General features: G+C 58.2%; 47 protein-coding genes, 4 tRNA genes, 3 pseudogenes and 1 riboswitch (1 of these 55 running past the window's edge). Of the genes and pseudogenes, 22 read left to right on the top strand and 32 right to left on the bottom strand.

The window, feature by feature from the left end:
* Nucleotides 1-110: 110 nt before the first annotated feature.
* Nucleotides 111-266: a hypothetical protein gene (locus AB4N74_RS16445; protein WP_460096650.1), complete on the bottom strand. Its 156-nt coding sequence runs from the start codon at nt 264-266 to the stop codon at nt 111-113.
* Nucleotides 267-378: 112 nt separating this feature from the next.
* Here AB4N74_RS16445 and AB4N74_RS16450 point away from each other — a divergent pair, with 112 nt between their 5' ends.
* Entirely contained in the window at nt 379-705 is a 327-nt protein-coding gene (locus tag AB4N74_RS16450; protein ID WP_003178899.1) for an Arc family DNA-binding protein, read from the top strand.
* Between the two features lie 115 nt (nt 706-820).
* Here the strand turns inward: AB4N74_RS16450 and mgtE are convergent, their stop codons facing one another.
* A complete protein-coding gene (mgtE, locus tag AB4N74_RS16455) occupies nt 821-2,263 on the bottom strand; it encodes a magnesium transporter (protein ID WP_007919330.1) in 1,443 nt (480 codons plus the stop codon).
* Nucleotides 2,264-2,584: 321 nt separating this feature from the next.
* On the opposite strand from mgtE, the gene AB4N74_RS16460 reads away from it, so the two are divergent.
* Nucleotides 2,585-3,103 carry a cell envelope protein SmpA gene (locus AB4N74_RS16460; RefSeq protein ID WP_460096652.1) on the top strand — a complete coding sequence of 173 codons (519 nt, stop codon included), beginning with the start codon at nt 2,585-2,587 and terminating at the stop codon, nt 3,101-3,103.
* A gap of 19 nt (nt 3,104-3,122) precedes the next feature.
* Here AB4N74_RS16460 and AB4N74_RS16465 read toward each other — a convergent pair.
* From AB4N74_RS16465 to ltaE, 8 genes are all read right to left on the bottom strand, one after another.
* Nucleotides 3,123-3,199: transfer RNA gene (locus tag AB4N74_RS16465), tRNA-Arg, on the bottom strand.
* Nucleotides 3,200-3,270: 71 nt separating this feature from the next.
* Nucleotides 3,271-3,347 (bottom strand) — tRNA-Arg (locus AB4N74_RS16470).
* Nucleotides 3,348-3,419: 72 nt separating this feature from the next.
* Nucleotides 3,420-3,496 (bottom strand) — tRNA-Arg (locus tag AB4N74_RS16475).
* A 107-nt stretch (nt 3,497-3,603) separates the two neighbouring features.
* Nucleotides 3,604-3,694 (bottom strand) — tRNA-Ser (locus AB4N74_RS16480).
* A gap of 61 nt (nt 3,695-3,755) precedes the next feature.
* On the bottom strand, nt 3,756-3,944 hold the full coding sequence (gene csrA / locus AB4N74_RS16485; RefSeq protein WP_002554426.1) for a carbon storage regulator CsrA: 189 nt from the start codon (nt 3,942-3,944) through the stop codon (nt 3,756-3,758).
* Between the two features lie 187 nt (nt 3,945-4,131).
* Nucleotides 4,132-5,373: an aspartate kinase gene (locus AB4N74_RS16490; RefSeq protein ID WP_007919332.1), complete on the bottom strand. Its 1,242-nt coding sequence runs from the start codon at nt 5,371-5,373 to the stop codon at nt 4,132-4,134.
* Nucleotides 5,374-5,463: 90 nt separating this feature from the next.
* Nucleotides 5,464-8,082: an alanine--tRNA ligase gene (gene alaS, locus AB4N74_RS16495; RefSeq protein WP_460096654.1), complete on the bottom strand. Its 2,619-nt coding sequence runs from the start codon at nt 8,080-8,082 to the stop codon at nt 5,464-5,466.
* Nucleotides 8,083-8,228: 146 nt separating this feature from the next.
* Entirely contained in the window at nt 8,229-9,233 is a 1,005-nt protein-coding gene (gene ltaE / locus AB4N74_RS16500) for a low-specificity L-threonine aldolase (RefSeq protein WP_257355932.1), read from the bottom strand.
* A gap of 198 nt (nt 9,234-9,431) precedes the next feature.
* Nucleotides 9,432-9,603: riboswitch (FMN riboswitch) on the top strand.
* A gap of 101 nt (nt 9,604-9,704) precedes the next feature.
* Between ltaE and AB4N74_RS16505 the strand changes: the two genes are divergently transcribed.
* Nucleotides 9,705-10,214 (top strand): 6,7-dimethyl-8-ribityllumazine synthase, encoded by a 510-nt coding sequence (locus AB4N74_RS16505; protein WP_186625027.1) that lies wholly within the window; start codon nt 9,705-9,707, stop codon nt 10,212-10,214.
* A gap of 151 nt (nt 10,215-10,365) precedes the next feature.
* Here the strand turns inward: AB4N74_RS16505 and astE are convergent, their stop codons facing one another.
* The 7 genes from astE to AB4N74_RS16540 form a co-directional block, all read right to left on the bottom strand.
* Nucleotides 10,366-11,376, bottom strand: coding sequence for a succinylglutamate desuccinylase (gene astE / locus AB4N74_RS16510; protein WP_093430392.1), 1,011 nt, complete (start codon nt 11,374-11,376; stop codon nt 10,366-10,368).
* 12 nt (nt 11,377-11,388) lie between these two features.
* Nucleotides 11,389-11,679, bottom strand: coding sequence for a hypothetical protein (locus AB4N74_RS16515; protein WP_016983958.1), 291 nt, complete (start codon nt 11,677-11,679; stop codon nt 11,389-11,391).
* A gap of 57 nt (nt 11,680-11,736) precedes the next feature.
* Nucleotides 11,737-13,083, bottom strand: coding sequence for an N-succinylarginine dihydrolase (gene astB, locus AB4N74_RS16520; protein WP_257355933.1), 1,347 nt, complete (start codon nt 13,081-13,083; stop codon nt 11,737-11,739).
* Nucleotides 13,084-13,222: 139 nt separating this feature from the next.
* Complete coding sequence (gene astD, locus AB4N74_RS16525) at nt 13,223-14,692, bottom strand: succinylglutamate-semialdehyde dehydrogenase (RefSeq protein WP_460101161.1); 1,470 nt, start codon at nt 14,690-14,692, stop codon at nt 13,223-13,225.
* On the bottom strand, nt 14,689-15,714 hold the full coding sequence (gene astA / locus AB4N74_RS16530) for an arginine N-succinyltransferase (protein ID WP_460096657.1): 1,026 nt from the start codon (nt 15,712-15,714) through the stop codon (nt 14,689-14,691). The genes astD and astA overlap by 4 nt, the downstream gene beginning before the upstream one ends.
* Before the next feature lie 51 nt (nt 15,715-15,765).
* On the bottom strand, nt 15,766-16,785 hold the full coding sequence (aruF, locus tag AB4N74_RS16535) for an arginine/ornithine succinyltransferase subunit alpha (RefSeq protein WP_007951057.1): 1,020 nt from the start codon (nt 16,783-16,785) through the stop codon (nt 15,766-15,768).
* Nucleotides 16,786-17,000: 215 nt separating this feature from the next.
* Nucleotides 17,001-18,221 carry an aspartate aminotransferase family protein gene (locus AB4N74_RS16540; RefSeq protein WP_008077923.1) on the bottom strand — a complete coding sequence of 407 codons (1,221 nt, stop codon included), beginning with the start codon at nt 18,219-18,221 and terminating at the stop codon, nt 17,001-17,003.
* A 304-nt stretch (nt 18,222-18,525) separates the two neighbouring features.
* Here AB4N74_RS16540 and AB4N74_RS16545 point away from each other — a divergent pair, with 304 nt between their 5' ends.
* Nucleotides 18,526-26,313, top strand: a complete 7,788-nt coding sequence (locus AB4N74_RS16545) for a dermonecrotic toxin domain-containing protein (protein WP_460096659.1) — start codon at nt 18,526-18,528, stop codon at nt 26,311-26,313.
* A gap of 7 nt (nt 26,314-26,320) precedes the next feature.
* Here AB4N74_RS16545 and argR read toward each other — a convergent pair whose 3' ends face one another.
* The 7 genes from argR to acs all read right to left on the bottom strand — a co-directional run bounded on the left by argR (nt 26,321) and on the right by acs (nt 34,399).
* A complete protein-coding gene (gene argR, locus AB4N74_RS16550) occupies nt 26,321-27,313 on the bottom strand; it encodes a transcriptional regulator ArgR (protein ID WP_176471324.1) in 993 nt (330 codons plus the stop codon).
* Between the two features lie 245 nt (nt 27,314-27,558).
* The gene (locus AB4N74_RS16555; RefSeq protein WP_007912705.1) at nt 27,559-28,323 is read right to left on the bottom strand and encodes an ABC transporter ATP-binding protein; all 765 of its coding nucleotides are present in this window, start codon (nt 28,321-28,323) and stop codon (nt 27,559-27,561) included.
* Nucleotides 28,324-28,350: 27 nt separating this feature from the next.
* Nucleotides 28,351-29,463, bottom strand: a complete 1,113-nt coding sequence (locus AB4N74_RS16560) for a M14 family metallopeptidase (protein WP_220556861.1) — start codon at nt 29,461-29,463, stop codon at nt 28,351-28,353.
* A 1-nt stretch (nt 29,464) separates the two neighbouring features.
* Nucleotides 29,465-30,163, bottom strand: a complete 699-nt coding sequence (locus AB4N74_RS16565) for an ABC transporter permease (protein WP_007912703.1) — start codon at nt 30,161-30,163, stop codon at nt 29,465-29,467.
* A complete protein-coding gene (locus tag AB4N74_RS16570) occupies nt 30,160-30,849 on the bottom strand; it encodes an ABC transporter permease (protein WP_016773583.1) in 690 nt (229 codons plus the stop codon). Before AB4N74_RS16570 ends, AB4N74_RS16565 begins: the two co-directional genes overlap by 4 nt.
* 91 nt (nt 30,850-30,940) lie before the next feature.
* Nucleotides 30,941-31,714 carry an ABC transporter substrate-binding protein gene (locus AB4N74_RS16575; protein WP_038366516.1) on the bottom strand — a complete coding sequence of 258 codons (774 nt, stop codon included), beginning with the start codon at nt 31,712-31,714 and terminating at the stop codon, nt 30,941-30,943.
* A 729-nt stretch (nt 31,715-32,443) separates the two neighbouring features.
* Nucleotides 32,444-34,399, bottom strand: a complete 1,956-nt coding sequence (acs, locus tag AB4N74_RS16580) for an acetate--CoA ligase (RefSeq protein ID WP_007912698.1) — start codon at nt 34,397-34,399, stop codon at nt 32,444-32,446.
* A 464-nt stretch (nt 34,400-34,863) separates the two neighbouring features.
* Between acs and AB4N74_RS16585 the strand changes: the two genes are divergently transcribed.
* The 5 genes and pseudogenes from AB4N74_RS16585 (at nt 34,864) to AB4N74_RS16605 (ending at nt 39,863) form a co-directional block, all read left to right on the top strand.
* A complete protein-coding gene (locus tag AB4N74_RS16585; protein ID WP_093430405.1) occupies nt 34,864-35,124 on the top strand; it encodes a DUF2790 domain-containing protein in 261 nt (86 codons plus the stop codon).
* A gap of 542 nt (nt 35,125-35,666) precedes the next feature.
* On the top strand, nt 35,667-36,917 hold the full coding sequence (locus AB4N74_RS16590; RefSeq protein WP_093430406.1) for a ribonucleotide-diphosphate reductase subunit beta: 1,251 nt from the start codon (nt 35,667-35,669) through the stop codon (nt 36,915-36,917).
* 348 nt (nt 36,918-37,265) lie between these two features.
* Nucleotides 37,266-37,799 carry a BRO-N domain-containing protein gene (locus AB4N74_RS16595; RefSeq protein WP_099756955.1) on the top strand — a complete coding sequence of 178 codons (534 nt, stop codon included), beginning with the start codon at nt 37,266-37,268 and terminating at the stop codon, nt 37,797-37,799.
* Between the two features lie 113 nt (nt 37,800-37,912).
* Nucleotides 37,913-38,627, top strand: a pseudogene (locus AB4N74_RS16600) (HNH endonuclease).
* A gap of 249 nt (nt 38,628-38,876) precedes the next feature.
* On the top strand, nt 38,877-39,863 hold the full coding sequence (locus AB4N74_RS16605) for a hypothetical protein (protein WP_460096660.1): 987 nt from the start codon (nt 38,877-38,879) through the stop codon (nt 39,861-39,863).
* A 9-nt stretch (nt 39,864-39,872) separates the two neighbouring features.
* On the opposite strand, the gene AB4N74_RS16610 is transcribed toward AB4N74_RS16605, so the two are convergent.
* From AB4N74_RS16610 to AB4N74_RS16620, 3 genes are all read right to left on the bottom strand, one after another.
* On the bottom strand, nt 39,873-41,057 hold the full coding sequence (locus tag AB4N74_RS16610) for a hypothetical protein (protein WP_460096662.1): 1,185 nt from the start codon (nt 41,055-41,057) through the stop codon (nt 39,873-39,875).
* Between the two features lie 84 nt (nt 41,058-41,141).
* A complete protein-coding gene (locus tag AB4N74_RS16615) occupies nt 41,142-41,861 on the bottom strand; it encodes a DUF6933 domain-containing protein (RefSeq protein WP_257355945.1) in 720 nt (239 codons plus the stop codon).
* Nucleotides 41,862-41,938: 77 nt separating this feature from the next.
* Complete coding sequence (locus tag AB4N74_RS16620; RefSeq protein ID WP_257355946.1) at nt 41,939-42,754, bottom strand: sulfite exporter TauE/SafE family protein; 816 nt, start codon at nt 42,752-42,754, stop codon at nt 41,939-41,941.
* A 112-nt stretch (nt 42,755-42,866) separates the two neighbouring features.
* Here AB4N74_RS16620 and AB4N74_RS16625 point away from each other — a divergent pair, with 112 nt between their 5' ends.
* The 3 genes from AB4N74_RS16625 (at nt 42,867) to AB4N74_RS16635 (ending at nt 44,337) form a co-directional block, all read left to right on the top strand.
* Nucleotides 42,867-43,634 carry an AraC family transcriptional regulator gene (locus tag AB4N74_RS16625; protein WP_460096663.1) on the top strand — a complete coding sequence of 256 codons (768 nt, stop codon included), beginning with the start codon at nt 42,867-42,869 and terminating at the stop codon, nt 43,632-43,634.
* A gap of 93 nt (nt 43,635-43,727) precedes the next feature.
* A complete protein-coding gene (locus tag AB4N74_RS16630; RefSeq protein ID WP_257355948.1) occupies nt 43,728-44,045 on the top strand; it encodes a helix-turn-helix domain-containing protein in 318 nt (105 codons plus the stop codon).
* Between the two features lie 10 nt (nt 44,046-44,055).
* A complete protein-coding gene (locus tag AB4N74_RS16635) occupies nt 44,056-44,337 on the top strand; it encodes a helix-turn-helix domain-containing protein (RefSeq protein ID WP_257355949.1) in 282 nt (93 codons plus the stop codon).
* A 21-nt stretch (nt 44,338-44,358) separates the two neighbouring features.
* On the opposite strand, the gene AB4N74_RS16640 is transcribed toward AB4N74_RS16635, so the two are convergent.
* Entirely contained in the window at nt 44,359-45,414 is a 1,056-nt protein-coding gene (locus AB4N74_RS16640) for an MBL fold metallo-hydrolase (protein WP_116255044.1), read from the bottom strand.
* A gap of 217 nt (nt 45,415-45,631) precedes the next feature.
* On the opposite strand from AB4N74_RS16640, the gene AB4N74_RS16645 reads away from it, so the two are divergent.
* The 5 genes and pseudogenes from AB4N74_RS16645 (at nt 45,632) to AB4N74_RS16665 (ending at nt 49,694) form a co-directional block, all read left to right on the top strand.
* A complete protein-coding gene (locus tag AB4N74_RS16645) occupies nt 45,632-46,240 on the top strand; it encodes a TetR/AcrR family transcriptional regulator (RefSeq protein ID WP_257355950.1) in 609 nt (202 codons plus the stop codon).
* Nucleotides 46,241-46,396: 156 nt separating this feature from the next.
* Nucleotides 46,397-47,464: a diguanylate cyclase gene (locus tag AB4N74_RS16650; RefSeq protein ID WP_186625095.1), complete on the top strand. Its 1,068-nt coding sequence runs from the start codon at nt 46,397-46,399 to the stop codon at nt 47,462-47,464.
* 280 nt (nt 47,465-47,744) lie between these two features.
* Nucleotides 47,745-48,380: pseudogene (locus AB4N74_RS16655) on the top strand (PAS domain-containing protein); the annotation flags it as partial.
* A 156-nt stretch (nt 48,381-48,536) separates the two neighbouring features.
* Nucleotides 48,537-48,974: pseudogene (locus AB4N74_RS16660) on the top strand (methyl-accepting chemotaxis protein); the annotation flags it as partial.
* A 186-nt stretch (nt 48,975-49,160) separates the two neighbouring features.
* Nucleotides 49,161-49,694, top strand: coding sequence for a DUF1003 domain-containing protein (locus tag AB4N74_RS16665; RefSeq protein WP_460096665.1), 534 nt, complete (start codon nt 49,161-49,163; stop codon nt 49,692-49,694).
* Here AB4N74_RS16665 and AB4N74_RS16670 read toward each other — a convergent pair whose 3' ends face one another.
* Nucleotides 49,695-50,636: a LysR family transcriptional regulator gene (locus AB4N74_RS16670; RefSeq protein ID WP_460096667.1), complete on the bottom strand. Its 942-nt coding sequence runs from the start codon at nt 50,634-50,636 to the stop codon at nt 49,695-49,697.
* Nucleotides 50,637-50,651: 15 nt separating this feature from the next.
* Here AB4N74_RS16670 and AB4N74_RS16675 point away from each other — a divergent pair, with 15 nt between their 5' ends.
* Nucleotides 50,652-51,356, top strand: coding sequence for a CTP synthase C-terminal region-related (seleno)protein (locus AB4N74_RS16675; RefSeq protein WP_257355954.1), 705 nt, complete (start codon nt 50,652-50,654; stop codon nt 51,354-51,356).
* Nucleotides 51,356-51,661, top strand: a complete 306-nt coding sequence (locus tag AB4N74_RS16680; protein WP_460096669.1) for an antibiotic biosynthesis monooxygenase family protein — start codon at nt 51,356-51,358, stop codon at nt 51,659-51,661. The genes AB4N74_RS16675 and AB4N74_RS16680 overlap by 1 nt, the downstream gene beginning before the upstream one ends.
* 125 nt (nt 51,662-51,786) lie before the next feature.
* Here AB4N74_RS16680 and AB4N74_RS16685 read toward each other — a convergent pair whose 3' ends face one another.
* Nucleotides 51,787-52,113, bottom strand: coding sequence for a DUF2025 family protein (locus tag AB4N74_RS16685; RefSeq protein ID WP_093430425.1), 327 nt, complete (start codon nt 52,111-52,113; stop codon nt 51,787-51,789).
* A 221-nt stretch (nt 52,114-52,334) separates the two neighbouring features.
* Here AB4N74_RS16685 and AB4N74_RS16690 point away from each other — a divergent pair, with 221 nt between their 5' ends.
* Together AB4N74_RS16690 and AB4N74_RS16695 are read left to right on the top strand one after the other, a co-directional pair.
* Entirely contained in the window at nt 52,335-53,462 is a 1,128-nt protein-coding gene (locus tag AB4N74_RS16690) for a glycerophosphodiester phosphodiesterase (RefSeq protein WP_257355956.1), read from the top strand.
* 161 nt (nt 53,463-53,623) lie between these two features.
* Nucleotides 53,624-53,929, top strand: a complete 306-nt coding sequence (locus AB4N74_RS16695; protein WP_099756970.1) for a PepSY domain-containing protein — start codon at nt 53,624-53,626, stop codon at nt 53,927-53,929.
* 280 nt (nt 53,930-54,209) lie between these two features.
* On the opposite strand, the gene AB4N74_RS16700 is transcribed toward AB4N74_RS16695, so the two are convergent.
* Together AB4N74_RS16700 and AB4N74_RS16705 are read right to left on the bottom strand one after the other, a co-directional pair.
* The gene (locus AB4N74_RS16700) at nt 54,210-54,653 is read right to left on the bottom strand and encodes a hypothetical protein (RefSeq protein ID WP_460096671.1); all 444 of its coding nucleotides are present in this window, start codon (nt 54,651-54,653) and stop codon (nt 54,210-54,212) included.
* 110 nt (nt 54,654-54,763) lie between these two features.
* Entirely contained in the window at nt 54,764-56,389 is a 1,626-nt protein-coding gene (locus tag AB4N74_RS16705; protein ID WP_460096672.1) for a methyl-accepting chemotaxis protein, read from the bottom strand.
* 273 nt (nt 56,390-56,662) lie between these two features.
* On the opposite strand from AB4N74_RS16705, the gene AB4N74_RS16710 reads away from it, so the two are divergent.
* Nucleotides 56,663-57,671 carry the 5' portion of a transporter gene (locus AB4N74_RS16710; protein WP_007917764.1) on the top strand. It continues 14 nt past the right edge of the window, so the window shows 1,009 of its 1,023 coding nt (coding positions 1-1,009); it begins with the start codon at nt 56,663-56,665; its stop codon lies off the right edge, out of view.

Below are 57,671 nucleotides of genomic sequence, written 5' to 3' on the forward strand. Positions count from 1 at the left end.
CTCCAGCAGGTGTATGCCACTAGTAAATCGGCAATTTGCCACTATCCTGTACAGGTAAGGAACAAGGATGCAGAACCCGCATAGCATGCACGTTCTGATGCCCTCGGACATCAATTGATGTGCAGCAGGAAGCGGGCAAGGATGCGGACAGAGGTGAAGATTTCTAACCAGTCCGCATTTCTGATAATTGGTGCTGGCATTACGCCTTTACCCAGCTCAATATTTGTCACAGAATTGACGCCAATGATCTGGCAATTTTGAGGCATGATGCGGGCCTCTTAACAATTCAGGTTGAACCATTTGGCGCGGATGCTTGTCCTACCACACATCCTGCGGCCAATCCCGAGAACCGCTCCCCTGAACTAACCGGTTAAATATATGCGCCCATTGAAACAGGCAATTTATTCCAGCCGTACGGCTGACAAGTTCGTCGTACGTCTGCCAGACGGAATGCGTGAACGCATTGCCGAGGTGGCTCGCAATCATCATCGCAGCATGAACTCCGAGATCATTGCGCGCCTTGAGCAGAGTCTTATTCAGGAAGGTGCACTGGGCGAAGAGCTGAGCATGCGCCTGGACAGCCCGGAGCTGTCGTTGCACGAGCGCGAGCTGTTGCAACGTTTCCGCCAGCTGTCTCACCGTCAGCAGAACGCCTTGGTGTCCTTGATTGCCCATGACGCCGAAATGGCAGCAGACGCGTCCTGAGCCATAACGAACATCTCAAGCCAGCATAATTGCTGGCTTTTTTTTGCGCGGATTTTGAGTTTTCCCAGGCAAAAAAAAAGCCCGCCAGATAGGCGGGCTGTTTCGCTGTAGCTGATCAGAGCAGGAATATTGTCGCCAGCCCGAGGAAGATGAAGAAACCTCCGCTGTCGGTCATCGCAGTAATCATCACGCTAGCCCCCATCGCAGGGTCTCGCCCCATCTTCGCCAAGGTCATAGGGATAAGTACCCCCATCAATGCAGCCAGCAACAGGTTGAGTGTCATTGCCGCGGTCATCACCACACCCAACGACCAACTTCCGTAAAGAAGATAAGCAACGACACCAATCACACCGCCCCAGACAAGGCCATTGATCAAGCCTACGGCCAATTCCTTGCGCATCAGGCGCGAAGTATTGCCGGTGCTTACCTGATCGAGCGCCATGGCGCGAACGATCATGGTGATCGTCTGGTTACCGGAATTGCCGCCAATGCCCGCCACGATCGGCATCAGTGCAGCGAGCGCCACCAGTTTCTCGATCGAGCCCTCGAACAGACCGATCACCCGCGACGCAACAAACGCAGTGATCAAGTTGATCGCCAGCCATGCCCAACGGTTACGAAGCGACTTCCAGACCGACGCGAAGATGTCTTCCTCCTCACGCAGACCCGCCATGTTGAGGACTTCGTTCTCGCTTTCTTCACGAATCAGGTCGACCATTTCGTCGATGGTCAGACGACCGATCAACTTGCCGTTCTTGTCGACGACCGGAGCCGAGATCAAGTCGTAACGCTCGAACGCCTGCGCGGCGTCGTAGGCATCTTCGTCCGGGTGAAAACTCACCGGGTCGCTGGCCATCACCTCGGCTACTTGTTTGTCAGGATCATTAACCAAAAGGCGCTTGATCGGCAGCACACCTTTGAGCACACCGTCGTAATCGACCACGAACAGTTTATCGGTATGGCCCGGAAGCTCTTTAAGGCGACGCAGATAGCGCAGAACGACTTCGAGACTGACATCCTCACGGATAGTCACCATCTCGAAGTCCATCAGCGCACCAACCTGCTCCTCGTCGTAAGACAGGGCCGACCGTACGCGTTCACGTTGCTGGTTATCCAGACTCTCCATCAGCTCATGGACGACGTCTCGCGGCAGCTCGGAAGCCAGGTCAGCAAGTTCGTCGGCGTCCATGTCCTTGGCCGCAGCCAAGAGCTCGTGATCGTCCATGTCGGCGATCAGCGTTTCACGAACGGAGTCGGATACTTCGAGAAGAATGTCGCCGTCGCGATCAGCCTTGACCAATTGCCAAAGCGTCAGACGGTCGTCCAGCGGCAAGGCTTCAAGGATATAGGCGACGTCGGCGGAGTGCAGATCATCGAGCTTGCGTTGCAGCTCGACGAGATTTTGCCGGTGAACCAGATTTTCGACGCGATCGTGATGCGCGCCTTCCTGGCGATGAGTCAGGTCTTCAACGACCCGTTGACGCTGCAGCAGTTCGACGACCTGAGCCAGGCGATCCTGCAGGCTTTCTTGCGTTTTCTTTACTTCGATTTCAGACATAGGCGAACTCCACTCCCAGCAGCGGGGCACGCCGGAAGGATCAATCAGTCAATTCATGATTGGTGAAACTATTTACTGAGTAACTACTGGGTAAGTCCATGGAGGTTTTCCATAAGCCCCGGCGGGGCTGACGGGCGCAATGATACACCGCCTGACGGTTTAAAACGTTAAAAAATCGCGGTCGAAACAAGCGCTTGCGAAACAAACCTGAGCACTGTCCTGATCCCTGCAAATGCGACGACTCATCCTGAAAAGAAAACACACCGGCACTGAAAAATGTAGCGACTACTCTTGAGCGTAGATCGTCATGGAGGACGCCGAATGCCATTGAAACCATCCCACCTTGTGCTCACCTGTCTGCTCTGCCTGCCGCCCACCGGGGCCGCCCTTACCCTCCATCGTTGCGAAGCCGATGATGGCAGCATCACCTTCACCTCGATGAGCTGTGCGCACGGCGAGCAGCGCTCAGCACAGGAAGTCCACCCCTATTCCCCCGGATCAGTCGTGGCGGTGATGCCGGAACACAACCATGAAGAAATATCCGGGATGACAACAAAAACTCGAGCACTGGGGATTGTTGGTCACGCTGAAGACAGATGCGGAAACCTGATCGACGCCAGGCAACGTCGCGAAGCGATCATCAATCGCCGTGTCATTGCCGGCATGAGCCAACAAGATGTCGAGAGCGCGCTAGGTAAACCGGACAAGGTAAATATCCGAACATCGACGACGAGCTATCGATACGACCTCAAGCGAGGACGTTCGGCTCAAATTGATTTTGACGAACGAGGATGCGTGAAAGCAAAAGCCAAATCCCGGACAGCAAAAAGCCCGCGTTAAACGCGGGCTTTTTGGTATATGGTGCACTCGACAGGATTCGAACCTGTGACCGCTCGGTTCGTAGCCGAGTACTCTATCCAGCTGAGCTACGAGTGCATTTGTGTTTTTAGACCAGACCACAACTGGCTGAAACCAAGTTATTCACATTGCTGCAACTAACTCTTAAATGGTGCACTCGACAGGATTCGAACCTGTGACCGCTCGGTTCGTAGCCGAGTACTCTATCCAGCTGAGCTACGAGTGCATTTGTGTTTGTTAGACCAGATCACACCTGGTTGAAGCCGAGTCACTTACATTGCTGTAACTGACTCTTAAATGGTGCACTCGACAGGATTCGAACCTGTGACCGCTCGGTTCGTAGCCGAGTACTCTATCCAGCTGAGCTACGAGTGCATTTGTTGCGCCGCATTATAGCCCGTCTAATCTCTATTCCAACCACTTTTTCTATTAATTTCAACAACTTACAGAAAAAGCCAGATTACAACGTACTAAGCAAATAATGGCGGAGAACGGGGGATTCGAACCCCCGACACCCTTTTGAGGTGTACTCCCTTAGCAGGGGAGCGCCTTCGGCCACTCGGCCAGCTCTCCGCAACACGGGGCGTATCTTAACCAACCTTTTCCCCGTTTGCAAACATAAAACCGATAAAAATTAATGGCTTGGTTCTTCGTCCTTCTCTTTCTTTATACGCAGGTAAATTTCCTCACGGTGCACGGCAACCTCTTTCGGGGCGTTGACGCCAATACGCACCTGGTTTCCTTTAACGCCGAGCACGGTCACGGTGATTTCGCCATCACCGATAATCAGGCTTTCTGCGCACCGACGAGTCAGAATCAGCATACCTTTCTCCTTACGCAATTCAGTTCAGGGACAACAGTCTGCAAAAAAAAGGCACCCGACCTACAACCGGAGCGATCGTAGCCCTACATGCCTGAGTATTGACCAGCGCGAGCAAAAGAACAGTTCAGGGCTCGCGCCATTCAAAAAATAAAGGGCGCGGTCAGACCGCGCCCTTCAAGAAACGGAATTACTCGCCCTGACGGGCCGGAGCATCCAGTTCGAAAGCCGTGTGCAGGGCGCGCACGGCCAGTTCCAGGTACTTCTCTTCAATCACCACGGAAACCTTGATTTCCGAGGTCGAGATCATCTGGATGTTGATGCTTTCTTTCGCCAGGGATTCGAACATGCGGCTGGCCACGCCTGCGTGGGAACGCATGCCGACGCCGACGATCGAGACCTTGGCAATCTTGGTGTCGCCAACCACTTCACGGGCACCGATCTCGCGAGCGGTGTTTTCCAGCACGGTCTGTGCGGCCTGGTAGTCGTTGCGGTGCACGGTGAAAGTGAAGTCGGTGGTGTTATCGTGCGCAACGTTCTGCACGATCATGTCGACTTCGATGTTCGCGGCACTGATCGGGCCGAGAATCTTGAACGCCACGCCCGGGGTGTCTGGCACGCCACGGATGGTCAGCTTGGCTTCATCGCGGTTGAAAGCGATGCCGGAAATGATCGGCTGTTCCATGGTTTCCTCTTCATCAATAGTAATGAGGGTGCCCGGACCCTCCTTGAAGCTGTGCAGTACGCGCAGCGGAACGTTGTACTTGCCGGCGAATTCCACCGCACGGATCTGCAACACCTTAGAACCGAGGCTGGCCATTTCCAGCATCTCTTCAAAGGTAATCTTGTCCAGACGCTGAGCGACCGGCACAACGCGCGGGTCGGTGGTGTAGACACCATCAACGTCGGTGTAGATCTGGCACTCGTCAGCCTTCAACGCGGCAGCCAGTGCCACGCCGGTAGTGTCGGAACCGCCACGACCGAGGGTGGTGATGTTGCCGTGTTCGTCGACGCCCTGGAAACCGGCGACAACCACCACGCGACCTGCTTTCAGATCACCGCGAATCTTCTGGTCATCAATCTGCAAGATACGCGCTTTATTGTGCGCACTGTCGGTCAGGATCCGCACCTGATTACCGGTGTACGACACTGCCGGCACGCCGCGCTTGATCAGCGCCATGGCCAACAGGGCAATCGTCACCTGCTCACCAGTGGAAACGATCACATCCAGTTCACGCGGAACCGGTTGAGTGTCGCCACTGATTTGTTTGGCCAGATCGATCAGACGGTTGGTTTCGCCGCTCATTGCAGACAGCACAACCACCAGGTCATCGCCGGCATCGCGGAATTTCTTAACCTTGTCGGCGACCTGCTCGATTCTCTCGACAGTACCGACCGAGGTGCCTCCAAATTTCTGTACGATCAAAGCCATTTCAAAGCCGCCTCTGCCCATGAAGGGCGCCCAATAATCACTCGAACAGCCGCCGGGCCCGCCACTAGACTGCGGGCCGGGCGGACTGCCTTATAAACCCTGCTCGACGAATGGAACGGTCAGCGCCAGTGCGCCATCCAGTGCGCCGGCGTCGATACCGCCGCCCTGCGCCATGTCCGGACGACCACCGCCCTTCCCGCCCACTGCCGCAGCAGCCTGCTTCATCAAATCACCGGCTTTGAGTTGGCCAGTCAGGTCCTTGGTTACGCCTGCAACCAGTACGACCTTTTCCTCATGGACACTGCCGAGCAGGATCACTGCGCGGCCGAGTTTGTTTTTCAGCTGATCAACCAGCGCCAGCAGCGCCTTGGCGTCCTGACCATCCAGACGTGCGGCCAGAACCTTCACATCCTTGACGTCCACTGCCGAGTTCGACAGATCGTCGCCCGCGGCGCTGGCAGCCTTGGCCTGCAACTGCTCCAGCTGCTTCTCCAGTTGGCGGTTGCGCTCCAGCACAGCCGACAGCTTGTCGATCAGGTTGTCGCGGCTGCCCTTGACCAGGCTGGCCGCTTCCTTGAGTTGTTCTTCTGCCGCGTTCAAGTAGGCCAGTGCCGCAGCACCAGTGACTGCCTCGATACGACGCACACCCGAAGCCACACCGCCTTCGCTGATGATTTTCAGCAGGCCAATGTCGCCGGTACGGTTGGCGTGGATACCGCCGCACAGCTCGACGGAGAAATCGCCGCCCATGCTCAGCACGCGCACGTTGTCGCCATACTTCTCGCCGAACAGCGCCATGGCGCCTTTGTTCTTCGCGGTTTCGATGTCGGTTTCTTCGGTTTCAACCGCGGAGTTCTTGCGAATCTCCGCGTTGACGATATCTTCCAGCGCTTTGATCTGTTCCGGCTTGATTGCTTCAAAGTGACTGAAGTCGAAACGCAGACGCTGGCTATCCACCAACGAACCTTTCTGCTGAACGTGCTCGCCCAAGACCTGACGCAATGCAGCGTGCAGCAAGTGCGTGGCCGAGTGGTTCAGCGAAGTGGCGTGACGCACTTCGGCGTCGACGTGAGTTTCCACCGGAGCGCCAATGATCAGGCTGCCCGAATCCAGCACGCCGTGGTGCAGGAATGCGCCGCCGGTCTTGGTGGTGTCACGTACGTCGAAACGCGCGTTACCTGCCTGCAGGAAACCGCAGTCGCCGATCTGGCCGCCGGATTCAGCGTAGAACGGCGTCTGATTCAGAACGATCACCGCCTCTTCGCCTTCATTCAAGACGTCGACCGACTGGCCATCTTTATAGATAGCGACAATTTTTGCCGAACCGCTGGTGTCTTTGTAGCCGGTAAACTCGGTGGCGACATCAACCTTGACCAGGGTGTTGTAATCCAGACCGAACGAGCTGGCCGAACGCGCACGAACACGCTGGGCTTCCATCTCACGCTCGAAACCGGCTTCGTCGACAGTCAGGCTGCGCTCACGGGCGATGTCGGCGGTCAGGTCCATCGGGAAACCGTAGGTGTCGTAGAGTTTGAACACCACGTCGCCCGGCACCACGGTGCCTTTGAGTTCCAGCAGATCCTGCTCGAGGATCTTCAGGCCGTGCTCCAGCGTTTTGGAGAACTGCTCCTCCTCAGCCTTGAGCACACGTTCGATGTTGCTCTGCTGCTTCTTCAGTTCCGGGAACGCTTCGCCCATCTCGGCGACCAGCGCCGCGACGATCTTGTAGAAGAAGCTGCCGGTGGCGCCCAGTTTGTTACCGTGACGGCAGGCGCGACGGATGATCCGGCGCAGCACATAACCGCGACCTTCGTTGGACGGCAGCACGCCGTCAGCAATCAGGAAGCCGCACGAACGGATATGGTCGGAAACAACCTTGAGCGACGACTGATCGCCATTTTCGCAACCGATGGCTTCAGCCGAGGCCTTCAGCAGGTTCTTGAACAGGTCAATGTCGTAGTTGGAATTGACGTGCTGCATCACCGCACTGATCCGCTCCAGGCCCATGCCGGTGTCGACCGACGGCGCTGGCAACGGATGCAACACGCCATCGGCGGTGCGGTTGAACTGCATGAACACGTTGTTCCAGATCTCGATGTAACGGTCGCCGTCTTCTTCCGGCGAACCCGGTGGGCCGCCCCAGATGTGGTCGCCGTGATCGTAGAAAATCTCGGTGCATGGGCCGCACGGGCCGGTATCGCCCATGGTCCAGAAGTTGTCGGAGGCGTAAGGCGCGCCTTTGTTGTCGCCGATGCGGATCATGCGCTCGACCGGCACACCGATTTCTTTGGTCCAGATGTCATACGCTTCGTCGTCGGAGGCGTAGACAGTGACCCAGAGTTTTTCCTTCGGCAGTTTCAGAACGCCGGTCAGGAAAGTCCAGGCAAAGGTAATCGCGTCGTGCTTGAAATAGTCGCCGAAGCTGAAGTTACCGAGCATTTCGAAGAATGTGTGGTGACGAGCGGTATAACCGACGTTTTCCAGGTCGCTGTTCTTGCCACCGGCACGCACGCATTTCTGGCTGCTGGTCGCGCGGGTGTACGCACGTTTTTCCTGGCCCAGGAAGCAGTCCTTGAACTGGTTCATCCCCGCGTTAGTGAACAGCAGGGTTGGGTCGTTGCCCGGAATCAAAGAGCTGGAGGCTACACGGGTGTGGCCTTGCTCTTCGAAGAAGCGAAGGAAGGCTTCACGGATTTCTGCGCTTTTCATTAGGTTCTTCCACGGAGGCTGCGGCCAAAGGCCTGTTCGAAACGTCAACAGACGAAGCGACGGCAAAGGGCCGCATTATATCGGCCCTACGCGCGGGGTACAGCGTGTTTATACGATAGAAACGGTCAATTGGACGGCTAACGCTGTCACTTGCGCGAAAACTCGACGAATGTCGCGATCACTTGCTCGATTTGCGAGCGATTGACGTCCATGTGCGTGACCATGCGCAGACGCGCGGCAGCGCTCAACTTGATCCCGCGCTCGGCGGAAAAGGCCTTGATCGCTTCAGCTTTTTCACCCATTTGCACATAAACCATGTTGGTTTGCACCGGTTCTACGATGAAACCTGCTTCACGCAAGCCCTCGGCCAGTAACTGTGCGTTGGCATGGTCGTCTGCCAGGCGATCAACATTGTGGTCCAGCGCATACAGCCCCGCCGCTGCCAGCAGCCCAGCCTGACGCATGCCGCCGCCGACCATTTTGCGCAAGCGACGGGCCTTGCCGATCAACTGCTCAGAGCCACACAGCACTGAGCCCACCGGCGCGCCAAGGCCTTTGGACAGGCACACTGACACCGAATCAAAGTACTGAGTGATTTCCCGGGCATCGACGCCCAGCTTGACTGCCGCGTTGTAAAGACGCGCGCCGTCGAGGTGCAACTGCAAGCCTTTGTCCTGAGTGAAGCAGCGGGCGCGGGCCAGATACTCCAGCGGCAGCACTTTGCCCTGCATGGTGTTTTCCAGCGCAAGCAAACGAGTCCGAGCGAAATGGAAGTCGTCAGGCTTGATCGCCGCCGCGACCTGATCCAGATCCAGCGAACCGTCGGCCTGCACTTCCAGCGGCTGCGGCTGGATCGAGCCCAGCACCGCCGCGCCACCGCCCTCGTATTTGTAGGTGTGCGCCTGCTGGCCAACGATGTATTCGTCGCCGCGCTCACAGTGCGCCATCAACCCCAGCAGGTTGCTCATGGTGCCCGTCGGTACGAACAACGCGGCAGCAAAACCCAGTCGCTTGGCCAGTTCGGCCTCGAGACGATTGACCGTCGGATCTTCGCCGTAAACGTCATCACCGGTGTCCGCTGCGGTCATCGCATCGAGCATGGCGGGAGTCGGTTGGGTGACGGTGTCGCTGCGAAGATCGATAACGCTCATGAACCTGGCCTCTAATCAGCAGGGGAAATCCCTTTACGAAGTTGAATTACTGCGGTCATCGCTCGGATTAATCAACCCTTGCGCAAGGAAAAGTCGTTTCGAACCGCCAGAAAATTCGATGGCAATCATCAGAAAGGCGCAATGCACACAGCCACAATCTGTGTTAAAAACGCTGCGCCGCCCGAGAAAGGGCGGCAAAAACGTTCTCAGGGCGGGGTGCAATTCCCCACCGGCGGTAATTGCGCGCAATGCGCATAGCCCGCGAGCGCTTGGCGACGAACACAGCTTCGGTTGTGCGCGATGGCAAGGTCAGCAGACCCGGTGTGATTCCGGGGCCGACGGTCATAGTCCGGATGAAGAGAGAACGGGATTAACGCCAAAGGGCCGTCCGCGCGATGTTGTGCGTGTGCGCACCCTTGAATCCCTTTCGATTCATAACGCCCTGTTTTTCACACAAACAGGAGTCAGAACATGCAACCCACCGCTATCGACAGCAAAAGCAAACACCCTCACGGCGACCGCGTCGCGTTCATTCAGGCCTGCTGGCACAAGGAAATCGTCGACCAGAGCCGTAAAGGCTTCGTCGCCGAAATGCTTGCCTTGGGTTATCAGGAATCGGACATCGACATCTTCGAAGTCGGCGGTGCTTTTGAAATGCCTCTGCACGCCAAGTTGCTGGCCAAGACCGGTCGTTATGCCGGCATCGTCGCCGCAGCCCTGGTCGTGGACGGCGGCATCTACCGTCACGAGTTCGTCGCTCAGTCGGTGGTCAGCGGCCTGATGCAAGTGCAGCTGGAAACTGAAGTGCCGGTGTTCTCGGTATCCCTGACGCCGCATCACTTCCATGCCGGTGACGAGCATCAGAAATTCTTCTTTGAGCACTTTGTACACAAGGGCCAGGAAGCGGCACGGACTTGCGCCGATACGCTGCGCAAGGTTCGCGCACTGCGCCGCACCGAGCCGCATGCTGTAGCGGTCTGACGCCGGGTGAGGTTTTGACCTCACTCAAATCAAATGTGGGAGCGAGCCTGCTCGCGAAGAGGGACTGCCAGTCGATGATAAGTTGACTGATAGACCGCTTTCGCGAGCAGGCTCGCTCCCAAATTGGTTTGTGCCGGTTTAGAGATCGCTGTCAGGCGAGGTTTTCGTCGGTAGTCGGGACGATCAGGATGCCCGCGCGCAAGCCGTTCTTGACCTTGGGATTGGGAAAGATGATACGTGCTCCCTCTTCCTCAATGACCCAACGGGTATTGGCCAGATCTTCGGCCAACACATAGCCCATCTCCAACTCTGAAAAGTTTTCGATGTCCTGCGGCAGGTTCAGACGGAATGCATCGCTGTGCTTGATGATTTCCCGGGCGACGCTGAACAGCTGCAAACCGTCCAACCCCTGCTCCGCCATCTCCGGCTCGTTGCCTTCAATGATCTGCTGCAGACGGGTTTCCAGCAGCGACACATTGACCCCGTCGTTCTGCCCGAACGGCCGCGCCTTGCCCAGTTCCAGCGTGAAAGCCTCGGCACCGAGCTTGTCGTAGGTGTACGAGCTGAAGACGATCGACGGTTTGTTCTGCAACAGCACCGCTTCCATTCCGGCAGCGCGCAGACGTGCCAGCTCCAGACGCGAATGCTGACGACCTTCCTTCCACGGATACAGCGCGAACTGCTCGATCTTCGAACCGCGAATCGCCGTGTGCAGGTCATAGTGCAGACGCTGGCGATCCGGCAGGCTGAAGAAACTCGCCGCCAGACGTTCCAGCTCACAGGCACGCAGCGCTTCGCTGCCACTGCTTTGTTCATGACGGCCGTTGAACAGCCGATTGACGTCCTGCTCGACGAAACGCTCGCCCTTGCGAATCGCTTCCGGGTTGCCGAACAGGAACAGAATGCGTGCGCGCGGCTTCAGATCGCCGCGGGCGATGTCGTGCAGCAGCCGGTCAAGCAACTCGATCGGCGCTGTTTCGTTGCCGTGAATACCTGCCGACAGCAGCAGGTCCAGGCCATTGTCGCGTGCTTCGGGTGGCCGCACTTCCAGCGCACCTTCGCTCAACCAGCGCATACGCACGCCTTCGACAGTCAGTTGAGTCTTCTCCGCCGGTTCACGGCCGGCGAGGGTCAGTTCAAGCAGTTTGCCGAGGGCGAGCATAGAGCGGTTTCCTTAGTGATCGTGGTTGCAATCCGGGCCGTGCACGTGGTCTTCGTCGTCGCCGACGTCAGCCGGTTCCATTTCCAGTTGCAGACTTACCAGATTAGTCGCCAATGGGCGCAGCAGCAGGTTGGCGTACTCGGCGTCACCTTCTTCAACGTCCACGCCGATCAGCAGTTGGCCACGGCCGTCCTGCTGGATCCACAGCTCTTTGCCTTGCCACATGACCGCGACGCGGGTGCACGAGGTTTGCAGTTGCGTGCCGTCGGTGTCTTCAAGGATCAACTGCAGGGAATCGCTCATTTTTTTACTCTCTTGGTGAGACAAGCCGCGCGCCGCGTTCAGGCGACGCGCCGGCCATCAATTGATCTGGAATGGATAAACCGCGCCCAGTTTAAGGATTTGCGTCAGTTCATCCAGTGCCGTCCGGCATTCAAGCAGCAATTGCGGATCCGCCAGATCGGTTTCGCTCAGGCGGTCGCGGTAGTGCTTTTCAACCCATGCGGTCAACGAACCGTACAACGGTGGCGTCATGATAACCCCTGGGTTGACCGCCGCCAGTTCGGTTTCGTTAAGCGCGACGCGCAGTCGCAGGCACGCCGGGCCACCACCGTTCTGCATGCTTTGCTTGAGATCGAAGACTTTCACTTCGCGGATCAGGCCGCCGGAGCTGGTCAGCTCTTGCAGGTAAGTCCAGACGCGCTCGTTGGCCTGGCACTCTTGCGGCACGATCAGCAGCATCGAACCGTCAGGACGCGAGAGCAACTGGCTGTTGAACAGGTAGGAACGCACCGCATCATCCACGGTGACTGCCGAACGCGGCACACACACGGACTGGAAGTTGCCGCCGACTTTGGCGAGCTTGCTTTGCAGTTCGGCCAGCATCTGATCGGTCTCGAGGAACGCGTCCTCGTGATAGAACAGCACTTCACCGTTACCGACGGCGATCACGTCGTTGTGGAACACGCCTTGATCGATCACGTTCGGGTTCTGCTGCGCGTAAACCACGCCTTCGTCACGCAGACCGTGCAGACGCGCAACGGCTTGCGAGGCTTCGAGGGTCTGGCGCGCCGGATATTTCTGCGGCGCCGGGTAGCGATTGTCGAAGGCACTGCGACCGAATACGAAAAACTCGACGCCCGCTTCGCCATATTCGCGGCAGAAACGTGTGTGGTTGGCCGCACCTTCGTCGCCGAACTGCGCCACTGCCGGCAACGCGGCGTGATGGGCGAAGTGCTGCTGATTGGCGAACATCGCGCCGAGCACGCGGCTGGTGGTCGGGTGCTCGATGCTGCGGTGGTATTTGCAGTTGAGGTTGGCTGCGGTGAAATGCACCCGACCGTCTGCGGTGTCGGCACTCGGGCTGACAGTCGCGGCGTTAGCCACCCACATGCTCGACGCGGAACAACTTGCGACCAGCAGCGGCATCGCCTCTTTGGCGGCGCGCTCGATCACCTGCGCGTCGGTACCGCTGAAGCCCAGACGGCGCAGAGCGGCCACGTCCGGACGCTCCTGCGGTGCGAGCACGCCTTGCTGAAAGCCCATTTCCATCAGCGCTTTCATCTTCGCCAGACCTTGCAAGGCCGCTTCCTTCGGGTTCGAAGACTGCTGGCTGTTGCTCTGGGAAGCAACGTTACCGTAGGACAGACCACCGTAGTTATGGGTCGGCCCCACTAGACCGTCAAAATTGACTTCATAGGATTTCATCAGCGAGGCTCCACGAGAATCTGTTGTTATAGGCTTCAGGTAACAATTCAGTCAGACCGCGTCGCGGCTATCGCGAGCAGGCTCACTCCTACAGGGATTTTCATCGCTCTTGTAGGAGTGAGCCTGCTCGCGATGGCCGTTACGCCATTTTCACGCCAGGCGTCAGGGCAGCAGGCAACACCAGGCTTGGGGTTTCCAGCGAGGCTACCGGGTACGCGCAGTAATCCGCCGCGTAATAGGCGCTGGCGCGGTGGTTGCCCGAAGCGCCGACACCACCAAACGGCGCGCTGCTCGCAGCGCCGGTCAGCTGCTTGTTCCAGTTGACGATACCGGCGCGGCTTTCCAGCCAGAACTGCTGATAACGCGCTTCAGAATCCGACAACAGACCTGCGGCCAGGCCGTAAGCAGTGTCGTTGGCTTCAGCGATCGCCGCTTCGAAATCGGTGTAGCGGATTACTTGCAGCAACGGGCCGAACAGCTCTTCGTCCGGGCGATCGGCAACTGCGGTGACATCGAGGATGCCCGGGGTCAGCAGCGCGGCCTGGGCCTGCGGCTGAGTCATTTCCAGCAGTGACACGGCGCCGTTGGCCAACAGATGTTCTTGAGCATCCATCAGCGCTTTCGCCGCGCCGAGGGAAATCACCGAGCCCATGAATGGCGCTGGTTGCTGATCGAATGCACCGACCTCAATGCTCGCACTGACTTCCACCAGACGCTTGAGCAGACTGTCGCCCCACGCGCCTTGCGGCACCAGCAGACGGCGTGCACAGGTGCAACGCTGACCGGCAGAGATGAACGCCGACTGAATGATCGTGTAAACCGCCGCATCCAGATCAGCGACCTGATCCACCAACAGCGGGTTATTGCCACCCATTTCCAGCGCCAGAATCTTGTCCGGACGCCCGGCAAACTGCTGGTGCAGATGGTTGCCTGTGCGGCTCGAACCGGTGAAGAACAGACCGTCGATGCCCGGGTTCGCCGCCAGTGCGATGCCGGTTTCGCGCGCACCTTGCAGCAGGTTCAAAACGCCTGCCGGCAGACCGGCTTCGATCCAGCACTTGACCGTCAGCTCGGCGACTTTCGGGGTCAGTTCGCTGGGCTTGAACAATACGCTGTTGCCGGCCAGCAGCGCCGGAACGATATGGCCGTTCGGCAAGTGCCCAGGGAAATTGTAAGGACCAAACACCGCAACCACGCCGTGCGGCTTGTGGCGCAGTACGGCGGTGGCGTCGCCCAACGGGCCGCTCTTCTCGCCGGTACGTTCACGGTAGCTCTGCACCGAGATGGCAATTTTGTTGACCATGCTGGTCACTTCGGTCGCCGATTCCCACAGTGGTTTGCCGGTCTCTTCACCAATGGTGCGAGCCAGTTCGTCAGCGTGGTTTTTCAACGACGCGGCAAAAGCCTCAAGCACAGTGATGCGCTCTTCCAGCGTACGACGTGCCCAGCCTGGAAACGCCTGACGCGCAGCTTGCACAGCCGACTCAACCTGCGCAGCCGTGGCACCCTCCCCCGACCACAGCACTTGCTGGGTCACCGGGTTCAGCGATTGAAAGGCTTCGCCCTGGCCGGCCAGCCACTCTCCTGCGATGTATAGCGAATTCATTATTTCGACTCCCGTGCAGCGGACAACGCCACGGCGCGCACTTGATCGCCAGCGTTGAGTTGAAGACGTTTGGCGGTCTGCGGATCGACCACCAGAGTGCCGGCAGCCAGACGCGCCGGCGCAGCGGTGATGCGGCAGTCTTCGCGTTTGCGGTTATGGATGATGAACGGCGTGGCGTCTTCGCCCGGCGTGCCAACGGCGAGCACCAGCGCTTCACTGTCACGCACTGCGCGGATCTTGCCGGTTTCGCATTCGATGGCCGGACCTGCGTCGAAGATGTCGACGTAACCCTGGTAGCTGAAACCTTCGCTCTTGAGCATCACCAAGGCGGGCTCGGTGTCCGGGTGCACCTGACCGATGACGTTACGTGCGCCTTCGGAGAGGAAGCAGGTGTACAGCGGGAATTTCGGCATCAGCTCAGCAATGAACGCCTTGTTGCCGACACCGGTCAGGTAATCGGCCTGGCTGAATTCCATCTTGAAGAAGTGACGACCGAGACTTTCCCAGAACGGTGAACGGCCGGCGTCATCGGACACACCGCGCATTTCGGCGATGATCTTGTTGCCGAACAGCTCAGGGAATTCCGCGATAAACAGCATCCGCGCCTTCGACAGCATGCGACCGTTCAGACCGTTGCGGTAATCGGCGTGCAGGAACAGCGAGCACAGCTCGGAATTGCCGGTCAGATCGTTGGCCAGAAACAGCGTCGGGATCTCGCGATAGATGTTCAGCTCTTGCGAAGCGCTGACGGTCAGACCGACACGGAAGTTGTACCACGGCTCACGCAGACCAACGGCGCCAGCAATGGCGGAAATCCCTACCACGCGGCCGTCGTCGTCTTCGAGCACGAACAGGTAGTCCGCGTCGCCACGGCCAGCTTCGCCGCGAAAGGTCTTCTCGGCCCAGCCGACCCGGTGGGCCAGACGTTCTTCATTGGCCGGCAACGTGGTCAGGCCGGTGCCGGTGCTGCGGGCCAGGTCGATCAGAGCGGATAAATCGCTGCTGCGTACGGGACGAACAATCATGCTATCTCCTCAAACGGGCCGCCTTCGCCACCCGTGAAACTCGCTAAGGCGTTAAACCGCCACCAGGCGCACGCTGGCACCTTCACCGACGCCCAGGGCTTCGGCCGCTTCCAGATCCAGAGTCACCGGTTTGCCCGGTGCGTAATCCAGCTCCAGCAACACCGCGCGGTAATCCTGCAACTGCGCGTTAGCCACCAGATACTGACGCCCGGCACCTTTCACCGGCTCGCCGATCTTCACCGGCACCACGCGGCTCTGAGCGATCGAACGGATCCCCGACACACGTGCATGCAGGGTCGGGCCACCGTCGAAAATGTCGATGTAGTGATCGGTCTCGAAGCCTTCGCGCATCAGGATGTCGAAGGTGATCTGCGCACGCGGGTGCACCTGGCCCATCGCCTCTTGGGCGGAATCCGGCAGCAGCGGTACGTAGATCGGGTAATGCGGCATCAGCTCGGCGAGGAACGTACGGCTTTTCAGCCCGCACAGGCGTTCGGCTTCGGCGTAATTGAGGTCGAAGAAATTGCGACCGATGGCATCCCAGAATGGCGAGTCGCCGTTCTCATCGCTGTAACCGACGATCTCGGTCACCACCGAATCGGCGAAACGCTCAGGGTGGCTGGCGACGAACAGCAGACGGCCACGGGAGTTGAGCTCGGACCACGGCGAACCGACCAGCTCGCGCTGCACGTAGAAACTGGTCAGCAAGCTGTTGCCAGTCAGGTCGTGGCACTGCGAAAGCACGTGGATCTTGTTGTGGATCTTCAGCTCGCGGGAGGCGTGGACGAAGGTCTCGTTGCGGAAGCTGTAGAACGGCTCCGAGTAACCGGCCGAAGCAACAATCGCCGAGCAGCCGACCAGCTTGCCGGTGGCGGTGTCTTCGAGGACGAAGAAATAGCTCTCCTCGCCATTGAAGCTCACTTCGGCGGCAAACGAGGCTTCGCTCGCGGCGATCTTGTCGCTCAGACGTTCCACGTCATCCGGCAAGGAAGTGACACCAATCGGGCTGTCCGCAGCCAGACGCTGTACCTCGCCCAGATCAGCCATTTGCGCGGGGCGCATCACCAGCATGGTGTCACTCCTTTCTCTTATAAATTCACAGAAAAAAATAACCGGGCCTACATGGAGATCAATGTAGGAGTGAGCCTGCTCGCGATTGCGGTCTGTCAGAAACCAATGAATTGACTGACATACCGCAATCGCGAGCAGGCTCACTCCTACAGTTGATCTGGTCCGGCATAAAATTTTGATCGACGCCTGAAAAACTCCAGGCGCCGAAGGGTCTATCAGGCTTGCGTCAGTGCAGCAGCAGCGCGTTCGAAGCGGTCCAGGCCAGCATCGATATCGGCGTCTTCCACCACCAGGCTCGGGGCGAAACGGATCACGTCCGGGCCGGCTTGCAGAATCATCAGGCCTTCTTTTTCAGCGGCGTTGAAGATGTCTTTGGCCTTGCCTTTCCAGGCATCGCTCAGCACGCAACCGATCAGCAGACCGAGACCACGCACCTGAGTGAACAGGCCGTATTTCTCGCCGATCTGCTCAAGGCGCGCCTTGAACTTGTCGTGCTTGGCGTTCACGCCGTTCAGCACTTCAGGGGTGTTGATCACGTCGATTACCGCTTCAGCGACCGCACACGCCAGCGGGTTGCCGCCGTAGGTGGTGCCGTGAGTGCCGACGACCAGATGTTTGGCCAGCGCTTCGGTGGTCAGCATCGCCGCGATCGGGAAACCACCGCCCAGGCTCTTGGCGCTGGTCAGGATGTCCGGGGTCACGCCGTAATGCTGGTAAGCGAACAGCTTGCCGCTGCGGCCCATGCCGGTCTGCACTTCGTCGAACACCAGCAGCGCGTTGTTCGCGTCGCACAGTTCGCGGGCACCTTGCAGGTAAGCCAGTTCGGCCGGCAGTACGCCGCCCTCGCCCTGGATCGGTTCCAGCACGACCGCGCAGGTCTTGTCGGAAACGGCGGCTTTCAGCGCGGCCAGGTCGTTGTAAGGCACGTGGGTGATGCCGGTGATTTTCGGGCCGAAACCGTCGGAGTACTTCGACTGGCCACCGACGTTGACGGTGAACAGGGTACGACCGTGGAAGCTGTTCAGCGCCGCAATGATTTCGTACTTCTCAGTGCCGAAACGGTCGAACGCAACGCGACGGGCCAGCTTGAACGCGGCCTCGTTGGCTTCAGCGCCCGAGTTGCAGAAGAACACGCGCTCGGCGAACGTGGCATCGATCAGCTTGTGCGCCAGGCGCAGGGCTGGTTCGTTGGTGAACACGTTGGACACGTGCCACAGCTTGTTCGCCTGTTCGGTCAGTGCACCGACCAGCGCCGGGTGCGCATGGCCCAATACGTTAACGGCAATCCCGCCGGCGAAGTCGATCAGCTCGCGGCCGGCCTGATCCCAGACGCGGGAACCGGCGCCACGCACCGGAATGAAAGCGGCAGGCGCGTAGTTGGGAACCATTACCTGGTCGAAATCGGCGCGTTGTACCGCAGCGTGCTCAACGGACATCGGAGTCTCCTGAAGAGGAACACTCGCCTGAAACTGGCGAGCTTGGTGAGGATTGTAAGGACAGTTTTCAGCCCGGCCTTGTCGCCAAGCGACAACTTCTTATAGCGCAAACCCCGGATTTTCCCGGGTTTACGGCAATGCGACATATAGCGTCGCAAAGGCGCAGTTTAACTGGCACCGTCGATTTGCGGCAGGCTGCAGAGAATACCAACTCAACCCTGCGACAAAGATATAAATATGTACCGCACAAGGGTGGCCGGTTCCTGATTTGCTGCGCGTTCTTTTCAACGCCAAGGAATGGCCCATGCACCTGACTCAGCCACACCCTCCGACAGCCTCGACCGCCACGAACAACGCGCTGCATCCAGACGATCATTACCTGCCACTGAAAAATGCCTTGCCCGATTGGCTCGGCGCCGCGACACCGACTCGCCGCCTGGCACTCACGAACAGCCTGCCGCGCCTGTCCCTCACTCTCCAGTCGGCACCTGCCGAGCAACATCAGCAGATGAATAGCCTCAACGCCACGCAATGGGCCGCGCAGAGCAAGGTCGATCAAAGCCTGGAACACTTGCAGGACGCCAGCACCTTTGCCGAGCCCTTGCTCCAGCAAGAACTGAAAAACCGTTTCGGTCTGGACCTGGATGTGCGCAACACCTTCGTGCGCCTGTACATCCCCGCAACCACTCCGTGGTTTCCGATCCGCACTGGTACGCGCGCCTGGACCGTGTCTTTACTGGAGGCCGCGCTGCACAACTTCGAGGAATCGGAAACCCATAACGACGCCTTCGAAGCTGACTCGACCTTCGTCACTCGTCCCACCGTCAGCGGCCAGTTCAGTCCCCTGCCGGCGATCAAGGCGAAAATGAGCATCGCCGCTTTCACCCGGTTGTGCCGAAGGCTGGACATCGGCGCGCGATACAAGGCCCATCTCGAAGACAACCTCGGCTATACCGATCCGATGGTGGCCACCGTGCTGCGCAACAAAATCGATGACAGCCAGAAAGCCGCGATGAAAGCCGCCCTTCAGTGGGCGCGGATGAACCGCGATGTATCGGAAAGCTATTTTCGCTTGATCGATGCCGTGCTCGACGGCATGAAGGGCCTGTACATCAGCGGGGCAGCGGTGTTGTGCCATGACATGGGGATGCTGTGCGCACCGCTGACCGGTATCGTCGTGTTTGCCCCCGACCTGTACGCCTCGCGAGACCCGGCACGGGTGGTGGCTTATGTCCCCGATGATCCCGAGCACCCTTTCAAGGAATACGCCTCGACCTACGAACTGGTCGCCGAACTGACCCGCCAGTTGCGCTCGAAAGACTACCAGCAGTTTTTCAGCCGATTCGTGAACCACGAACATCGAGGTGTTTTCTTCAGTACCCTCAATAGCCGCTTGAGCCAGATCATGTGGCACCCGCCCGAGTCCGGCAGCTCGCTGCCCGCATGGCGCGACACCGCTGTCGAGCGCCCGGATCTGCAAACCACGCTGACCGCGTTCCATGACAATCTCTGGCAACACATCCATCACGCGAAACTGAACAAGATCTTCAATGACGCCCGGGTGATCGCCGTACCCACCGCCGTGGTCGACCAGAAAGCGCGCTGGGCCTTCTGGGACTCGGTGAGCAACATCATTTCCACCATCGTGCAGACCGCCGCGCTGATCGTTGCGCCGTTCGTGCCGGTGCTGGGTGAAGCCATGATGGCGTACATGGCCTATCAAATGCTCGATGAAGCGTTCGAAGGCGTCATCGAGTGGGCGCAGGGGCGAACGACCGAAGCCTTGGAACACTTGATGGGCACCGTGGAATCGATGATCCAGTTGGGCCTGTTCGCCGTGGGCGGCAAGATTGGCGCGGCCGAGTTCCGCAAGATTTTGCCCAAGGAAGTCGTGGCGTTCATCGACCGCTTCAAACCGGTAAAACTGGCCAGTGGCAAGACCCGCTATTGGGAGCCGGATCTCGAACGCTACAAGCACCCGCAGGTTCCAACGGCAGATTCGCAACCCGATGCGCTGGGTTTGCACACGCATCAGGGCAAGCGCCTGCTGCCCTTGGAGGATGCCCACTTTGCAGTAAAAGAAAGCCAGGTGCCGGGGCAGTACCGCATCGAACACCCGAGCCGCCCCGACGCTTACCAGCCGGTGGTGCGCCACAATGGCGAAGGCGCCTGGCACACTGAACTCGAGCAACCGCTGGAATGGGATGGCGAGACGGTTCTGCGCCGTATCGGTTCTTCCGTCGAGAGCCTGTCGCCGAACGAGCGCGAAACCGTCTTGCGGATCAGCGGAACCAGCGAAGACGCTTTGCGCAAAATGCACGTCAATCAGGAAAAAGTCCCGCCTTTGCTTGCCGACAGTATCCAGCGCTTCAAGATTGATCAGCAGTTGCAACGCTTCATCGATCAGCTCGACAGCAATGTCGCCGAAGAGTTTTTGCGCGCTGATCCGGTCACACAGCTGCAGGTGCTCAGTGAATACGGGCGTTGGCCAAGCGATAAGTGCCTGCGTCTGCTCGATCGACAAGGGCAGCAGCTGTGGCAATCGTCTGCGGACGCAAGCCTGCCCGTGACCGAACTGCGCCAGGACAGACTGCTCGGTGACGACGTGCTTAAAACCCTGCTCTATAGCCTCGACGAGACGCAGATCAAAGCCTTGTTGAACGAACCCTTTGCGGGACCGACGCAGTCCGTCGAGGTACGCAGCCAGAACCTGCGCAAGCAAGTGGCCGATCTCGCCAAACGCAACAGAAGCGCGCTGTTCGAGGCGCGTTATCAGGCCCTTCAGCCCCTCGATGATCCGCTGGCGGCACGACTCAAGGCCCACCCTCCCGAACTGCCGGCCAGCATCACCCGCGAACTGCTCGATAGCGCGACCGGCAGCGAACTGTTGCAGATCAGCGAAGGACAATTGCCCGCGCGCCAGCAGGCACTCATGCAGATGGCCAGTCAGGAGGTGCGCGTTACCCGTGCCTATGAAGGCCTGGAGCTGGACTCGGTGAGCAATTCCGACTCCGACTCTCTGGCGCTGCACAGCCTCAAATTGTTGCCGGGCTGGAGCGGCGACGTACGCATCGAGATCCGGGACAGGCGCTACGAGGGCCCGCTACTGGACACCATCGGCCGTGAAGATGCAGCCGCACACAAGGTTCTTGTTCGCCGCGACGATGGCCAATATCAACCTTACGACGATCGTGGGCAGCAGCTGCATTCGTTCAGCGATTTTTATTCCAGCCTGTTGTACGCATTACCCGACAGCGAGCGCCAGAACCTCGACATCCGGATTGGCCAGGGCCAGGCGCTGAAGGCGACCATTCGCGAACGTACGCTTGAGCGCAACGAGTTGCGTCAGGTGATCGGCGATACGCCGACCCAACCGTCGGCTGTCGACACGCTGCGGCTGCTGGGGACCGATGGTTATCCCCCAGCTCCACCACGTCCGCCGCGCCCCAGTACCCAACCGCGCACACTCGAAGAAGACATCCGGGTGCTCTATCCGCGAATGTCGAACCGTGAGGTGGGTTATCTCGCCGAAAGCATGCTGCGCAGTCCCGCTGGCCCGCGCGCAGAGATACTTCGCTTGCAAAATGACTACCTGCAATTGCAGAACGAACTGCATGTCTGGGCCAACAATCCGCCCGCCATTCACCCCGAAACCGGTACGGCGCTAACGCCGCTGGAGAGGCGCGCCGAAATCCAGAACCGCAGGTTGCTCAGGGACGAATTACTCAAAAGCTGGCGACGGGAGAACGTCACGCACTACGATCAACAAGGCTTCGCCGCCGAATACGTCGTGCACCTGACGCCCGCCATCATCGGCGACTTGCCCGTCCTGTCGAGTGACTTCACTCATATCACTTCACTCGTCATTGATGGCAGCCCCATGACCACCTCGGTCGACCGCTTTTTGCAGTCTTTCAGTCAGTTGCAGAAGCTTGATGCGAGCAACCTCAACCTGCCAAGCCTGCCACAAGCGCTGACCTCGATGCGCTCGCTGCGCGAATTGAGATTACGCGATTGCCGAGTCAGCCTGACAACGGTCACCGAGTCGGTGCTCGCCTCAATGCCGCAACTCACCCTGCTCGATCTGCAAGGCAACGCGCTGGGCTTGCCGCCGGACCTGCACTCAATGCCTGCATTGCGTTACGTCAACCTGTCGAATACCGGTATTTACACGGTGCCCGACGACTTGCTGGATCATCCACGCCTGATCTCGGCGCAATTCGATCGCAACCGCATCACCCGGATACCGGAAAGGTTTTTCAACCTCTCCAGCTCCCTCAGCAGCGGTTACACCTTTGCTGACAACCCATTGAGTGCGGCCTCTCGCGAACGGGTGAAAGTGTTCTTCGAGCACACCGGAAAGTACTTCGGTGTCCGGCCTCCGCAGGAAGATCTGCAGCGCACGATCGCCTTGTTCCCAGCCCTTGACGCTGACAAAGCTACACAGGTGTTGTACCGACTGCCCGGACCGTTGGCCGAATTCGGTGCACAGTTGTCGCGCTGGGAAGATGAACTCGGCGCCCTGAACCTCGAACTCAATCAATGGACCAACCAGGCCGCCGTCATTGACCCTGAGACGGGCGAACGTCTGCCCCTTGAAGCACAAACCCGCGAACTGGATGCCAGGCGATCCTTTGCGCAACAGATCGAGCAGCTCTGGCGCAGCCCGCCCGGCTACTACCGCCTCGAAGCACTCAGGGCAACAGCCACGTTCACGGGGGATATGCCGACGCTCAGCGCCGGTTTCGAGCACGTTACCCGGCTGGACCTCACCGGCAACGCCAATATCACCAACGCCCTGCGCTTCGTCGAGTGCTTCCCCAACCTGGCCAAGCTGAAAATGAACGGCTTCGAACTGGAGCCGCTTGCGCTTGGCGAAGTAAAACTGCCTCGACTGACCGACCTGAAGCTGAAAAATTGTGGCGTGGTCATGACCCCGGAAAATCAGGCTGTGCTGCTGTCACTCGACAGCCTCGACTCGCTGAACTTGAGCAACAATCCGTTGGGGACGTTCCCCGACCTGAACCTGTTGCCCCAACTGTACAATCTCGACCTGTCCAACTGCGGGCTGACCGTCGTGCCGGAAGGATTGACCAGCCATCCGGGGTTTCGAACCGTGGTGCTTGCGGGGAACCGCATCACGCAACTGCCGGACGCGCTGTTCGACCTTCCCGCCGATCGCAGTTACGGCATTGACCTTGCCGACAACCCGCTATCGGCAGCCTCCCGCGACCAGATCAAGAACTACTTCCGCAGCCATCGAAACGACTTTGACGTACTGGCTGACGAGCAAGACGTTGCCCTCGCCCGGCAGTTGTTTCCCGTTCTGGACGCCCAAGAGGCCAGCGAGATGATCTACGACTTGCCTGGCGACCTGGCCGGCGGCCGAAAACAACTCGTGCGCTGGAGAGCGGAGCTGCAACAAATGCGCGAGGATCTGGCGCTCTGGGCCCTGGAAACGCCATCAGCGCACCCGGTTACAGGCCAGGTGCTTAGCGAAGGTGAGCGTCTGGTGCAGCAAGCCGCGCGTTCCGCCTTCAAGGAGTTCATGGAGGGTTTCTGGCGCGAAAGGTCAATTGCCACCGGTACACGCACCGCATCTTTTACGACAGACTTGGAGTTCTTCGGCGAACTACCCCGCCTCACTGTGAGTTTCGATCATGTGACAAGCCTCAAGCTTGCAGGCAATGCAACGACCACAGGCATCGAGTCGTTTGCTGCCTTGTTCCCGAATCTTCAGGCGCTGGAACTGAAAGCCTTCGCGCTCGATGACATCCCCTCATTCGTCGGGCGCCTCAAGGATCTCAAAGCGCTCAAACTGACTGACTGCGCGCTGACACTCACGCCTGAAGGGCAGCAACTGCTCGGTGCCATGTCCAAACTGCAGTTGCTCGATCTGAGCCACAACCCGCTGACAATCGCACCTGATTTGAACGCCTTGCCAGACCTGACGAGCGTTTCACTTGCCCATACCGATATCAGCAACGTGCCCAAGGGTATCGCCGAACATCCGGCACTTGAAATTCTCCATCTCAATAACAACAACATCACCGAGCTGCCGGACGCGATTTTCAGCTTGAGTTCCGATCAGGCCGACGGCGTATATCTGAACGATAATCCGCTGTCCTTGAATGCTCGCGAGCGCATCAAGCGCTACTACGCCACACATGGGCGCAACTTCCGGGTCAAACCGGCATCGGCTGACATTGCCATGGCGCAAAGACTGTTCCCGCGACTGGGTGACAACGCGGCCATCAACATGATTTATCGCCTTCCCGGGACATTGCTGGCCGGCACGACTCAACTGCTCGGTTGGGAGGCAGAAATCGCCCGAATGATGGGAGATCTCAACGCGTGGCGTGAGCGTTTGCCGGTCAACAATCCGTTGACTGAACTGCCATGGACTGCGCAGGAAAGAGCCACAGAACTCGCCGCCAGACAAGAGTTCAGCGACGAGCTTGAGCAACTCTGGCGCGGCCGGCGTAACGACAATTCAGCACTACGGCTCAACACCTTCGATGCCAAGCCGGCGTTTACCGGTGAGTTACCGGAGCTGAGCACCGATTTCACTCACATCAGGCATCTCAAACTTCAGGGCAATCCAGGGCTGAAGGTTTCCGGGGGGTTTCTCAGAAGCTTCAGCGGATTGCAGGGGCTGGAACTGCTGGACTTCTCCCTCGGCCGCATACCTCAAGCGCTGCAAAGCCTGCCGTCGCTCGAAACACTGATGTTGGGCAAGTGCCAGATCACTCTGGATCCTGGCGGACAAGCGATCCTGTCCACGCTGACCCGATTGAAATCGCTGGACTTGTTCAGCAACACATTGCAGGCCACGCCCGATGTATCGACACTGCAAAACCTGACGTTCATCGGTCTGATCAACACCGGGATCGATAGTGTGCCTGTCGGGCTGGAACAGCTGCCGCATCTGGAAGAGGCGTTGCTGAGCCACAACAACATCATCGAACTGCCGGCGGAACTGACGCGTTATTCTGGCCGCGGCATGGAACTGGGCAGCAACCCGTTGTCAGAGGCTTCCAGAGAACGAGTCAAAGCCGCTTTCCAGGCCAAGGCCGACAACTTTGGTATCACCGCTCGACAGGACGACATCGAACTGGCTCAAAGTCTTTACCCATCGCTGTCCGGCTTCGACGCCAACGATCTTATCTACAGCCTTCCGGGTACGCTGGCCGATGGACGTCTTGAGCTGATGCGCCGCAGAACCGACCTGGCCGGCCTGCTCGACCGCCTGGACACCTGGGCAAATGAGCCTCCCAGCGATCCTGTAACGCAGATGCCACTTGGGAACGACGCTGCAGCCACGGAAAAACTTAATCGCCAAACCTTCAGGCTCAACCTGGAAAAGGAACTGCGCCGAACGCCCACGTTCCTGACAGATCCAGCGGTTTACTGCGAGTTGTCGTTTACCGGTGAGCTGCCGCCGCTGACTGCGCGCTTTGAACACATTGAAAAGTTGAATCTGACCACCAAAGCGTCCGCCCCGCGTCGGGTTGATCGTCTGCTGGAGCTTTTCCCGAAGCTCAAAGATGTCTACATCCGCAAATTTCCGCTGGGCGAGATTCCCGCCCCGATCTTCGCTATGGACAGGCTGCGCAGCCTGCATCTGCCCGACTGTGGAATCACCCTGACTGAACCGGCTGCAGAGGCCTTCGCAGGCTGGAAAAACCTGAGTTCCGTGGACCTGAGCAACAATCCGCTCAACATTGTTCCAGACCTGAGGCATCTCCCGCAGTTGGACAATCTGCGTCTCGGCAATTGCGCCTTGAGCAAGGTGCCTGACGGTCTGTTCGAGCTGCCTCAATTGACGAGCGCGGACTTGTCCGGGAACGCGATTACCGAGTTGCCAGGCGAGTTTCCTTTACAGCCCGGCGACGCGGTGACCGAATACAACTTCGACGACAACCCCCTTCACCCGGAAAGTCAGCAACGCCTGGACAGATACACCACGGCGTTTAACGAGCAAATGAACGAAAGATGGATGACGGGGGTCCGGAGCGAACTTGACGACTTCGTGGATTCGGATTTTTCCGATGGCGAGGAGCGACCATTACCATCGACAAGGCATAGCTGACCCGCCGTCAGCCACGCTCTGGCGGCACTGACGACAACTCGAACGGGCTGCTGCTGCGCCGCTGGTTGCGATCTTCCCGCGGCGTGGCACCGAAGAAATTGCGATAGGCGCTGGAGAAATGCGGCCCCGAGGAGAAGCCACAGGACAGGCCGATCTGGATGATCGACTTGCTGGTCTGCATCAACATCTGCCGGGCTTTGTTCAGGCGCAGCTCCAGGTAGTACTGGCTCGGCACACGGTTGAGGTATTGCTTGAAGATCCGCTCCAACTGGCGACGGGACACGCACACATGCTGGGCGATTTCGTCGGTGGTCAGCGGTTCTTCGATGTTGGCTTCCATCAGCAACACCGCTTGGGTGAGCTTCGGATGGCTGGAGCCGAGACGGTTCTGCAACGGGATACGCTGACGCTCGCCGCCCTCGCGAATGCGTTCAACGACCAGTTCTTCCGAAACCGCCCCGGCCAACTCTGCACCGTGATCGCGAGCCAATACCGCCAGCAACAGATCGAGCACGGACATGCCGCCACACGCGGTCAGGCGATCACGATCCCAGTCGAACAGGTGACTGGTGGCAATGACTTTAGGGAAACGCTCGGCGAAATCGTCCTGCCAGCGCCAGTGCACGGCAGCACGATAACCGTCGAGCAACCCCAGTTGCGCCAACGGATAGACACCGGCCGACAGACCGCCGATGACCGTACCCGCACGTACCAATTGCTTGAGCGCACTGCTGAGTGCCGGCGCCAATGTGGTCGGCGGTTCGTCAGCGAGCAGGAACAGTTTCTGGAAGTTTTCGAGTTTGCCGGTCCAGGCTTCACCGGGCAATTGCCAGGCGCCTTCGGCCGCCGCTGCGGTCACGGCTTCCGCCTGCAGGAACGACAGCTCGTAAACCACCTCCGGATGCACACGCTGAGCAACACGCAAGGCTTCCTCCGCCAGCGCCAGCGTCAACGCTTTAGTGCTGGGCCAAATCAGGAAACCAATTCGATGGGCAGTCATGGGCGGGCGATCCGAAACGAAGAACAGTGATGAAGGCATGGGCCAATGCTAGCCCGTAAATGAACACAAATCATGAGGCTGACAGAGATCCATTGTGGGAGCGAGCTTGCTCGCGAAGGCGGTGTATCAGTCAACATCGTTGCTATCTGAACTACCGCTTTCACGAGCAAGCTCGCTCCCACAGGGGATTTTGGTCAGTCTCTAGGTCGCGAAGCATGACCTAATTTGGTGCATAACGGCAGCGATTACTTGAGGCTGCCCGAGAGGAATTGCTGCAAACGTTCAGACTGCGGATTCACCAGCACTTCACGAGGGTTGCCGCTTTCTTCAACAACACCTTTGTGCAGGAACACCAACTGGTTCGACACTTCACGGGCAAAGCCCATTTCGTGCGTAACCACGACCATGGTGCGACCTTCCTGAGCCAGTGCTTGCATGACTTTCAGCACGTCGCCCACCAGCTCCGGGTCGAGGGCTGAAGTCGGTTCGTCGAACAGCATCACCTCAGGCTCCATCGCCAGCGCACGGGCGATCGCCACACGCTGCTGCTCGCCACCGGACATGTGCCCCGGGAACGCGTCTTTACGATGGGCCACGCCGACCTTGTTCAGGTAGTACTCGGCTTTTTCGCGGGCTTCGTACTTGGGTACGCCCAGTACGTGAACCGGCGCTTCCATGATGTTCTCAATAGCAGTCATGTGCGACCACAGGTTGAAATGCTGGAACACCATCGACAGGCGCGAGCGCATGCGTTGCAGCTGTTTCGGATCAGCGGCTTTCAGCGCGCCGTCCTTGTTCGCCACCAGTTTCAGCTCTTCGTTGTTGAGCAGAATCTTGCCCGCGTGCGGCTGCTCAAGCAGGTTGATGCAGCGCAGGAAAGTACTTTTGCCGGAGCCACTGGAGCCGATGATGCTGATCACATCGCCGGCTGCCGCTTTCAGGGACACGCCCTTGAGCACTTCGTGACTGCCATAGCGTTTATGCAGGTCTTGGACTTCAAGTTTGTACATGCGGTCGGTTCTCACAAAAACAGTCAGTCAGTCGTTGAGCAAGCGCCCGTGACGCAGCGCTTCGCGCCCCGCCACCTTGGCCAGCCAGAAACCGGGTTGGGCATAACGCAGCCGTTCAATGGCAAACAGCACCCCGGAGGTACCAGCACACACCGTGCTGACCCGATCGGACAGAGGATCAATCACTTCAAAAATCTCGTCGCCGGCCTCGACCCACTCGCCGGGCTTGCGCAGAAAACTTACGACGCCCGGATGCGGCGCGAACAGCAACTCGGTGCCTTCGAACGGCATGCCTTCACAGGCCTCGTGCGCCGGGTTCGGCCACTCGCCGGTGATCAAGCCTTGCTCGGCGAGGAACGCGAGAATGCCTTCAGCATAGGCGCAGGCTTCGGCGCGACCGGTGTCGGCCTGACCGCCCAGCTCAATCGTGGTCGCCAGACACGCCAGTGGAATCTGCGCATCAGGGAACTGCCGCGACAGGCGCAACCACGGCAACGAGCAAGCCTCGTCAAATGAACTGCCGCCGGAATCTTCCGCCAGCAATCCGACCTTCACATTCAGGTGCGCGGCCAGAGAGCGCCACTGCGGCCAGTGCTGCGGCAGCGCATACATGTGCAGCGCGGCTTCAGCATCGCAGTGCAAATCGAGCACCACATCAGCGGTGCAAGCGTGGCTGAGCAACACGCGCTGCATGCCTTGCAACTGGCTGCTCGCCTCTGGCAATGCCGCCAGGTGATCGGCCATGGCCTGACGGATCAGGCGCACATTGGCGTGTGGATCGTCACCGAGATTGTCGGCCAAAGCGGCCGCAACCGGCGCGCTCAGCTCAACGAAATCACGGTTGAAGTTCTTGCCACTGCCCGCTTCGAAACGGCCTTGGTGATTGCCTTGCAGCAATTGCCCAAGACCCAGCGGGTTGGCGACCGGCACCAGTTCGATGACACCGTTGAGCAGGCCTTTGGCTTCGAGTTCGCCGAGGCGCTTTTTCAGCTCCCAAGCGGTGCGCATGCCTGGCAATTCATCAGCGTGCAGGCTGGCCTGAATGTAGGCCTTGCGCTCGCCGCGTCCGAAACGGAACACGGAAATCTTGCGCTCGCTGCCCAAGTGGCTCCACGGCAATACGTGGTCGATGCGTTCCATATCAGTGCTTCCGCGGGGCCAGGTAGCTCAACCAGCGACGCTCGGCCAGTTTGAACAGTTTGACCAGAATGAACGTCAGGCACAGGTAGAACACGCCAGCGGTGATGTACGCCTCGAACGGCAGATAGAACTGCGCGTTGACCGTGCGCGCCGCGCCAGTGATGTCGATCAGGGTGACGATGGAGGCCAGACTGGTGGTCTGCAGCATCATGATCACTTCGTTGCTGTACTGCGGCAGTGCCCGGCGCAGGGCCGATGGCAGCAGAATGCGTTTGTACAGTTTGAAGCGCGACATGCCCATGGCCTTGGCCGCTTCGATCTCACCGTTCGGCGTGGCCTTGAGGCTGCCGGCAATAATCTCGGCGGTGTAGGCGCTGGTGTTGACCGCGAAGGCCAGGCACGCGCAGAACGTTGCGCTGGACAGCCACGGCCACAAGAAGCTTTCGCGTACTGCTTCGAACTGCGCCAGACCGTAGTAGATCAGGAACAGTTGCACCAGCATCGGCGTGCCACGGATCACGTAGGTGTAAAGCCACGCGGCGCCGTTGACGACTGGGTTCTTCGAGACGCGCATCAGTCCCAGCGGCAAAGCCGCGAGCAGACCGAAAAACAGCGACAGCGCGAGCAATTTGAGGGTGGTCAGCAGGCCGCCGAGGTACAGCGGCATGGCCTCCCAAATGACGTTGTAGTCGAAGATCATAGATCAGCCGCCCTTACGCCTACCGAGTAGCGCTTCTCAAGGTGACGCAATGCCAGCAACGAGACGCTGGTGATCACCAGGTACATCGCCGCCACTGCGAGGAAGAAGGTGAAAGGCTCGCGGGTGGCATCTGCCGCCTGCTTGGCCTTGAACATCATGTCTTGCAGACCGACCACGGAAATCAGCGCGGTCGCCTTGGTGAGTACCAGCCAGTTGTTGGTGAAGCCCGGAATCGCCAGGCGAATCATCTGCGGCACCATCACCCGGAAGAACACCTGAAAACTGCTCATGCCGTAGGCCATGCCCGCTTCGGCCTGACCTTTCGGAATGGCCATGAACGCGCCGCGGAAGGTTTCCGACAGGTACGCACCGAAGATGAAACCGAGGGTGCCGATACCGGCGGCCAGCGGATTCAGATCGATGTAATCGTCATAGCCGAGCATCGGTGCGACGCGGTTGAGCAAGTCCTGACCGCCGTAAAAGATCAGCAGGATCAGCACCAGATCAGGAATCCCGCGGATGACCGTGGAATACAGATCGCCCAGCCACGCCAGCCAGCGCACCGGCGACAGGCGTAACGCGACACCGATCAGCCCGAGAACGATGGCCAGAGCCATGGACGACAAGGCGAGCTGAAGCGTCAGCCATGCGCCATCGAGGATGACAGCCCCGTAGCCTTTCAACATGATTCAGGTCCTCGAAAGTTGGGATGAAAAAATGGCGCAAACCGCAGAGATCCTGTTGCTTGCGCCATTTCGGACTTGTCGCAGAGACGTGTTACTTGCCGTAGATATCGAAGGCGAAGTACTTGTCCTGGATTGCCTTGTATTTGCCGTTCTCGCGAATGGCCGCGATGGCCGCGTTGATCTTGTCTTTCAGGGCGTCGCCCTTACGGACTGCGATGCCTACGCCGTCGCCGAAGTATTTGACGTCGGTGAACGCCGGGCCTGCGAACGCAAAGCCTTTGCCGGCGTCGGTGTTGAGGAAGCCGTCTTGCAGCAGGGTGGCGTCAGCCACGGTGCCGTCGAGGCGACCGGCGGCCACGTCGAGGTAGATTTCGTTCTGCGAACCGTACGGCTTGATCTCGGCACCCAGCGGGGCCAGGACTTCGCGGGCGAAACGCTCGTGGATCGAACCACGCTGTACGCCGATGTTCTTGCCCTTCAGCTCAGCCAGACCTTCGCTGACCTGAGTACCGGCCTTCATCACCAGACGTGCCGGGGTGTTGTAGTACTTGTTGGTGAAGTCGACCGACTTTTTGCGATCTTCAGTGATCGACATGGACGACAGGATCGCGTCGATCTTGCGCACTTTCAGTGCCGGGATCAGACCGTCGAACTCTTGCTCGACCCACACACACTTGACCTGCATCTGCTCGCACAGAGCGTTGCCGATGTCGTAGTCGAAACCGACGATGCTGCCGTCCGGTGCTTTCGAAGCGAACGGAGGGTAAGCCGCTTCGATACCGATCTTCAGAGGTTTTTCGTCAGCGAAGGCGTTCATCGACAGCACGGACAGTGCCAGGGCGCCAAGCAGCACAAGTTTCTTCATCTTGGGACTCCATCGGTAAAGGGCAAAAACGGCAGAGTGAGCGACAGCCCAATATGCGAATGGGTGAATCGGGAAATCGGTTGCTGCATCGGTGGGAAATTTCCCATTGAAACCGTCGGAGATTTCAACGTCAGCCACGATGAGCGAGTGATCGGCATTCTAACGACAGGCCCGAAGCCGATATTTCTTCAATGCGACAACTAATTACAGATGCACAGAGAAAGCGACTTGAGCACATTGACAGCCTTGCAATTTCATGCAAGAGCGAAAGACAGTGAACCGATCCATGCTGCAAATTGCGGGCCTATTATTCGCAAACCCTTCTAATCCGGCAAGCGCAGCGTTGTGTCTTATTTTTCACCGGGGGTTTCGAGGCTCTAAAACGGGGCGATGCGTTTCCCTTTGCCCCGTCGCGGGGCGGGCGGTTACACATTCGGTTACGAGGAAGGTGTTGGGTAACAGTGGGAAATGTCTTACGGGGTAGATCGATAATTATTGGTTGGATGGACCTGGGTTCCGACGAGGGACTACACCGGCGTCTGACAAATTGCTTTCGCGAGCAAGCTCGCTCCCACAGGGGTCTGCATTTTGTCTGAAGGTACTCGGTCAAACTGTGGGAGCGAGCCTGCTCGCGAAGAGGCCCGCCCAGCCACCACAAAACCCCCAGACACAAAAAAGCCCCGCCCGGCAAACACCGGACGGGGCCTTTCAATGCATCAAATCGAATGCTTAAGCCACATTCATGGTCTTGTGCGTATCAATCAAATGCTGCACCACACCCGGATCCGCCAGCGTCGAGATATCCCCCAACCCATCATATTCCGCCGTGGCAATTTTGCGCAGAATGCGGCGCATGATCTTGCCCGAACGCGTCTTCGGCAACCCCGGTGCCCACTGGATCACGTCCGGCGAAGCAATCGGCCCGATCTCCTTGCGCACCCAGTTCTTCAACTCCAGACGCAACTGCTCGGTCGGCTCTTCGCCATTCTTCAACGTGACATAGACATAAATGCCCTGCCCCTTGATGTCATGCGGTACCCCGACCACCGCCGCCTCAGCGACTTTCGGATGCGCAACCATCGCGCTCTCGATCTCCGCCGTGCCCATACGGTGGCCGGAGACGTTGAGCACGTCATCGACACGTCCGGTGATCCAGTAGTAACCATCGGCATCACGACGTGCGCCGTCACCGGTGAAGTACATGCCACGGAAGGTCTTGAAGTAGGTATCGACGAAACGATCGTGATCGCCATACAGCGTGCGCGCCTGACCTGGCCACGAATCGAGAATCACCAGATTGCCTTCGGCCTCGCCCTCGATGATGTTACCGAGGTTGTCGACCAGCGCCGGCACCACACCAAAGAATGGACGTGCCGCCGAACCCGGCTTCAGCGCGTGCGCACCCGGCAACGGGCTCATCATGTTGCCGCCGGTTTCGGTCTGCCACCAGGTATCGACGATCGGGCAACGCGACTTGCCGACATTCTTGTAGTACCAGTCCCACGCTTCCGGGTTGATCGGCTCACCCACCGAACCGAGTAGACGCAGGCTGCTGCCATCCGCACCTTCAACGGCGGCCTGACCCGAGGCCATCATCGCGCGGATCGCGGTCGGTGCGGTGTAGAGGATGTTGACCTTGTGCTTGTCGACGATCTTCGCCACCCGGGTGATGTCCGGGTAGTTCGGCACGCCTTCGAACAGCAGCGTGGTCGCGCCGTTGGCCAGCGGGCCGTAGACGATGTAGCTGTGGCCGGTGACCCAGCCGACGTCGGCGGTGCACCAGTAAACTTCGCCCGGACGGTAGTCGAACACGCGCTCGTGGGTCATCGCCGCATACAACAGATAACCGCCAGTGGTGTGCTGCACGCCCTTCGGCTTGCCGGTCGAGCCTGAGGTATAAAGGATAAACAGCGCTTCTTCGGCACCCATCTCTTTCGGCGCGCAAACGGTGCCCGCCACTTTCATCAGGTCTTCGTACCAGATGTCGCGATGCTGGTTCCACTTGATGTCGCCGCCGGTGCGCTTGCACACGATGACTTTCTGGATGCTGCTGGTTTCCGGATTGGTCAGCGCATCGTCGACGTTGGCCTTGAGGGAAATCTTCTTGCCGGCGCGAATGCCTTCGTCAGCGGTGATCACCACTTTCGATTTGCAGTCGATGATGCGACCGGCCAGGGCTTCCGGCGAGAAACCGCCGAACACCACCGAGTGAATCGCGCCGATCCGGGTGCAGGCCAGCATGGCGACCACGGCTTCGGGAATCATCGGCATATAAATGGTCACCACGTCGCCACGGTGCACGTCCTGACCACGCAGGGCGTTGGCCAGTTTGCACACTTGCTCGTGCAGTTCACGGTAGGTGATGTTGCGGCTCTCGGAAGGATCGTCGCCTTCCCAGATGATCGCGACTTGATCGCCGCGCTCGGCCAGATGACGGTCGAGGCAGTTGTAGGAAACGTTCAGGGTGCCGTCGGCAAACCACTTGATGTCGACATGGTGATCGTCGAACGACGTCTGTTTCACCGTGGTGAAAGGCTTGATCCAGTCGAGACGCTTGGCTTGCTCACGCCAGAAGCCGTCAGGGTTGACGACCGACTGCTGGTACATGGCTTTGTAGGTCGCCTCGTCAGTCAGCGTGTTAGCCAGAACCTCGGGACGAACGGGATACAGAGAAGCCGCACTCATCTTTCCTACCTCGGTGTAATAGTTGTTTTTGTATGACCCTGTTGTAACGGGGCGGGGGCCATAGAACCATTCGACGATGGTAGTAACAAGCCCCTACAAAACATCCAGATACCCCAAACGCAGGCCCCACGCCATTTATTCAGACACCCCACAACCCTGTGGGAGCTTGCCTGCAAGCGATTCAGACAGCTCGGTCCAACAGACAAAACACCCGGTTATCAATCCCCATCTCAAGGGATTGTTACCAAATCTGCCAAAGGTGTTTATCAAAACCCGGTCTGTTTACCCCCGCCCCATCTCCCTAAAATTCACCTCGCCGACAAGGCAAACGCGATTAACAACGTTACAGCCCCCACGAAGGCCGTTAATCCAGCTCTCAAGTAATAATTGCAAACGATGAAGTTCCACACGCAACCCTAAAAAGGTTGCGTGACCCCACTCGACCTCAAAAAGGTAAATCTGAAATGAAAGCTTTATTGGTTCTGGCCCTCAGCAGTCTGTGCGCAACCGCCATGGCAGATGAGGTCCCGACTGATGTCGCACAGCAACAACCGGTTGTTGAGGAATACACTTACTCGACTCACCTGGACATCGCCAAAGTTGTTTCCATGAGCGAAGTTCCGAATGTCTGCGAAGTGGTTCCAGCCAAAATGGAATACGACGACTCCAAAGGTCAGCGTCACATCCTGCGCTACAGCATCATGGGCAACGGCTGCACCAATTGATGATTCGAGACTGCACCGAATTGGATCTCTCAGCGCTTCATTGAGGGTCAATTCCAGCCCGACTTCGGTCGGGCTCAGTTGTGTTTGAAACCGTCAAAAATGCTTGCAAAACACTAGATGTAGTAAAAATCGGCTTTTTTTGTTCGTTTTTTGAGCAAATTCACAATGGCGAGATTTTTACGAAAAAAAATCTATCCCCGGCAAAGCCCTGTAAACCCTCACTCTCATCGAATATCCGCCCTCCTCGACCGCTCCATGCGCGGATTCGCCTCAGCACAGCCGTGTTTTTTTCCCTATAATGCCGCCCCATACGGGTCAGCAATATTCCCTTACAGGGAGCAAAAGCCATTCTGAAGCCCCGCAGCAGCGTTCAACGCTGATTGCGCCCATCAGAGGCTCTCGGAACCCGTCAAAATTTCTGTTTATTTGCCTGCGTGCATCGCTGCAAAAAACGACATCCAACGCGGTCTGTACGACCGTGTGAAAAACCAACCAATCAGGTTTCACACGGGCACAGGCCCTCACGCAGGAGACGACACGTCATGCTGAGCTGGGACGAATTCGACAAAGAAGACAGTGAAGTAGCAGCAGTGAAAGGCGCCAACGCCGGCCACGCTAGCGAAGCCAACATGGACCGCCTGGACAACGCCGGCGGCGCCGCCGCGCTGGAAGCCCGCGCCGTGACCGCCGACGACTCGGCCGCTGTCGCCCGCGCCAAGGCTGCACTGAACTCCCTCGACGTTGCCGAAGGCCTCGCCGAACTCGAAGGCGCCTCCGCCCGTGTCGCCGTTGACGAAAAGCGCATGATCAACTGCCGCGCCGACCTCAACCAACTCGTGCCATTCAAGTACGACTGGGCCTGGCAGAAGTACCTGGACGGTTGCGCAAACCACTGGATGCCGCAAGAAGTCAACATGACCGCCGACATCGCCCTCTGGAAAAACCCGGAAGGCCTGACCGACGACGAGCGCCGCATCGTCATGCGCAACCTCGGCTTCTTCTCCACCGCCGACTCCCTGGTTGCCAACAACCTGGTACTGGCCGTTTACCGCCTGATCACCAACCCGGAATGCCGCCAGTACATCCTGCGCCAGGCGTTCGAAGAAGCGATCCACACCCACGCCTACCAGTACTGCATCGAATCGCTGGCCATGGATGAAGGCGAGATCTTCAACATGTACCACGAGATCCCATCGGTCGCGAAAAAAGCCACCTGGGGCCTGAAATACACCCGTTCGATCTCCGATCCGAAGTTCGAAACCGGCACCGTCGAAACCGACAAAGAGTTGCTGCGCAACCTGATCGCCTACTACTGCGTTCTGGAAGGCATCTTCTTCTACTGCGGCTTCACCCAGATCCTCTCCATGGGCCGCCGCAACAAAATGACCGGCGTCGCCGAGCAGTTCCAATACATCCTGCGCGACGAATCCATGCACCTGAACTTCGGCATCGACGTGATCAACCAGATCAAAATCGAAAACCCACACCTGTGGGATGCCGAAATGAAGGAAGAAGCGACCCAGATGATTCTGCAGGGTACTCAACTGGAGATCGAATACGCGCGTGACACCATGCCTCGCGGGGTGTTGGGTATGAACGCAGCGATGATGGAGGACTACCTGAAGTTCATCGCTAACCGTCGTTTGAGCCAGATTGGTTTGAAAGAGGAATACCCAGGGACGACTAACCCGTTCCCATGGATGAGCGAGATTATGGACTTGAAGAAAGAGAAGAATTTCTTTGAGACTCGCGTGATCGAATACCAAACTGGTGGTGCGTTGAGCTGGGACTAATGGTCTCGCTTGGTACGATTTGACGATTGTGGTTTGAGTCGGCGAGTCGAGATAGCAAAAAGCCCCGATCTGATCGGGGCTTTTTTATGGGCGATCGGTAAACCTTTTTACGCCTACGCCACAGCGCTCAATCTCCTACAGCACTTACAGTCACTTCCCATTGAACCCTGCTACGAGCACTACTAAGCTCTATCGCAGGTGCCTAAGAAACGCCCAACGTAGAAAGCTTGGTCAGTGACACAGACGTGTAATTCGTCGGTGGTAACTGCTCTGCTCGTTGGGATTTCTTAAGTCCGCTCTACGTTGGGGTCAGGCCCTCCCAAAATCCAAAACGTAGAGGTCATAAATATGTCTGATCCATGCTCGGTAATAGTCTTCTCTCGCCACAACCTTTCTCTACATGCCCTTCTACTCGAAAACCAGCCATGGTTCTCCGCCCGGGATGTTGGCCGTTTGATGGGCTTCCACATGAATGATCGGGTGGTCAACAAGCTAGATAGCGATCAACGCCGCGTCATGTGGATTGAGTACTTTCGAGAACCAGAACAGCATCTGATGCTCAGTGAATCTGGGGTGTATGCGCTGTTGGTTTATCACTACGTTCCGGGGAATCGGTTGTTGCGTGAGTGGCTGACCAACGAGGTAGTGCCAACCTTGCGGGATGCTGCGGATTTGGGTGATTCAAATCGGCCAATGTTGAGCTTGTTGGATTGGCCGGAGATGTCTTTGAGTTTGCTGCATTGGCAAGATGAGGGCTGGATTCGGCTACGGGATATGCCACACCTGTTAAACGAACAAAATCCAAGACGAGCTTCGGTAGAGAAGCCATGGTGGCGAAGGGTTACGCAAGCGTTTCAGTCTTCGAAGCACTCGATGGGTTAGGAACAAGTTTGTAGGACCGCGCAGGATTCGTCGTTATTTCCTGTAGGACTTTTCGTAGACAGATGTGATGGCCACTCAGTATCGTCCGAGGGTTTTCAACCCTCGGCGATTGTATGGACACGGAAAAAAGTAATAGCGATTGGAGTGACGTAGAGATTCAGGCGGCGGTCGACGCCTATCTCAAAATGCTGGCACGCGAGCAGAGCGGCCAGAAATTCGTCAAGACTGAGGAAAATCGAATCTTGCGTGAAGGCCCCTTAGCCGGTCGGACTAAAGGCTCGGTCGAGTTTCGGATGCAGAACATCTCTACCGTGCTGGTAGAAATGGGTCGAACGCGTATTGAAGGCTACAAACCTGCCAAGAATGTTGGCGCGAATGTAGCGCGCAGCATCCGTAAGGCACTTGAGGCTTCTCCTGTTCTGACACTTGAAGATTCTGATCCAACGGCGGACGAAGCATTGCTCGAGCAACGCGCGGCTAAATTTGAGCGAAAGCAATTTGATTACGTCCCCAAAGGGATAAAAACACCACCCCCAAACGACTTCCACTAGAAAGGTTTACTTTCGCGATCCTGAATTGAGGGGCTGGGTTCGTCAGCAAGCCAATGGAAAGTGCGAAGGTTGTGGCAAAGCCGCGCCATTTGAAAAGGATGGGAAACCGTTTTTAGAAGTGCATCACGTCAAGCATATGTCGCAAAAGGGTTCGGACCTTGAGACGAATGTTGTGGCGTTGTGTCCCAACTGTCACCAACGCTGCCACCATTCGGACGACAGAGAGGCTTTCACTGCTTGGCTGTATGACAACGTTGGAAGACTCGAAAAGGAATAATCGCGGTTTATCTGACTAACCGTATTTGTTGTTCTTGGGTCTGCTTCGCACCCCAGCGGGAGCAAGCTCCTTGCCACAATGTGGTGCATGGTCTGCAGTGGCGGTGTGAGGATTGAAATCTTGTTGAAGCCTAGAATCGCCAGCAGGCTAGCTCCCACAGATTCCGCATCACCCTGAAAACAATCAGTGCAACCCGCTCCACCTCCCGCTATTAATACCCCTCCCCCACTCAAGGATCCGAGCCCCACCATGAAATTCGATCTCGCCTACTGCCTCAGCCTCGACGACAAGTTGTCGATCTATGACGTTCGCGATCTCAATTTCGATGAGACGGTGGCGTTTGACTCTGCGAAGGAACACTTCCAGTGCCCCAACGATGCTTGTCGTTCGGCGTTCGAGGCTTCCAACGAGTTGGGCACGTTCAACGCCAAGAACGTGAATTACGTGCGCACGCCGCACTTCAAGAATCTGCCCACGACGCAGCACGTGGCGGGTTGTCCGTATGTGAGTTTGAAGGCCTCGGCTTCGGGCGTTGAAACAGCGGATGGCGAGGTGGATGACGGGCGTGAGGAACACTTCCCATCAGAGTTGTTGCTGACCCGCCGTGAGTATGTGCGCAAGCCTGTCGCGCCAGCGGGGGCGGCGGATGTGTTGCGCGATGATCCGGTGCGGGTGGCGGCGGAGAGTGGTAAAGAGTCGGCGGGTCGTGAATCGGCGCCGGACAAGACCAGTGTGTTTGCGCATCCGGTGGAGTGTTTTGTTTCCAACTTCGCGGACAAGGAGTTGCTCAAGCGGATGCCGTTGAAGGTCGGCGAGCATACGGCGCCGTACAGTTCGTTCTTCAAGAAGATCGAGTATCTGACGGACAACAAGGGGCTGATTTACTGGGGGCGGATCAAGAAGATCGAGGACTTCCACAGTGCCAGTTTTCGTATCGATTTCGAGGACAAGGTCTGGTTCAAGAAGCCCGAGGACAGTAAGAAGAAGCCGTATCCGGTCAGTGTTTATCTGAACAAGAAGCTGATCGACAACTACCGCAAGCGCAAGGCGTTTCTGGAGGAGATCAAGCACGCGGTGGATAGCGACAAGGCGTTGTTCTGTTTCTTCTATGGGGTGACGCCGGAGTTGAAGCAGGTGCCCGGCAAGAAGAACCCCGAAAAGCCTTTCGAGGTCTTCAATGCCAATATCGAGAACCTGGATCACTTCATTATTCGTGAAGCGCCGGGGCTGGAGTGATGGTTAGCCTTAGGGCAGTTGCAGTTTGACGGCGCCGGGGTGTTGTTTGACGAGGGAGTACGGCAGGATCGACCAGTCAGGACTGTCGCAGGAGCGTTGCACGCGAGCGAAGTAGGCGCCGAGGTACAAGCCCTTCTCGGTGAAGTACCAAGGTGAAGTGCCCCAGATGCTCTCATCCTGGAAGTTGCAGTCGTCATCTCCCGTCGGTGTTTTCATTTCTGTGGGGTACAGGGCGGTGAATTGCTTGATTACCCAAGGTACCAACTCTTTGCTTACGTACTGATAGCGCGCGTTACTTTCGGCCTCGCTCAGCGGTTTGTCGCCCAGGCTGTCGCGCTCGGCATGCAAAATCGGCGTGCCCTTACCTACCCAAAAGACATCTTCGAGTGACAATGGGTGGCCAGTTTTTACATCAATGTTGAGGGGTGAATCGCCGAAGTCGGGATGCGCGCCGCCGCAGTAATAGCTGGTCGAGATGTTCAGGCTGACCACGACTGGCGAGATCATTTTCGGTTCTGCCTGTTGCATGAATTCGACGTTTTCGCCGCCCTGTAATTGGCAGCCGTGATAGCTGATGACTTCACTCCAGAGGCGCCCGAGCAACTGCTGGTTAACCCGTTGCTGATCATCTTTCGGCAATCCGGACTCCACGCTGAACAGCGAAATCTTTGTCTCAGGCTCGGTCCACCATTGCAGGTCATAGCCCATGAAGTTTTCTTTCTTTGCCGGTTTGAGCTTGAGTCCCTGCAGGCGCAAATACTCGTAAGGCTCGCCGTATGGCAGTGCGGCAATGAACGGCAAAGTTGCTGAGGTGGGCGCGGGAAGTCTGGCCTCGGTGAGTTTCACCGGCAGCTTTTTGCCCTGCGGACTTTGCCACTCGCCCTGCCAGCCGCTGCCGGTTTCTTTCAGCTTCAAGGTTGGCAGCGGCTTGTCGTCACCGTAGCGGTTATTGCCTTCGACGAGGCTCAGCGTGCTGTCCTGCAGCGAACCGCTGAGGGCTAGATCACGGTGATATTTCTCGTAGAAATAGCGGCCGGTGACTTCGTCCTGCTGTGTGGTGTTGAGTTCAACAACAATCGCCGTCTTGCCCAACGTACCGGTAAATACGCGCCGGCCATCTTCGGCATGGGCAGTGGAAATCAGTGTGCACAGCGCCGCGGCATATGGCACCAGGCGCATCAGTCCCTTGAGCATGAATCAATCCTTGAAGGAGTCGGAGAACGCGTCGGCACATAAGCGCCGACGCTAAAAATACGCTGCGATTATGGCCGGCGCCGCTTAACTATTCGAGTTTTCTTGCTCGTACTTTTTAAGCCACGCTTCGCGCTCGAGGGCAGCAATTTCCCGAACCATTTGTTGGCGACGCTCCTTGGCAGCATGAAGCTGGACGTCATCAAGAAAGCAGTAATGACGCAGCCAGTGAAGCGCCATTTCCTCATTCGGAAAATAGTAAGACTTGGCGCCCTTGCTGTTCCTGGGCGTGTCATTCATTTGCTCGTCGAATACCATCGCTGTGATGTCATCCGGTGGCAAAGACCCCGTATGGGCGACCTTGTCCTGGAACATCCATGCAATCTCATCAATGTGTTTCTGCGCGCTGCGATGGCTACGTCGATAGAACTTTTGATGCTCACAAGTCTGTTTCAGCCGCGCCAACATCAACTCCGGGTTAAGCCACTGCCCGAGGTCATGATGATGTGCGTTTATCACTATCCCCTTGACCCAACGATCCACAAACCGATCAACAAAGTCCTCTGTGTCAGCCTTTTTCGCATCAGCGAAAATCAGGCAATAGCGGGTCTGGACGTGAATGACCAGCAACACATGCTTGCGTTGTACCGTTATCGCGTGCACCAGCCACTGCTCATCAGCGCCGCTCGACTCATCATCTTCAATGATTGAGGACGGCGGATTAGTGTCCACCGGCGTGATCTTTTTGCCCTTGTGAACACGGCTGAAGAATTTGCTGGCGGCTTCGGTGCAATTGAAGATCAACATCCGGGTTCTCTGGTAGTTGCTGGAGTATGGCGCTCAATTACCGATTTTGATTTCTTCCGCTGTAACCTGGCAATGGTTCATTTAAGCGAAATGCACAGCAGCACAATAATCAGCAACCCGATATAGACCCAGGCATGCACCCGATCTGGTATCCGTCCAATCCATGGCGCGGCCAAGCGTATCCCGACGAGCGAGCCAAGCGTCAGCACCGCAAACGCGAGCAGATCCACGTACCCGACAAACCACGTGCCCAGGTCAGCCTGACAGAACCCGGCCAGCGCCATGTACGTCAGCGTCCCGGCCAATGCCACCGGCAAACTCAACGGATTGGCCATGGACGTCGCTTGCGACATGCTCAGTCCGCAACGGCGCAATAGCGGCACGGTCATGACGCTGCCTCCTACACCGAGAAACGTCGCGATGGCGCCGATGCCTACACCACCTGCGGAAGTTTCCGTAGCGCCAAGTCGGCGTGGGATGACATCTGGGTTCTGAGTGAGAAAGCCACGTCGCAGCAGGCAGTCGACGATGGTCACGCCGAGGTAGCCGATGAACGCATAGCGAATCACTTCGCCGCTGACCCACACCGCCGCTATTGCGCCAACGACCGCACCCACTCCGATGAACCCACCCAACGGCCAAAGGTAATGGCGGATGAGATTGCCGGCGCGACGGTGTTTGTCGGTGGCGATCAGGGCGTTGACGATCATCACGCAGGTCGAGGTGGCGATAGCGATGTGCATTGCCGACTGGCTGATCGGGTCGTCTGCGCCGTGGCTGGCGGTGAGCAGGCGATACAGCAGCGGCACCACGACGAAGCCGCCGCCGAAGCCGAACAGGACGGCGGTGATGCCGGTCAGGCAACCGAAGAGGGTCAGCAATAAATACAACATGACGAGGTTTCCGTGAAAGGAGAACGATCGACGATAGAGCGGCATCGCTTGGCCTGCTTCAGCAAGTCAGCCAATAATGTTTGCGTTTACGCCAATCACCGAGTAACGCCTGATGCGCAATGTTTCGATCAATCTGCTGGATGACACGCCGCGCGCGGTGGTGGCGATCGGTACGGATTATTCCCACGGTCACTTGCTGCCTTTTCACACGCATCGTCGGGCGCAATTGTTGTACGGCGCGACCGGGGTGATGCAGGTCAGCACTCACGACGGTAACTGGGTTGTGCCGCCGCAGCGCGCGGTATGGATTCCACCGGGGGTGGCGCATGAGGTGTTGATGCTCGGGGTCAGTACTCGCAGTGTGTACATCGAACCGGGCGCAGTGGATCTGGGGGAGCGCTGCCAGGTAATCAGCGTGTCACTGTTGATGCGGCATTTGCTGATGGAGGCGGTGGAAGTACCGCTGACCTATGACCTCGGCGGGCGAGATGGCGTATTGATCGATCTGTTGCTGCATGAATTGACGCGAAGTGCGCCGCTGCCGTTGCACATTCCGCTGCCGCCTGACGGAAAACTCCTGTCTCTGTGTCAGAACTTTCTGCATCAGCCGTACGCCCACCAATCGCCACAGCAATGGGCCGACCAATTACACATAAGCTTGCGTACCTTCAACAGACTGTTTCGCCAACAAACCGGGCTGAGCTTCAGACAATGGCGGCAGCAGGCTTGCGTGGTTCTGGCGCTGGCACGCTTGGCCTCGGGTGAAGCGGTGACGCGCATCGCACTGGACTGTGGTTATGAAAGCCCGGCGGCGTTCTCGACGATGTTCCGGCGGATCCTCGGGCAGGCACCGTCCGTCTGGTTGGAGGCGGCAAATTAGCGCAAATCAAAAAATGCGTTTGATCCCGGCCGAAAACAACTGTACAAAAACACAGTACATTTTCAATCAGCACTCTTGAGCCCGGAGCACACCATGGCCTCTCTTGCGATGAACCACATCCTCGAACGCATTGCCCTTTTCCAGTTCACCCCGACGCACTGCGTCCAGGCCCGAGCGATGCTGGGCTGGAGCGTGGAACAGCTATCGCGGGAGGCTGAGATTTCGGTTGAAGACATTCAACGCTTTGAAGCGCAGCAGGATGTAGCGGATGCGGCGCGACTGGCGTTGGCTTACCGGTTCGAGGCGCAGGGGCTGGTGTTCTTTCCCGGGTTTGCACCGGGGCGTAGTGCGAGTTTTCAGGGCGTGTCGTCGGAAGCGATGGGGCGTGGGGATTTTGCGATGGCTGAGTGAGGATAAAAACATGAGCGAGATCGAAGAAAGCACAGGCAATGTTTATCAAGATTTAGAGCTTGAGCGTGCAAGCGAGATGCTGATCAAGTCCGAGTACGCCACAAAATTGATCTCGCTTATCGCGTCCACCGACATAAGCGAATCTGAAGCCGCACAAAGACTGGGAATACCTCTGGAGAATCTCCAGCAAATCCTTCGTGGAAAATTCCGGGAGGTACCCGTTACTACGATGGCCGATTACAACATCAAGATTTCAGGGCTTGTTTCTGGAGCAACCGGTTCGCCCCCTTAGGCGCGAACCGTCTTCACCTGATCAAGCGCTCTGCACCACCGCCTCACTCTCCCCTTCAACCGCCAACCACCACGCCTCCCCGCGTTGCGGTTGAGCGATATTAAACGCCTCACCCATCTGCGGCGTGGTAATTGAAACACTGCGTTCCCACGCCAGTGCCAGAATCCGGTCGAACGGTTCGTGCCAGGCGTGCATCGCCAGGTCGAAGGTGCCGTTGTGGATCGGGAAGAGCCAGCGACCCTTGAGGTCGATGTGCGCTTGCAAGGTTTCTTCCGGCTGCATGTGCACGTGTGGCCATTCGACGTTGTAGGCGCCGGTTTCCATCAGGGTCAGGTCGAACGGGCCGAACTGTTCGCCGATGCGTTTGAAGCCGTCGAAGTAGCCGCTGTCGCCGCTGAAGAAGATCCGCGTGTCGCCGTCGATCATTACCCAGGATGCCCACAGGGAGCTGTTGCCATCGAACAGGCCACGGCCGGAAAAATGCTGCGACGGTGTAGCAACGAAGCGGATGCCGGCAATCTCGGCGCCCTGCCACCAATCGTACTGACGGACTTTGCTGGCATCGATGCCCCATTTGATCAGGGTGTCGCCGACGCCCAGTGGCGTGAGGAACAGGTTGGTCTTGGCGGCCAGTCTGAGCACGGCCTGGTAATCGAGGTGGTCGTAGTGGTTGTGCGACAGAATCACCGCTTCGATCGGCGGCAACTGGTCGATGCTGATCGGCGGCTGGTGGAAGCGTTTCGGCCCGGCCCACTGCACTGGTGATGCGCGCTCGGCGAAGACCGGGTCGGTGATGAAGAATTTGTCGCGCAGTTTCAGCAGCAAGGTCGAGTGACCGAGGCGATAGACGCTGTGATTGGGCGCTGCCAGCAGCTCTTCCCGAGTCAATGCTTGCACCGGGATCGGCGCAGCGGGCCGGGTGTTGCGCGGTTTGTGGAAAATCATGTTCCACATGATCCGCAGCATTTTGCGCAGGCCTTCGCGTTGCACCGGCGCATGATTACGAAACAGGCCTTGAGCCTGTCGAGAGGCTTCAGGCGTGGATGTGTTATCCGGGATCAAAACTGGATTGGCCATGACTGAATGACTCCAGAAAAACCGCGCAATTCGCGGTTTCTCCACGGTTGGGACGATAAATGGCCAAAGCTGCACGCATAGGCCGAACTGTCTGTTTTTTAGGTTGCGAGGATTAACGCAACATTACACTGGGCGGTGTAGTTTCTAGGTTGCATCAAAGCGGATGACAAGTAAACTGCCAAGTGTAATTTCACCCTTTCACTGCCGAAGCGTACTTATGACAGCTCCACAACGCCTCACCGACCGTAAACGCGAAGCCATTATTCAAGCGGCGATTACCGAATTCCGTGCCAACGGTTTTGAGATCACCAGCATGGACAAGATTGCCGCCACGGCTGGTGTGTCGAAGCGTACGGTGTATAACCACTTCCCCAGCAAAGAAGAGTTGTTCGCCGAAATTCTCAACCAGTTGTGGGCACGAATCAGCGCAGAGCAATCCGTCGTCTATAACCGCGATCAGCCCTTGCGCGAGCAATTACGGCCGATGCTCCAGGCCAAAATGCAGTTGATGGCTGACGAGAATTTCCTGACCCTGGCCCGTGTGGCAATTGCCGCCACCATTCACTCGCCGGAGCGCGCGCAGAACATGGTCGAGCGCATGGGCAAGCGCGAGGAAGGTCTGACCGTGTGGATTCGCGCCGCGCAGGCTGACGGCCGACTGAAACCGGTCGATCCGGAATTCGCCGCACAGCAAGTACAAGGCTTGCTCAAGACCTTCGCTTTCTGGCCGCAGATGTCGATGGGCCGCGCCGCCCTCGATGTCGATATGCAGAACAGCGTCGCCGAATCGGCGCTGCAGATGTTTCTGGCCCACTATCAGCTCTAAATCGCCCCTCTCCTGCGCGAACCATCGACTAAATGGCTCGGAAGGACACTGATTATTCCCGTTGGAATAAATGACAATGTCCGACAATCGACCGACGAACGGTTAGCCTGAGAAAATACTGCAAAGTATTTCAGGATGAATTTCGCGCAGGGCATCATGGAAAACCAACGCGGCAAAGGCTTGTCATTCGCCAGACGTATTTATCTGCCCAGAGCCATTGGCTTGGGCGTGGGATTCTTCAGCGTCGCTGCGGCGTTGTATCCGCTGAACATGCCCGACTGGCTGTGGGCGCTGTTGTTGTTTAACGGTTTCGCCTGGCCGCACTTGGCTTACCAGATCTCCACGCGCTCGGCGTTCCCGTATCAGGCTGAACGCCGCAATTTGTTATACGACTCGATGTTCGGCGGTTTCTGGGCGGCGTGCTTTCAGTTCAACCCGCTGACCACCGTGACCATCCTGTCGATGATGACCATGAACAACGTTGCCGCCGGCGGCCAACGTCTGTTCGTGTTCGGCGCCCTCGCGCAACTCGCCGGTGTACTGCTGGGCTGGGCGATTTTCGGTGGCAAATTCAGCCTGACGATGACCCAAACGCAAGTCTGGGCGTGCCTGCCGATGCTCACCCTGTATCCGCTCGCGCTGGGCATGGTCTGTTATCACCTGGCGATCAAACTCTCCCAACACAAACGCGCACTGAGTGCCCTGAGCCGCACCGACAGCCTCACCGGCCTGCTCAATCACGGGGCCTGGAAAGACCTGCTGCACCTGAAATTTCAGCAGTGCCGCCAACACAACACCCAAGCCACTCTGGCGTTGATCGACATCGACCATTTCAAGGAGATCAACGACAGCTTTGGGCACATCGTCGGCGATGAGGTACTGCGGCAATTGAGTCAGGAGCTCAAACGCCTGCTGGACCAGTACGAATTGGCCGGGCGCTACGGCGGTGACGAGTTCTGCGTGATCCTGCCGACACTGCCCCTGCACAAGGCCGAGGCCCTGATGGAGCAATTGCGCGAGGCATTGCAGCAGTACCGTCATCCGCAGGTGCCAGAGTTGCGAGTGGGCCTGAGTATCGGTTTGGCGCGCTATCAATACTTGTACAAGGATGCACTGGACTGGCTGGACGATGCCGACAAAGCGCTCTACATCGCTAAACACACGGGCCGCAACACCATCAGTGTGGCCTTGACCAGGACCGCGACAGACAACGCCGACGCCTAAAAAGTTATACAAAATTACAAATAATTACTTCCTTGTACAAGTTTATGAAGTTTTGTATAAGTAGCCATCTGCCAGCTAAGGAATACTGGTATTGAGCAGTCATTGCCGAATTCCGTCCGCGCATTCGGTCTGCCGGCGCGGAAATAGGGACTGAATCCTCGATCTTCCCCACTTCCTGAGTACTGCGAACATGTTCTTTAATCGCCACAAAGCCGTCGTCGACGATCTTCAGCGCACCCTCACCGAACAAACGGGCCTGCTCGATGCGATCAATCGCTCGATGGCGGTCATCGAGTTCGACCTCGATGGTGTGGTGCTGCGCGCCAACGACAACTTTCTCAAGACCATGGGTTACACCACCGAACAAGCGATCGGCCAGCCCCATCGGCGTTTTTGCACACCGGAGTTCGGGCGCAGTGCTCAATACACTGATCTGTGGTCACGTCTGAAAAACGGCCAGTTTCAGTCCGGTACGTTTGAACGGGTCGACGGCAAGGGCCAGCCGATCTGGCTGGAAGCCAGCTACAACCCGATCAAGGATGCTTCGGGACGGGTGGTGAAAGTGGTCAAGTACGCCATGGACGTGACCGCCAAGGTGCAGCAGGAAAGCGAAGCCAACGCCAAGTTGCAGGCGATCGACCGGGCCATGGCGGTCATCGAGTTCAACCTCGACGGCAGTATTCTCACGGCCAATCAGAATTTTCTGACGCGCATGGGTTACACCCTCGCCGAGCTGAAAGGCAAACATCACCGTTTGTTCTGCACGCCGGCACTGGTCAACAGCAGCGCCTACGAGGATTTCTGGCGGCGCTTGAATCAGGGCGAGCTTTTCCAGGGCCAGTTCGAACGCGTGGATAAACGCGGGCAAACGGTGTGGCTGGAAGCCAACTACAACCCGGTCTACGACGCTGCCGGGCGCTTGTGCAAAGTGGTGAAGTTCGCCTCCGATGTGACCGCGCGCGTCGAGCAACACGAACAGGACGCACGCAGTGCCAGCGCGGCTTATCACATCTCGGTAGCGACGCGAAAAGTCGCCGAGCAAGGTACGCAGGTGATCCAGCAAGCCGCCAGCGAAATGCGCGAAATCGCCGAAGACATTGCCGAGTCTTCAACGCTGATTGCGCAACTGGGGGAACGCTCCGAGCAGATCACCGCCATCGTCAACACCATCCGCTCGATTGCCGACCAGACCAATCTGCTGGCGCTCAACGCTGCAATTGAAGCCGCCCGCGCCGGTGAACAGGGCCGCGGGTTTGCCGTGGTTGCCGACGAGGTGCGCCTGCTGGCGGGGCGTACCAGCGGCTCGACGGCGGAGATATCCACCATGATCGGTTTGATCCAGAGCGAAACCCGTCAGGCCATCAAGAGCATGGAAGGCACCCGGGGCCGTGCGGCTGAAGGCGTCGAATTGGCGAATCAGGCGGGGACGGTGATTCTGCAGATTCGTGATGGTGCCAGTGAGGCGGTGGATGCGGTGAGCATGTTTGCCAATGAGCGGGTGCCGGGTTAAGCCTTGTGCAAGGCAGCCAGACCGCGTCGCGGCCTTCGCGAGCAAGCTCGCTCCGACAGGGACTAATTCGATCACAATGTTTGTGAACACCCGGATACCTGTGGGAGCGAGCTTGCTCGCGAAGGGGCCGGCCGCCACAACGCAGGGCTATAGTGACTACACGTCCCATGCCCTGCCGAGTGCACCATGACCACTGAAAAAACCGCATTGCCTGAAACGGCTCCCGTCGACCACCTGCGCTTCCACCGCCCCCACGCCCACCTCAACACCACCTTCGGCAACGACAGGTTTGCGCTGCGCGCCGAGGCGTTCGCGCGGTTCTTCGGCACGCCGCTGTTTCTCGGTGCGCAAACCGTGATCGTCGCGGTGTGGATCGGCCTCAACGTGTCGGGCGTGACGCAATTCGACGTTTACCCGTTCATCCTGCTCAACCTCGCCTTCAGCCTCCAGGCCGCCTATGCCGCACCGCTGATTCTGCTGGCACAAACCCGTCAGGCCGCCCGAGACAAGGCACAAGCCGATGCCGATGCGCTACACCGTGAAGCGTTGGCACAGGCCAATACCGAGCGTCAGGCCCAAGCGGCGAAGAACACCGCGCAATTGCTTGAGCTGCTGGAGCAGAACACCCGCCTCACCGAGATGACCAAAAACCTCACCGAACGCATCGCCAGTCTGACCAGCGAACTGCACGATCATATGCGCCAGAACCCGCAGCGCTGATCACGGCAAACGCAGTACCCGCCCGAGTTCATCGAACAACGTCACCACCGAGCGCAAGGCTCGGCAATCCGCGCGGGTCAGCAACCACAACGCGGTGTCGTAACCATGCAGCGGCTCGCTCAACGCCTGCACACCCTCGGTGATGAGGAAGTCCGGTAATGCCGCCACACCGAGTCCTGCGCGAACCAGCTCCGTGACTGACAACATACTGTTGCAGCGATAGCCCGGGGTGACACCGGGTAGGTGCTGACGACGCCAGGCGACAGTCGGATGATCGGGCAAAAAGTCATCCGGGGCGATCCAGGTCAACGCCGTCAGATCCGAAGCATCGACATTTTGCAGATAGCGCGAACTGGCGCAGACCCGGTAGGAAATTTTCGCCAGTTGCCGTCCGACCAGATGCTCGGGCGGTGTCCGCGTCAGGCGCAGAGCAATGTCGGCATCACGGCGACTGAGGTTGGCGAAGTCGTTGGAGGTGCTCAGTTCGATGGTCAACGCCGGATAATTGGGCATGAACTGCGCCAGCGCCGGCAGCAGCAAACCCTGCAACACCGAATCGGTGCAGGTCAGACGCACCGTGCCGCTGACCACTTCGCCGCCCTGCTCCACGCCGATACGTGCGGCTTCCAATGCCTGTTCGGCACGTTCGGCTTGCTCGGCCAGCGTCTGCGCGAGGTTCGTCGGCAGGTAACCGGCACGGCTTTTTTCGAACAATTGCTGGCCGAGTGCGGCTTCGAGACGGCGCACGGCGCGGAATACCGTCGACACATCGACCTTCAACAGCTGCGAAGCCCGGGCCAGAGAGCCGCCACGCACCAAGGCGAGAATCAGGGCGAGGTCGGGGTAGTCGAGCTGATAGTGCGTGGCTGCATTGATCACTTGGGCAAACGCCAATGTTGAGTGCGTGAACGCCAATCTATAGTGAGTGCCATCAATCAACAAGCGCAGGGAACTCCCATGGAAAACAGCGCCATCCGTATCGCCCTGATTGGCGATTACGACCCGCAGGTCACCGCTCACCAAGCCATTCCCGTCGCCCTCGGGCTGGTCGCCGAACACCTCAACCGCAACGTGCAATTCGAATGGTTGCCCACCGAGCAGATCCACGCCGATACGCCGCTCGAGCGGTTCGACGGTTTCTGGTGCGTACCCGCCAGCCCTTACAAAAGTGAAGCCGGCGCACTTCGGGCGATCCGTTTTGCCCGCGAACAGCAGCGCCCTTTCCTCGGCACCTGCGGCGGTTTTCAGCATGCGGTGCTGGAATTTTCCCGCAATGTGTTGGGCTGGATGGATGCGGAACATGGTGAAACATCACCCGACTCAGAACGCGCGGTACTCACGCCGTTGACCTGTTCGCTGGTCGAAGCGGTGGACAGCATTCACTTGGTGCCCGGCTCGTTGATCGCCAAGGCGTACGAAACGTCTGAGATTCGTGAAGGTTATCGCTGCCGCTTCGGTGTGAATCCGCTGTTCGAACAGGAATTGTTGAATGATCGGCTACAAGCCGTGGGTCATGATTCGGCAGGGGATTTGCGCGCGATTGAACTCAAGGATCACCGATTTTTTGTCGCGACGTTGTTTCAACCGGAGCGTGCCGCGCTAAAAGGGCAGATGCCGCCGCTGGTGCGCGCGTTTGTTGAAGCTTGCATGGAGCCGCGTTGATGGCGTCCTGCTTTGCGGTGATTTTTACCTCGACCCGCACCGAGGGTGACAACGGCTATGCCGAGGCGGCTGAACGCATGGAATTGTTAGTGCGTGAACAGCCGGGATTTCTCGGGGTGGAGTCGGTTCGCGGCGTGGATGGCGTCGGGATTACGGTGTCGTATTGGCAGAGCGAAGCGGCGATTCTGGCGTGGCGACAGAACCCGGAGCATCGGGTGATTCAGGAGCGCGGGCGTTTGCAGTGGTATTCGGCGTTTCATACGCGGGTGTGCCGGGTTGAGCGTGAGTATCGGTTCAGCCAGTAATTGCAGGGTCATACTTTCGGCCGCCTTCGCGAGCAAGCTCGCTCCCACAATGGATTTGTGATCGACGCAGATCCAATGTGGGAGCGAGCTTGCTCGCGAAGAGGCCCGCACTGTCACAGATAATCTCAGCCGCGCACCAGACTCCGCACCGCGACAATCTCCGGCACCTCAACCCTGCTCATATACACCCGCAACGGCTCGGTAATGTTGATCCGCTCGTCGATGTTCTGATCCAGCAATAGCTGAATCAACTCGCGTTTAAGGGTCATGGTCTGCGCCGTCGCCGGCGCCCAGACGAATTCATTCACAGGAATAATGCCGTCATCCGCCACGTCCATGCCGAACGAATCTTCGCTGAAACGCACGATGTATTGACCGGTCTTGCGGTTGAGGCCGACAAAACCCTTGAGATCGTCGGCAGCCTGGCAGATGAGTTGGGAGGTGATGCGCATGGTAAACCTCACGAAAAATGATCGATGGTTTACACGCAGGGCAACGGAGCGGCCCGCCCTCTGCCGGGACGTCTGCCGAGGGCAAGCGTACTGCAAACCGCGCCACAAAAGTGCAGGAAAAATCGCTTTTAATACGTTTATGTCGGTCCTGCGATAGCACGCAATCGATTCAGTTGTTAAAAGGTACGTCTTTGAAAATGCCCTGCGAAAGGAACTCGAACATGCCCGCCACTTTCACCAAAAGCGCTCTGGTCCTGAGCCTGCTGCTCGGTCTTGGTCAGGCACACGCTGCCAGCCAAACCGACCCGAAAGCGATCGCTGCCGCCAACGGCATCCCGCACCCGGCCGTGATTGCTCACCGTGGCGCGTCCTTCGATGCACCGGAATCCACCGCAGCGTCCTACAAACTGGCCCGCGACCTCGGCGCCGATTACCTGGAAATGGACCTGCAACGCAGCAAGGACGGCGTGCTGTTCGCCCTGCACGACAACAACCTGCAACGCACCACCGACGTCGCCAGCAAGTTCCCGGAGCGCAAGGACAGCCCGGCCAACGCCTTCACCATGGCCGAACTGAAAACCCTCGACGCTGGCAGCTGGTACAACCAGGCCTACCCCGACCGCGCGCGCCCTACTTATGCCGGGCTGAAAATTCTCACCCTCGATGAAATCATCGACATTGCCCAGGCCAATCCGCAACACAAGCCGGGCCTGTACATCGAGACCAAAGAGCCGCAGCTGTTTCCCGGGATCGAGAAAGACCTCAAGGAAAAACTGCAGGATCGCGGCTGGCTGAGCCCGGCCGGTTCGAAGCTGGCGAAAAGTGCGCTGGGCGTGGGTCAGGGCAAAGGCAAGGTGATCCTGCAGACGTTCGAGAAAAACAGCCTCGAACTGCTGGAAAAAGAAATGCCGCAAGTGCCGAAGATCCTCCTGCTGTGGGTCGGCGAAGGCAGCATCGAGCCGAAATCGAAAGTAACCTTTGCCGAGTCCGGCGAGAAAGACAAAAACGTTTTCTACGGCAAACAAGAGCCGAAGTCCGAAGCCGAATTCAAGCAATGGGTGGACTACGCCAAGTCGCAAGGTGCCATCGGTACCGGCCCGTCGGCGAAGTTGACCAAGGGCGGCGATCAGAGCTATTCGGATCTGGTGCAACCGTGGATGAACCAATACACCCACGATCAGGGCATGCTGGTGCACGTCTACACCGTTGATGAGCCGGTGGACTTCGAGAAAGTCATGGCGGCCGGTGTCGACGGCATCTTCACCAACCGCGCCAGCGAATTGTTGAAGTTCTACAAACGCCCGGCGGCTGGCACGGTTGATCAGGTGTTGAAGAACAACGGTTTCTGATCTGAAATCCAGGCGCCTTCATCACGGGCAAGCCACGCTCTCACAGGTTCTGTGCAGGTGCATGGCTTGCCCGTTTTGTTTGGGTGCAGGGTTTTAAGGGTGAGTTAAGTTGCGCTGGTTAACCTGAGGCCACTTAAACGAGTCACCCAAGGAATGAACCGATGAAAACTTTGACTGCCCTGTTTACCGCCACTGCCCTGACCCTCACTGCTGGCGTGGCCCTGGCTGATGTCCGCGTCGACCAGATCCCGCAACTGGTCAAGGAAGGCAAGATCAAGTCGCTGGAATCGATGAATGCCGATGCGCTGAAACTGTATCCGGGTGCAACTATTACTGACACTGACCTGGATAACCACTTCAACGGTTATGAGTATGAAGTTGAATTGAAAACTGCTGATGGCAAAGAGTTCGATGTGGACTTTGATGCGACCACTGGCAAGGTGTTGAGCAACAAGCAAGACACTTGATACAGCGAATACGGAAAGCCGCACGATTGACAAATCGTGCGGCTTTTTTGTGTCTGGTGTTTGGCCTGGTTGATGTGTTGTCAGTGAGATTTTCTCCCCCCTCACCCCAGCCCTCCCGAAACGTCGGACCGCCCCCAAGGGGGCGAGGGGGAAAGGGAGCCGATCGGGGGCTATTCAAGGCCTGAGTGCGCCTCGAAATCTCAGGTCGGCGTAGCTCGCATAATCACCACGGTCAGTCCCCTCTCCCTCCGGGAGAGGGCTAGGGTGAGGGGAAAAGGCATCACACCGAGGTGCTGACCAACGACCCCGAAGTGCTCGAGTCGGAGTCCTGCGCCTGCAACAATGAAGCTGTGGCGGTCGACAGGGAGGCCGAGGTGGCGGTGATCTGCGCTTGTGCGGCAGCTACTTCGGCGGTTTTGGCATCCGAACTTTCCTGCTTCGCCTGGGCCGCTTGCAGCGCTTGCTGCTCCTCCTGCAATTGCTTCTGCAACTCGGCAATCTGCTTGCGCAGTTCTTTCACCGAATCCGATTCTTCACTGCTGCTGGAGCTGCTGTCACCCGCCGGAGCGGCCCCACCACCGGCGGCGACTTTACCGCTATCGGCAGTCGCGCCCGTGCTGGCGGTTGCTGAGGTAGACGTGTCGTCAGCAACGTCGCTAATCGACGTTTTGCTGGTGGGTGTGCTGAGAGTCTGATTGATCGAAACAGACGTGATGCTGACCATGGAAATACTCCAATGCCGGTTATAGATAACCGGTCATCGACCACGGCCGCCTCAATTTGAGATCGACTGTGTACCGACTCGGTATCCGAACCGGTACACGGTCGTTTGCGTCAGGCACTCAGACGCGCGGTGACTTCGTTCAGCTCCCCCGACAGACTGTGCAGGTTCTGACTCGCGCTTTCGGTGCGCTGCACGTTGTCGAGGTTGGTGCTGGCGATCGAGGTGATCTCGGTGAGGTTGCGCGAGATGTCCTCGGCCACCGAGGTCTGCTCTTCGGCGGCGGTAGCAATCTGACGGTTCATGTCGCGGATCGCCTCCACCGCGTGGGTGATGCGCTCCAGCATCGCGCCGGCCTGGGTCACCTGCTCGACGCTTTCATCACTGCGCGTCTGGCCGCTGTCGATGGCTTGCGCCGCGTCCACCGCGCCGGTCTGCACGCTCTGGATGATCTGGTTGATCTCGATGATTGACTCGGCGGTGCGTTGTGCGAGGTTGCGTACTTCATCGGCGACCACGGCAAAACCACGCCCGGCCTCACCGGCGCGCGCCGCTTCAATGGCCGCGTTCAATGCCAGCAGGTTGGTCTGTTCGGCGATGCCGCGAATCACTTCCAGCACTTTGCCGATGCGGCCGCTGTCGGCTTCCAGACGACGGATCACCGTGGCGGTATTGGCGATTTCGCCGCGCATCTGGGTGATCGAGTGGATGGTGCTCTGCATGACCTTTTCACCCTGCTGGGCGGACTGGTCGGCATCGTCGGCCGCACGCGCAGCATCAGCGGCGTGACGCGCCACTTCCTGGGCGGTGGCGGACATTTCGTTCATCGCCGTGGCCACTTGATCGGTGCGATTGAATTGTTCGTTGGTGCCGCCGGCCATGGTCGTGGCGATCGCATTCAACTCGCCACTGGCGCTATCCAGATCGCTGGCGCTGCGTTGCAAACGGGTGAAGGTTTCGGCGAGGAAATCGCGCAAGGTGTTGGCGGCGGCGGCGAGGTTGCCCAGCTCATCCTGGCGGTCGCTGACCACGCGCTCGGCGAGTTTGCCGCGACTCAACTGGGTCACGTAATCGATCAGTTTGCGAATCGGTTCGACCAGGTTACGGTTGACCAGCCACAGGCTCAACAAGCCGATCAGCAGACCCGACGCGAGCATCACCAGCAGCCCCAGCCACACGGTGCGATCAGCCTCGGCACTGATCAGCGCCGACTGCGCGGTGCCTTGCTTGCGCAACTCGGCGACCAGCTCGCTCATCTGATCGCTGGCGGCGCGGTCGACGCCTTTGACCGCCGCATCACCAGCCGTCGGATCACCACCGGCAGCCACGTAGGCATCGCGGCCCTTCTGGTAGGCAGCGCCGAGCAGACGATGTTCTTCACGCAGACGTTCGATGCGGTTTTTCAGGCTCGGATCGAGGCCTTTCTGGCTGGCCAGTTCACCGAGAATGTTCTGCACATCGCGCTGACGATCCTCGAACTGACCCCAATATTTGGCCAGATCCGCCGGCTGCTTGCCGCGCAGCAGAACGTTTTTCCATTCCTGCACCTGCACCTTGAATTGCAGGTTGGCCTCGTCGATCAATTGCGAAGTGTGCAAGGGACCGGCGATCAACTGGCTGTAACTCTGCACGCCGTTGGAGAGGAAATGAAAACAGGCCAGGGCAATCAACAGCACCGCCAGCAGGCTGCCGCTCAGCAGGGCGAGAATTTGCGCTCTCAGGGATTTTTGCAGCATCAAAAGATACTCAGGACAAGGATGAGGCACGCCCGGTAAGGCGTGAAATTTTGCCGGACATCCCTGTCGGCACGCCTTGGCTCATGGCCAAGCGCGCGCAACGTAACCCAAGTGTGATCGGCACGCCAGAGCGCCTCTTGAAGAAAATCCGACCATCGGTAAGTCGCTGATTTGACGTCACTTTGCCGTCACATAAACGTCATGTGACATTGCGATGATGCGGCTCAGTGAACCTGCCATTTACGCACCGACGCCCCCTCCTCGCAGCGAGCCTTCATGAACCACAGCCTCGATATCAGCCATCGCGATCCCGATCTGTTTGGCCTGCTCTACGGCTACCGCTTCCTGCCCGGTGAACGTGGCCGCGAAGTCGATTCCGCCACGGCGTTGCGCTGTTTGCAGGACGACAGCGACAGTGGCGAATTTCTTTGGCTGCACCTCAATCTGGCGCACGCGGCGTGCGAGCGCTGGATGAAAAGTCATCTGCAATTGCCCGAAGAGTTTTTCGAGGCGTTGCATGAAGGCTCGCGGTCGACGCGCATCGAGCATGTCGACTCGGCGTTGCTGGCGGTGGTCAACGATGTCGTGTTCAACCTCAGCAGCATGGTCTCCTCGGACGTGTCGACGCTGTGGGTCTGTGTGCGCAGCAAACTGATCGTCAGTGCGCGTCTGCAACCGCTGCACTCGGTGGATAAATTGCGCTCGTCGGTGAAAGCCGGCGAGCGCTTTCGTTCGCCATCGGAATTGCTCGTGCATCTGCTGCGCGATCAGGGTGAAGTGCTGACGCAGATTGTGCGCAAGACCAGCATGAGCGTCGATCAAGTCGAGGACGAATTGCTCTCCTCCCGGCTGTCGACCAACCGTGCCGAACTCGGTGCCAATCGCCGCGTGTTGGTGCGTTTACAACGGCTGCTGGCGCTGGAGCCGGGCTCTTTGCTGCGTCTGCTCAACCGGCCGCCGCCCTGGTTGCAAAAGGAAGACGTCAAGGAGTTGCGCAAATCCACCGAGGAGTTTGCGCTGATCATCAACGACCTCACCGCCCTTGGCGAGCGGATCAAACTGTTGCAGGAAGAGATCGCCGCCAACCTCAACGAACAGAGCAACCGCACGCTGTTCACCCTGACCGTGGTAACGGTACTGGCGCTGCCGATCAACATCATTGCCGGTTTTTTCGGGATGAATGTGGGTGGGGTGCCGTTGTCGCAAGATCCGGAAGGGTTCTGGATTCTGGTTGCACTGGTGGCGACGTTTACCGTGATTGCCGGGCGTTGGGCGTTTCGTAAAA

It is taken from the genome of Pseudomonas sp. H3_C08, from assembly GCF_054669455.1.

Excerpts from the sequence above, each read along its gene's own strand:
- AB4N74_RS16445 (WP_460096650.1), bottom strand. The coding sequence starts at position 266 with ATGCCTCAAAATTGCCAGATCATTGGCGTCAATTCTGTGACAAATATT.
- AB4N74_RS16450 (WP_003178899.1), top strand. The coding sequence starts at position 379 with ATGCGCCCATTGAAACAGGCAATTTATTCCAGCCGTACGGCTGACAAG.
- mgtE (WP_007919330.1), bottom strand. The coding sequence starts at position 2,263 with ATGTCTGAAATCGAAGTAAAGAAAACGCAAGAAAGCCTGCAGGATCGC.
- AB4N74_RS16460 (WP_460096652.1), top strand. The coding sequence starts at position 2,585 with ATGCCATTGAAACCATCCCACCTTGTGCTCACCTGTCTGCTCTGCCTG.
- csrA (WP_002554426.1), bottom strand. The coding sequence starts at position 3,944 with ATGCTGATTCTGACTCGTCGGTGCGCAGAAAGCCTGATTATCGGTGAT.
- AB4N74_RS16490 (WP_007919332.1), bottom strand. The coding sequence starts at position 5,373 with ATGGCTTTGATCGTACAGAAATTTGGAGGCACCTCGGTCGGTACTGTC.
- alaS (WP_460096654.1), bottom strand. The coding sequence starts at position 8,082 with ATGAAAAGCGCAGAAATCCGTGAAGCCTTCCTTCGCTTCTTCGAAGAG.
- ltaE (WP_257355932.1), bottom strand. The coding sequence starts at position 9,233 with ATGAGCGTTATCGATCTTCGCAGCGACACCGTCACCCAACCGACTCCC.
- AB4N74_RS16505 (WP_186625027.1), top strand. The coding sequence starts at position 9,705 with ATGCAACCCACCGCTATCGACAGCAAAAGCAAACACCCTCACGGCGAC.
- astE (WP_093430392.1), bottom strand. The coding sequence starts at position 11,376 with ATGCTCGCCCTCGGCAAACTGCTTGAACTGACCCTCGCCGGCCGTGAA.
- AB4N74_RS16515 (WP_016983958.1), bottom strand. The coding sequence starts at position 11,679 with ATGAGCGATTCCCTGCAGTTGATCCTTGAAGACACCGACGGCACGCAA.
- astB (WP_257355933.1), bottom strand. The coding sequence starts at position 13,083 with ATGAAATCCTATGAAGTCAATTTTGACGGTCTAGTGGGGCCGACCCAT.
- astA (WP_460096657.1), bottom strand. The coding sequence starts at position 15,714 with ATGATTGTTCGTCCCGTACGCAGCAGCGATTTATCCGCTCTGATCGAC.
- aruF (WP_007951057.1), bottom strand. The coding sequence starts at position 16,785 with ATGCTGGTGATGCGCCCCGCGCAAATGGCTGATCTGGGCGAGGTACAG.
- AB4N74_RS16540 (WP_008077923.1), bottom strand. The coding sequence starts at position 18,221 with ATGTCCGTTGAGCACGCTGCGGTACAACGCGCCGATTTCGACCAGGTA.
- AB4N74_RS16545 (WP_460096659.1), top strand. The coding sequence starts at position 18,526 with ATGCACCTGACTCAGCCACACCCTCCGACAGCCTCGACCGCCACGAAC.
- argR (WP_176471324.1), bottom strand. The coding sequence starts at position 27,313 with ATGACTGCCCATCGAATTGGTTTCCTGATTTGGCCCAGCACTAAAGCG.
- AB4N74_RS16555 (WP_007912705.1), bottom strand. The coding sequence starts at position 28,323 with ATGTACAAACTTGAAGTCCAAGACCTGCATAAACGCTATGGCAGTCAC.
- AB4N74_RS16560 (WP_220556861.1), bottom strand. The coding sequence starts at position 29,463 with ATGGAACGCATCGACCACGTATTGCCGTGGAGCCACTTGGGCAGCGAG.
- AB4N74_RS16565 (WP_007912703.1), bottom strand. The coding sequence starts at position 30,163 with ATGATCTTCGACTACAACGTCATTTGGGAGGCCATGCCGCTGTACCTC.
- AB4N74_RS16570 (WP_016773583.1), bottom strand. The coding sequence starts at position 30,849 with ATGTTGAAAGGCTACGGGGCTGTCATCCTCGATGGCGCATGGCTGACG.
- AB4N74_RS16575 (WP_038366516.1), bottom strand. The coding sequence starts at position 31,714 with ATGAAGAAACTTGTGCTGCTTGGCGCCCTGGCACTGTCCGTGCTGTCG.
- acs (WP_007912698.1), bottom strand. The coding sequence starts at position 34,399 with ATGAGTGCGGCTTCTCTGTATCCCGTTCGTCCCGAGGTTCTGGCTAAC.
- AB4N74_RS16585 (WP_093430405.1), top strand. The coding sequence starts at position 34,864 with ATGAAAGCTTTATTGGTTCTGGCCCTCAGCAGTCTGTGCGCAACCGCC.
- AB4N74_RS16590 (WP_093430406.1), top strand. The coding sequence starts at position 35,667 with ATGCTGAGCTGGGACGAATTCGACAAAGAAGACAGTGAAGTAGCAGCA.
- AB4N74_RS16595 (WP_099756955.1), top strand. The coding sequence starts at position 37,266 with ATGTCTGATCCATGCTCGGTAATAGTCTTCTCTCGCCACAACCTTTCT.
- AB4N74_RS16605 (WP_460096660.1), top strand. The coding sequence starts at position 38,877 with ATGAAATTCGATCTCGCCTACTGCCTCAGCCTCGACGACAAGTTGTCG.
- AB4N74_RS16610 (WP_460096662.1), bottom strand. The coding sequence starts at position 41,057 with ATGCTCAAGGGACTGATGCGCCTGGTGCCATATGCCGCGGCGCTGTGC.
- AB4N74_RS16615 (WP_257355945.1), bottom strand. The coding sequence starts at position 41,861 with ATGTTGATCTTCAATTGCACCGAAGCCGCCAGCAAATTCTTCAGCCGT.
- AB4N74_RS16620 (WP_257355946.1), bottom strand. The coding sequence starts at position 42,754 with ATGTTGTATTTATTGCTGACCCTCTTCGGTTGCCTGACCGGCATCACC.
- AB4N74_RS16625 (WP_460096663.1), top strand. The coding sequence starts at position 42,867 with ATGCGCAATGTTTCGATCAATCTGCTGGATGACACGCCGCGCGCGGTG.
- AB4N74_RS16630 (WP_257355948.1), top strand. The coding sequence starts at position 43,728 with ATGGCCTCTCTTGCGATGAACCACATCCTCGAACGCATTGCCCTTTTC.
- AB4N74_RS16635 (WP_257355949.1), top strand. The coding sequence starts at position 44,056 with ATGAGCGAGATCGAAGAAAGCACAGGCAATGTTTATCAAGATTTAGAG.
- AB4N74_RS16640 (WP_116255044.1), bottom strand. The coding sequence starts at position 45,414 with ATGGCCAATCCAGTTTTGATCCCGGATAACACATCCACGCCTGAAGCC.
- AB4N74_RS16645 (WP_257355950.1), top strand. The coding sequence starts at position 45,632 with ATGACAGCTCCACAACGCCTCACCGACCGTAAACGCGAAGCCATTATT.
- AB4N74_RS16650 (WP_186625095.1), top strand. The coding sequence starts at position 46,397 with ATGGAAAACCAACGCGGCAAAGGCTTGTCATTCGCCAGACGTATTTAT.
- AB4N74_RS16665 (WP_460096665.1), top strand. The coding sequence starts at position 49,161 with ATGACCACTGAAAAAACCGCATTGCCTGAAACGGCTCCCGTCGACCAC.
- AB4N74_RS16675 (WP_257355954.1), top strand. The coding sequence starts at position 50,652 with ATGGAAAACAGCGCCATCCGTATCGCCCTGATTGGCGATTACGACCCG.
- AB4N74_RS16680 (WP_460096669.1), top strand. The coding sequence starts at position 51,356 with ATGGCGTCCTGCTTTGCGGTGATTTTTACCTCGACCCGCACCGAGGGT.
- AB4N74_RS16685 (WP_093430425.1), bottom strand. The coding sequence starts at position 52,113 with ATGCGCATCACCTCCCAACTCATCTGCCAGGCTGCCGACGATCTCAAG.
- AB4N74_RS16690 (WP_257355956.1), top strand. The coding sequence starts at position 52,335 with ATGCCCGCCACTTTCACCAAAAGCGCTCTGGTCCTGAGCCTGCTGCTC.
- AB4N74_RS16695 (WP_099756970.1), top strand. The coding sequence starts at position 53,624 with ATGAAAACTTTGACTGCCCTGTTTACCGCCACTGCCCTGACCCTCACT.
- AB4N74_RS16700 (WP_460096671.1), bottom strand. The coding sequence starts at position 54,653 with ATGGTCAGCATCACGTCTGTTTCGATCAATCAGACTCTCAGCACACCC.